The organism is Lysinibacillus telephonicus (assembly GCF_003966145.1).
GTDB classification, from domain to species: domain Bacteria; phylum Bacillota; class Bacilli; order Bacillales_A; family Planococcaceae; genus Ureibacillus; species Ureibacillus telephonicus.
The window spans coordinates 57672-115342 of sequence record NZ_RXNR01000002.1; the positions used below are offsets into that span (position 1 = coordinate 57672).

At 36.2% G+C, this 57671-nt stretch carries 52 protein-coding genes, 1 pseudogene and 1 riboswitch (2 of these 54 cut by a window edge); of the genes and pseudogenes, 38 read left to right on the top strand and 15 right to left on the bottom strand.

From position 1 onward, the window contains the following. A protein-coding gene (locus EKG35_RS00935) for a recombinase family protein (RefSeq protein ID WP_126292431.1) crosses the window boundary here: on the top strand, positions 1-514 show its 3' portion. The gene continues 35 nt to the left of window position 1, outside the view; 514 of the gene's 549 nt are visible here — the last part of the coding sequence; the start codon falls outside the window, past its left edge; the stop codon is at positions 512-514. Between the two features lie 178 nt (positions 515-692). Here EKG35_RS00935 and EKG35_RS00940 read toward each other — a convergent pair whose 3' ends face one another. Beyond that, entirely contained in the window at positions 693-1451 is a 759-nt protein-coding gene (locus tag EKG35_RS00940; RefSeq protein WP_126292432.1) for an SDR family oxidoreductase, read from the bottom strand. A 122-nt stretch (positions 1452-1573) separates the two neighbouring features. Between EKG35_RS00940 and EKG35_RS00945 the strand changes: the two genes are divergently transcribed. Both EKG35_RS00945 and EKG35_RS00950 read left to right on the top strand, forming a co-directional pair. Continuing rightward, the gene (locus EKG35_RS00945) at positions 1574-2158 is read left to right on the top strand and encodes a TetR/AcrR family transcriptional regulator (RefSeq protein ID WP_126292433.1); all 585 of its coding nucleotides are present in this window, start codon (positions 1574-1576) and stop codon (positions 2156-2158) included. 75 nt (positions 2159-2233) lie between these two features. Continuing rightward, entirely contained in the window at positions 2234-3946 is a 1713-nt protein-coding gene (locus EKG35_RS00950; protein WP_126292434.1) for an ABC transporter ATP-binding protein, read from the top strand. On the opposite strand, the gene EKG35_RS00955 is transcribed toward EKG35_RS00950, so the two are convergent. Continuing rightward, on the bottom strand, positions 3852-4694 hold the full coding sequence (locus tag EKG35_RS00955; RefSeq protein WP_126292435.1) for a MerR family transcriptional regulator: 843 nt from the start codon (positions 4692-4694) through the stop codon (positions 3852-3854). The two genes, EKG35_RS00950 and EKG35_RS00955, sit on opposite strands and share 95 nt — an antisense overlap. A 163-nt stretch (positions 4695-4857) precedes the next feature. Between EKG35_RS00955 and uvrA the strand changes: the two genes are divergently transcribed. Further along, a complete protein-coding gene (gene uvrA, locus EKG35_RS00960) occupies positions 4858-7317 on the top strand; it encodes an excinuclease ABC subunit UvrA (RefSeq protein WP_126292436.1) in 2460 nt (819 codons plus the stop codon). Between the two features lie 191 nt (positions 7318-7508). Further along, the gene (locus EKG35_RS00965; RefSeq protein ID WP_221766314.1) at positions 7509-8984 is read left to right on the top strand and encodes an L-fucose/L-arabinose isomerase family protein; all 1476 of its coding nucleotides are present in this window, start codon (positions 7509-7511) and stop codon (positions 8982-8984) included. A 79-nt stretch (positions 8985-9063) separates the two neighbouring features. On the opposite strand, the gene EKG35_RS00970 is transcribed toward EKG35_RS00965, so the two are convergent. From EKG35_RS00970 to EKG35_RS00990, 5 genes are all read right to left on the bottom strand, one after another. Continuing rightward, positions 9064-9828 (bottom strand): DeoR/GlpR family DNA-binding transcription regulator, encoded by a 765-nt coding sequence (locus EKG35_RS00970; protein ID WP_126292438.1) that lies wholly within the window; start codon positions 9826-9828, stop codon positions 9064-9066. Positions 9829-9879: 51 nt separating this feature from the next. Next, positions 9880-11133, bottom strand: a complete 1254-nt coding sequence (gene rhaA / locus EKG35_RS00975) for an L-rhamnose isomerase (RefSeq protein ID WP_126292439.1) — start codon at positions 11131-11133, stop codon at positions 9880-9882. An 84-nt stretch (positions 11134-11217) separates the two neighbouring features. Beyond that, positions 11218-11538, bottom strand: a complete 321-nt coding sequence (gene rhaM, locus EKG35_RS00980; RefSeq protein ID WP_126292440.1) for an L-rhamnose mutarotase — start codon at positions 11536-11538, stop codon at positions 11218-11220. Beyond that, positions 11535-12998: a rhamnulokinase gene (gene rhaB / locus EKG35_RS00985; protein ID WP_126292441.1), complete on the bottom strand. Its 1464-nt coding sequence runs from the start codon at positions 12996-12998 to the stop codon at positions 11535-11537. Before rhaB ends, rhaM begins: the two co-directional genes overlap by 4 nt. A 162-nt stretch (positions 12999-13160) precedes the next feature. Then, a complete protein-coding gene (locus EKG35_RS00990; protein WP_281274573.1) occupies positions 13161-15260 on the bottom strand; it encodes a bifunctional aldolase/short-chain dehydrogenase in 2100 nt (699 codons plus the stop codon). A gap of 200 nt (positions 15261-15460) precedes the next feature. Between EKG35_RS00990 and EKG35_RS00995 the strand changes: the two genes are divergently transcribed. The 22 genes from EKG35_RS00995 to EKG35_RS01100 all read left to right on the top strand — a co-directional run bounded on the left by EKG35_RS00995 (position 15461) and on the right by EKG35_RS01100 (position 38219). Continuing rightward, a complete protein-coding gene (locus EKG35_RS00995) occupies positions 15461-16987 on the top strand; it encodes a sugar ABC transporter ATP-binding protein (protein ID WP_126292443.1) in 1527 nt (508 codons plus the stop codon). A 23-nt stretch (positions 16988-17010) separates the two neighbouring features. Next, complete coding sequence (locus tag EKG35_RS01000) at positions 17011-18045, top strand: ABC transporter permease (protein ID WP_126292444.1); 1035 nt, start codon at positions 17011-17013, stop codon at positions 18043-18045. After that, entirely contained in the window at positions 18045-19064 is a 1020-nt protein-coding gene (locus tag EKG35_RS01005; RefSeq protein WP_126292445.1) for an ABC transporter permease, read from the top strand. Before EKG35_RS01000 ends, EKG35_RS01005 begins: the two co-directional genes overlap by 1 nt. Before the next feature lie 65 nt (positions 19065-19129). After that, positions 19130-20200, top strand: a complete 1071-nt coding sequence (rhaS, locus tag EKG35_RS01010; protein WP_126292446.1) for a rhamnose ABC transporter substrate-binding protein — start codon at positions 19130-19132, stop codon at positions 20198-20200. A 373-nt stretch (positions 20201-20573) separates the two neighbouring features. Further along, positions 20574-20751: riboswitch (cobalamin riboswitch) on the top strand. A 175-nt stretch (positions 20752-20926) separates the two neighbouring features. Continuing rightward, the gene (gene cobJ / locus EKG35_RS01015) at positions 20927-22585 is read left to right on the top strand and encodes a precorrin-3B C(17)-methyltransferase (RefSeq protein ID WP_185807603.1); all 1659 of its coding nucleotides are present in this window, start codon (positions 20927-20929) and stop codon (positions 22583-22585) included. A gap of 10 nt (positions 22586-22595) precedes the next feature. Beyond that, complete coding sequence (gene cobK, locus EKG35_RS01020) at positions 22596-23363, top strand: precorrin-6A reductase (RefSeq protein ID WP_126292448.1); 768 nt, start codon at positions 22596-22598, stop codon at positions 23361-23363. 1 nt (position 23364) lies between these two features. Continuing rightward, positions 23365-24024 (top strand): precorrin-8X methylmutase, encoded by a 660-nt coding sequence (locus tag EKG35_RS01025; RefSeq protein WP_126292449.1) that lies wholly within the window; start codon positions 23365-23367, stop codon positions 24022-24024. Positions 24025-24026: 2 nt separating this feature from the next. Continuing rightward, positions 24027-25160 (top strand): cobalt-precorrin-5B (C(1))-methyltransferase, encoded by a 1134-nt coding sequence (locus EKG35_RS01030; protein ID WP_126292450.1) that lies wholly within the window; start codon positions 24027-24029, stop codon positions 25158-25160. Continuing rightward, positions 25141-26337, top strand: a complete 1197-nt coding sequence (gene cbiE, locus EKG35_RS01035; RefSeq protein ID WP_126292494.1) for a precorrin-6y C5,15-methyltransferase (decarboxylating) subunit CbiE — start codon at positions 25141-25143, stop codon at positions 26335-26337. The genes EKG35_RS01030 and cbiE overlap by 20 nt, the downstream gene beginning before the upstream one ends. Beyond that, the gene (gene cobI, locus EKG35_RS01040) at positions 26330-27037 is read left to right on the top strand and encodes a precorrin-2 C(20)-methyltransferase (RefSeq protein WP_126292451.1); all 708 of its coding nucleotides are present in this window, start codon (positions 26330-26332) and stop codon (positions 27035-27037) included. The genes cbiE and cobI overlap by 8 nt, the downstream gene beginning before the upstream one ends. Next, entirely contained in the window at positions 27037-27822 is a 786-nt protein-coding gene (gene cobM / locus EKG35_RS01045; RefSeq protein WP_126292452.1) for a precorrin-4 C(11)-methyltransferase, read from the top strand. The genes cobI and cobM overlap by 1 nt, the downstream gene beginning before the upstream one ends. Then, positions 27815-28936, top strand: coding sequence for a cobalt-precorrin 5A hydrolase (locus EKG35_RS01050; protein WP_126292453.1), 1122 nt, complete (start codon positions 27815-27817; stop codon positions 28934-28936). Before cobM ends, EKG35_RS01050 begins: the two co-directional genes overlap by 8 nt. A gap of 11 nt (positions 28937-28947) precedes the next feature. After that, the gene (locus tag EKG35_RS01055) at positions 28948-30306 is read left to right on the top strand and encodes a cobyrinic acid a,c-diamide synthase CobB (RefSeq protein ID WP_126292454.1); all 1359 of its coding nucleotides are present in this window, start codon (positions 28948-28950) and stop codon (positions 30304-30306) included. Further along, entirely contained in the window at positions 30303-30944 is a 642-nt protein-coding gene (locus EKG35_RS01060) for a precorrin-2 dehydrogenase/sirohydrochlorin ferrochelatase family protein (RefSeq protein ID WP_126292455.1), read from the top strand. The genes EKG35_RS01055 and EKG35_RS01060 overlap by 4 nt, the downstream gene beginning before the upstream one ends. Then, positions 30941-31717, top strand: coding sequence for a uroporphyrinogen-III C-methyltransferase (cobA, locus tag EKG35_RS01065; protein ID WP_126292456.1), 777 nt, complete (start codon positions 30941-30943; stop codon positions 31715-31717). Before EKG35_RS01060 ends, cobA begins: the two co-directional genes overlap by 4 nt. Next, on the top strand, positions 31714-32274 hold the full coding sequence (locus tag EKG35_RS01070) for a nitroreductase family protein (RefSeq protein ID WP_126292457.1): 561 nt from the start codon (positions 31714-31716) through the stop codon (positions 32272-32274). Before cobA ends, EKG35_RS01070 begins: the two co-directional genes overlap by 4 nt. A 12-nt stretch (positions 32275-32286) precedes the next feature. Beyond that, positions 32287-32823: a cob(I)yrinic acid a,c-diamide adenosyltransferase gene (locus tag EKG35_RS01075; protein WP_126292458.1), complete on the top strand. Its 537-nt coding sequence runs from the start codon at positions 32287-32289 to the stop codon at positions 32821-32823. Between the two features lie 20 nt (positions 32824-32843). Beyond that, positions 32844-34325, top strand: coding sequence for a cobyric acid synthase (locus tag EKG35_RS01080; protein ID WP_126292495.1), 1482 nt, complete (start codon positions 32844-32846; stop codon positions 34323-34325). A gap of 37 nt (positions 34326-34362) precedes the next feature. Next, positions 34363-35592, top strand: coding sequence for a CbiX/SirB N-terminal domain-containing protein (locus tag EKG35_RS01085; protein WP_126292459.1), 1230 nt, complete (start codon positions 34363-34365; stop codon positions 35590-35592). 30 nt (positions 35593-35622) lie between these two features. After that, entirely contained in the window at positions 35623-36582 is a 960-nt protein-coding gene (gene cbiB / locus EKG35_RS01090; RefSeq protein WP_425462043.1) for an adenosylcobinamide-phosphate synthase CbiB, read from the top strand. Beyond that, on the top strand, positions 36557-37657 hold the full coding sequence (locus tag EKG35_RS01095) for a pyridoxal phosphate-dependent aminotransferase (protein ID WP_126292461.1): 1101 nt from the start codon (positions 36557-36559) through the stop codon (positions 37655-37657). Before cbiB ends, EKG35_RS01095 begins: the two co-directional genes overlap by 26 nt. Beyond that, complete coding sequence (locus EKG35_RS01100) at positions 37614-38219, top strand: histidine phosphatase family protein (protein WP_126292462.1); 606 nt, start codon at positions 37614-37616, stop codon at positions 38217-38219. The genes EKG35_RS01095 and EKG35_RS01100 overlap by 44 nt, the downstream gene beginning before the upstream one ends. 59 nt (positions 38220-38278) lie before the next feature. Here EKG35_RS01100 and EKG35_RS01105 read toward each other — a convergent pair whose 3' ends face one another. After that, positions 38279-39085 carry a serine/threonine protein kinase gene (locus EKG35_RS01105; RefSeq protein WP_126292463.1) on the bottom strand — a complete coding sequence of 269 codons (807 nt, stop codon included), beginning with the start codon at positions 39083-39085 and terminating at the stop codon, positions 38279-38281. Positions 39086-39087: 2 nt separating this feature from the next. Continuing rightward, positions 39088-39255 (bottom strand): hypothetical protein, encoded by a 168-nt coding sequence (locus EKG35_RS20775; protein WP_185807599.1) that lies wholly within the window; start codon positions 39253-39255, stop codon positions 39088-39090. Between the two features lie 329 nt (positions 39256-39584). On the opposite strand from EKG35_RS20775, the gene EKG35_RS01110 reads away from it, so the two are divergent. Further along, entirely contained in the window at positions 39585-41189 is a 1605-nt protein-coding gene (locus EKG35_RS01110) for an S-layer homology domain-containing protein (protein ID WP_126292464.1), read from the top strand. A 290-nt stretch (positions 41190-41479) separates the two neighbouring features. Here the strand turns inward: EKG35_RS01110 and EKG35_RS01115 are convergent, their stop codons facing one another. The 3 genes from EKG35_RS01115 to EKG35_RS01130 form a co-directional block, all read right to left on the bottom strand. Further along, complete coding sequence (locus EKG35_RS01115; protein ID WP_126292465.1) at positions 41480-43132, bottom strand: sodium:solute symporter family protein; 1653 nt, start codon at positions 43130-43132, stop codon at positions 41480-41482. Between the two features lie 30 nt (positions 43133-43162). Continuing rightward, positions 43163-43465, bottom strand: a complete 303-nt coding sequence (locus EKG35_RS01120) for a DUF4212 domain-containing protein (RefSeq protein ID WP_126292466.1) — start codon at positions 43463-43465, stop codon at positions 43163-43165. A 750-nt stretch (positions 43466-44215) separates the two neighbouring features. Further along, positions 44216-44917, bottom strand: a complete 702-nt coding sequence (locus tag EKG35_RS01130) for a hypothetical protein (protein WP_126292468.1) — start codon at positions 44915-44917, stop codon at positions 44216-44218. 224 nt (positions 44918-45141) lie between these two features. Here EKG35_RS01130 and EKG35_RS01135 point away from each other — a divergent pair, with 224 nt between their 5' ends. The 4 genes from EKG35_RS01135 to EKG35_RS01150 all read left to right on the top strand — a co-directional run bounded on the left by EKG35_RS01135 (position 45142) and on the right by EKG35_RS01150 (position 47533). Beyond that, the gene (locus EKG35_RS01135) at positions 45142-45576 is read left to right on the top strand and encodes a hypothetical protein (RefSeq protein ID WP_126292469.1); all 435 of its coding nucleotides are present in this window, start codon (positions 45142-45144) and stop codon (positions 45574-45576) included. Positions 45577-45743: 167 nt separating this feature from the next. Continuing rightward, positions 45744-46229, top strand: coding sequence for a DinB family protein (locus EKG35_RS01140; protein WP_185807600.1), 486 nt, complete (start codon positions 45744-45746; stop codon positions 46227-46229). Between the two features lie 34 nt (positions 46230-46263). Further along, positions 46264-46752 (top strand): DinB family protein, encoded by a 489-nt coding sequence (locus tag EKG35_RS01145; RefSeq protein WP_185807601.1) that lies wholly within the window; start codon positions 46264-46266, stop codon positions 46750-46752. Positions 46753-46987: 235 nt separating this feature from the next. Next, positions 46988-47533: a DUF2179 domain-containing protein gene (locus EKG35_RS01150; protein WP_126292472.1), complete on the top strand. Its 546-nt coding sequence runs from the start codon at positions 46988-46990 to the stop codon at positions 47531-47533. 182 nt (positions 47534-47715) lie between these two features. Here the strand turns inward: EKG35_RS01150 and EKG35_RS01155 are convergent, their stop codons facing one another. Further along, complete coding sequence (locus EKG35_RS01155) at positions 47716-49236, bottom strand: SpoIID/LytB domain-containing protein (protein ID WP_126292473.1); 1521 nt, start codon at positions 49234-49236, stop codon at positions 47716-47718. 513 nt (positions 49237-49749) lie between these two features. Beyond that, positions 49750-50382 carry a hypothetical protein gene (locus EKG35_RS01160; protein WP_126292474.1) on the bottom strand — a complete coding sequence of 211 codons (633 nt, stop codon included), beginning with the start codon at positions 50380-50382 and terminating at the stop codon, positions 49750-49752. A 117-nt stretch (positions 50383-50499) separates the two neighbouring features. On the opposite strand from EKG35_RS01160, the pseudogene EKG35_RS01165 reads away from it, so the two are divergent. From EKG35_RS01165 to EKG35_RS01185, 5 genes and pseudogenes are all read left to right on the top strand, one after another. Continuing rightward, positions 50500-51089: pseudogene (locus EKG35_RS01165) on the top strand (nitroreductase family protein). A 231-nt stretch (positions 51090-51320) separates the two neighbouring features. After that, positions 51321-52076: a DUF2087 domain-containing protein gene (locus EKG35_RS01170; RefSeq protein WP_126292475.1), complete on the top strand. Its 756-nt coding sequence runs from the start codon at positions 51321-51323 to the stop codon at positions 52074-52076. Positions 52077-52095: 19 nt separating this feature from the next. Further along, positions 52096-52437, top strand: a complete 342-nt coding sequence (locus tag EKG35_RS01175) for a GIY-YIG nuclease family protein (RefSeq protein WP_126292476.1) — start codon at positions 52096-52098, stop codon at positions 52435-52437. A gap of 27 nt (positions 52438-52464) precedes the next feature. Continuing rightward, positions 52465-53844, top strand: coding sequence for an MATE family efflux transporter (locus EKG35_RS01180; protein ID WP_126292477.1), 1380 nt, complete (start codon positions 52465-52467; stop codon positions 53842-53844). Positions 53845-54096: 252 nt separating this feature from the next. Continuing rightward, positions 54097-55122 carry a putative zinc-binding metallopeptidase gene (locus tag EKG35_RS01185; RefSeq protein WP_185807602.1) on the top strand — a complete coding sequence of 342 codons (1026 nt, stop codon included), beginning with the start codon at positions 54097-54099 and terminating at the stop codon, positions 55120-55122. Between the two features lie 20 nt (positions 55123-55142). Here EKG35_RS01185 and EKG35_RS01190 read toward each other — a convergent pair whose 3' ends face one another. After that, positions 55143-56327, bottom strand: a complete 1185-nt coding sequence (locus EKG35_RS01190) for a PucR family transcriptional regulator (protein ID WP_126292479.1) — start codon at positions 56325-56327, stop codon at positions 55143-55145. Between the two features lie 167 nt (positions 56328-56494). On the opposite strand from EKG35_RS01190, the gene EKG35_RS01195 reads away from it, so the two are divergent. After that, on the top strand, positions 56495-57671 hold the 5' portion of the coding sequence (locus EKG35_RS01195; RefSeq protein WP_126292480.1) for a Zn-dependent hydrolase. It continues 62 nt past the right edge of the window; only the first 1177 of its 1239 coding nucleotides appear in the window; its start codon is at positions 56495-56497; its stop codon lies beyond the right edge, outside the window.

A 57671-nucleotide genomic window follows, 5' to 3' on the forward strand; every position in this document is an offset into this window, starting at 1 on the left:
TGAACAATGCGATAATCAACTAAAGTTGCTCAAGGACTGCAAAGAGATTTTTCGGGAATCACACGGTTCTCAAAAGAAGCGGGCTGAACTTGAACAGATGCTTATGGTGCTGCAAAAAGGAGATATCATCAAGGTTGAAAGAATGTTTGTGCTTGCAGATACAACAAGACATCTAATGGAGCTATTAAAAATATGTGAAAAAGATGGAGTAACAATACAATTCTTAAACGAAGGGATTAACAGTAATGAGGTGCTAAATTTTTCTTTACAAGAAATGATGGAGCATATGTTGAACTTTCAATCGGATATTGTAAAACAGTCGACGTCCATAGGACTAGCACATGCTAAAGAACAGGGCAAAGCTATTGGCCGTCCAAAAAAATCAGATGAAAATATTAAAAGAGCTATTGCTATGTATCATTCAGGAGATTATACACTACTTGATATTAAAAATGAAACAGGGATAAGTAAATCAACCCTTTATAGATATTTGGAATCTGTAGGAGATGAGTGAATTTATAGAAGAAGGTTTTAATTTAAACTAAACAGGGGCAGAGCTAAAACCTTATAAAAATAATAAACCGCGTGAAATCAAAGAATCTTGATTTCATGCGGTTTTATTTTCACGATTTAATTCTAAATTTAATAAGTTTTCAACTTATGTCCCGACCTCTGGTATTAATTAATTTAAATTAATAAGCTGTCCAACCTGCGTCAGCGGCAATAACTTGACCATTGATGAAGCTAGATTCATCAGAGCCTAAGAATAATGCAAGTTGTGCAATTTCTTCCGGTTTACCGCTGCGAGGCATTGTTGTCATACCAGTTTGTTGACGACCCATACCGAATTGTGAAAGATTTGTCATAGAAGCACCGATATTTGTTTCTACGCCACCTGGTGCGATGCCGTTGCAACGAATCCCTGAATTAGCATACATGTAAGCAGTATTTTTTGTTAAACCCGTTACAGCATGTTTTGATGCTGTGTATGCTGCACCAGCCCGAGCGCCGCGTAATCCCCCAGCTGAAATATTATTAACAATAACTCCATGTCCTTGCTCCAAGAAGATATTTGTTGCGATACGCATTGCACGCATAACACCAGTAGTATTTACTGCAAATACGCGATCCCATCTTTCGTCAGAAATTTCGCCAACAGGCTCCATACCGTCCATAATCCCAGCGTTGTTCACTAAAATGTCCAATTTACCGAATGCTGCTTTCGTTTCAGCAAATAGGTTTTCTAAATCAGCCAACTCAGCAACGTTTGTGCGGTTAGCAATTGCCTCTCCACCAGCAGCTTTAATGCCTTCTGCCACACTTTTCGCACCTTCGAAATTGTAGTCAGATACAACTACTTTTGCCCCTTCTTTTGCATAAAGTTCCGCAATTGCTTTCCCCATACCAGAAGCAGCACCTGTGACAATAGCAACTTTACCTTGTAATCTCATATATAAAACCTCCCGATAATTTATTGAACAACTGTATAATAAATATTATAGATGAAGAAAGTAACCGCTTTCAATAAGCGGAAAAAAGCGATATGTATAGTAATGAACACATACTAATAATTATGTTCAATAAGAAGGTGAAAAATGTGAAAATTGATTTACGGATAATAAAAACTAAAGAAGCTTTGCATGAAGCATTGCTAACTATACTAAAAGAAAAACCACTCGAATCCATTTCAATTTCGGAAATTTGTAGAAAGGCAAAGGTAAATCGAGGAACGTTTTATTTACATTATAACCAAATTGGTGATTTGTTTGAGGAGTACTTCAAAGAAATAATGGCAGATTTAGCAAACTCTTATCATGAGCCATACCGTCACGTTGAAAAACTGAAAACGGAAGAACTTGATCCTTCAACGATTAGAATTTTCCATCATATTGAAAAATATAAAGCGTTTTATAGAATTGTGTTCTCAAAAAAAGTTCCTCTAGTGTATTATTATTTGCTATTTAATGAAGTTAAGAAGCTGTTAATAAATGAGGTTATTCATCAAAATGAAATTGAGCCAGGTTTTTATTCCTCCTATCAAGCGAATGCAATTCTTGGTATGATTATTCAATGGTATATGGATGACTTTCAACAAAGTGCAAATTTTCTAAATGAACAACTAGTTAAAATACTAAATACGAAAGATAAGGGAAAATAAGTATAAGCTTTTACACTGTTTTTAAGATAAAATTATGAAATAATACAGTTTAAATCATACAGGAAGGAGACGCACATGCTTTCAAAATTTTTTTCTTATTATAAGCCACATAAAAGGCTATTTATTATAGACTTTTCAAGTGCTATCATCGTAGCAATTTTAGAGCTGGCTTTCCCAATTGCAGTACAATGGTTTATTGATAAACTACTTCCGACAAATGAGTGGGATTCAATTGTAAAAGTAAGTATTCTTCTATTACTTGTTTACATTTTAAGTACATTTTTAAACTTTATCGTGAACTATTTAGGGCATAAGCTAGGGATAAATATTGAAACGGATATGAGGCAAGATTTATTTAACCATCTTCAAAAACAATCGTTTCGTTTCTTCGATAACAATAAAACCGGTCATTTGATGAGTCGAATTACAAATGATTTATTTGATATTGGAGAATTTGCTCACCATGGACCTGAAGATTTCTTTATTGCGGTCATGACATTTATTGGTGCGTTTGCTATTATGTTTAACGTAAATTCGACATTAGCATTTGTAGCACTTATAGCAGTGCCATTTTTAATTTGGATTGTCACGTTTAGCAACAGCAAAATGAACTCTGCATGGAAAACGATGTACGGTAAAATTGCAGATGTAAATGGACGGGTGGAAGATAGTGTTGCAGGGATTCGCGTCGTACAATCATTTACAAACGAATCGTTTGAAATGGAACGTTTCCGCGAGCAAAATGGCTTCTTTAGAAGTGCAAAGCTTTATGCATATAAAGTAATGGCAGGTACACATTCAGGGATGTATATGATGACAAGGCTATTAACATTAGTAGTGTTAGTAGTTGGTGCTTGGCTCAGCTACAATGGGCAACTTACGAATGGCGAGCTGGTAAGTTTTGTACTTTACACGAATGTGTTAATCAAACCGATTGATAAAATAAGTGCGTTACTCGAGTTATATCCAAAAGGGATGGCAGGTTTTAAACGATTCCAGGAGTTGTTAGCTCAACAACCAGAGGTGCAGGACCGAATTGGAGCAGTTGATGTCCCATATTTACATGGAGATATTAAATTTGAAAATGTGAATTTTAGTTATGAAAACGATAAACCGATACTAAAAGATGTTTCTTTTGAATTAAAGGCAGGACAAATGACAGCATTTGTTGGTCCTTCGGGTGCAGGGAAAACTACAATTTGTTCATTAATACCACGATTTTATGATGTCGAAAGTGGGGCTATTAAAATTGATGGCATCGATGTGCGTGATATGACAAGACGTTCGTTGCGCAATCAAATAGGGATAGTTCAGCAAGATGTATTTTTATTTACAGGTACTATTCGTGAAAATATTGCTTATGGAAAACTGGATGCAACAGAAGAGGAAATTAGAGAGGCTTTGGCGAAAGCACATCTCGAGGAATTTGTTGATGGTTTATCCGAGGGGCTTGATACACAAATTGGTGAGCGTGGTCTAAAGCTATCGGGTGGACAAAAGCAGCGATTAGCTATTGCACGAATGTTTTTAAAAAATCCACCTATTTTAATTTTAGACGAAGCTACATCCGCTCTTGATACTGAAACCGAAAAAATAATACAGGAGTCTCTTGCAGAGCTTGCTGAAAATCGCACAACTCTAGTCATTGCGCACCGTCTTGCAACAATTAAAGATGCTGATCGCGTCCTTGTTGTTACTCAAAACGGGATTGAAGAGGATGGATCGTATAATGAACTAGTTGCTGAGAATGGAATATTTGCACGACTGCATCAGCATCAATATAGTTGAGTGGAAAGGGGGGTGTCCTACAAAGGGATGCCCCCCAATTTTTATGGGGAATTTTTCCTTGTATAAACTCACATAATTTATACAGATAATACCCTGCGCGAAGTTGTTGTTGAATTATATAATCCATATGCTGAAGTGCATCTGAAGCAATTTTTTTCGCATGTGAAATACTATGCTGGTCTATCTCATCTAAAACTTCGCCAACTACTTCCAACGAATAGACGGCAGAGCGGAGTGTGCGGATAATTAAAAGTCTACGTAAATCGGCTCTATTATATTGTCGATAACCATTTTCCAAATTGCGTGAAGGTTCAACGAGCCCTTCTTTTTCCCAATGACGAATTGTCGTTTGGGGAACATCGATTTCTTTTGCTACTTCCCCAATTGAATACCATTCTTTTTTATGCAAAGTAGAGAATCGCTCAAGCTCCTCTACATCGAGAGCTTGAATCGTATTATCGGCTCTAACTTTTTCTTTGTACATATTTGCTTGAGCTTCATTAACAATCCATAATGCCTGAGTAATGTTTCCCTGTTGAATGAGGGGCATTACTTGTTTAACTAATCTCATTCCAAAACCAGCATTCATAGCACGAATACATTCAAAATATGCTAAATGTTCTTCCGTGTACATTCGGTAGCCATTAGGTTGTCGTTTCGGAGGAGGAACAATTCCCCACTCTTCATAATGGCGCAAAGCACTCGTACTAATATTAAGTCTTCGAGCAATTTCAATGGGCTTTATCATTAACTTCCCCCTAGCGAAAAACATTATAAGAAAAGATTAAAGTACCATGACGGCTTTCTGCTGAGAATTGTACAGTAAATCAAGTAGCATTACCACAAAGTTTAGGAATTGCATTAATGTTGTATGATGATAAAGAATACAAGAAATGTTGGGAGGAAACAAAATGATACACACTATCGATATCCAAGGTGCTCGTGAAAATAACTTAAAAAATATTTCTCTATCGATTCCAAAACAAAAACTTGTCGTACTAACTGGACCTTCTGGATCAGGGAAATCTACATTAGCAATGGATACCCTGCAAAGAGAATGTCAACGACAATATATGGAATCGATGGGGATGCCGACAGATGGGGTAAGCAAACCAAAAGTAGATTCTATTATTGGTCTTTTTCCCTCGATTAGTGTGGGGCAACATGTGACGAATCGAAATCCGCGTTCAACAGTGGGAACCGTAACCGATATGTATACGTATTTACGCCTTATCTACGAAAAATTAGGTGAACGTAAATGTCCAAGCTGCCATAAAATGATTCCTCCTACATTGAATGGAGAAATGAATGAAGAGACGGGTTATAAGCAATTTATATATTGTCCACATTGTCAGGAACGACTGGAAAAATTAACACGTTCACATTTTTCATTTAATACAATTGAAGGGGCATGTCCAACATGCGATGGAATGGGGAAGGTAGTCGATATTGATTTAAATGCTGTCTTTAATGAAGACTTAAGTTTAGTAGGTGGATGTGTATCAATTGCGATGTGGGCTGGAACTTATGGTGAATATCAGAAAGGGATAGTAAAAGCAGCTGCCAAGCATTATGGCATTCCATTTGATGAACATTTACCATTAAAAGATTATTCAATCGAGTTAAAAGACTTACTGTATTACGGTGTAGAAAGTGAACAATTTACTGCACATTTTCCTAATGTCAAACCGCCGAAAGCAGTGGGGAAAGGTAAATTTGAAGGTATTCTTACAGGAATGTGGAGAAGATATAAGGAAAAAGGCGGCAACTCGGGAGAAGCCGATTATTTTTACTCACATCAATGCCCTAACTGTGAAGGGAAAAAGTTGAAAAGGGAAAGTCGAGAAGTATACGTTAATGGGCAATCTATAACGGATATATCTAGTGGTTCGTTAGAGGATATACATGAATGGTTAAAAAATCTACAGGAATCATTAACTGATGAAAATTCACAGCTAATAGAAACCTTTTTACATGACTTAATAACGAAAGTAACGAGAATTATAGATGTTGGTTTGGGTTATTTGTCAATGGATCGGCAAACGGTTACTTTATCTGGAGGAGAAGCACAACGATTACGGTTAGCATCTATTCTTGGTTCAGGGTTAACAGGTGTGCTGTACATTTTAGACGAACCCACTTCTGGTCTACATCCAAAGGACACTAAAGGTTTAGTAAAGGTAATGAAACAGCTAAGAGATTTAGGTAATACAGTACTTGTCATAGAGCATGATATAGAAGTAATGAAAGAAGCTGATCACATTATAGATATTGGTCCAGGGGCTGGTATTTTTGGTGGGACAGTTGTTGGAGAGGGAACCTTACAAGAACTGATAGTGCAAAAGGATTCCGTTACAGGAGCTTATTTAAGAGAAAATGAGCCGTTTGAGTCAAAAACTCGCAAAGGTATAGGGGACTATTTAATAATTCATAATGCAACTAAACATAACTTGAGAAGTGTTACAACAAAAATCCCACTTGGCTGCTTCGTATCTGTTACAGGTGTTTCGGGATCAGGTAAATCTTCTTTAGTATTCGATGTTCTTGCAAACAGTATAAATGGTACAAGTGAAGGATGTGAAAAAATCGAGGGCTTAGACAAAGTGCAAAAAGTAATTTCAGTAAATCAATCCCCGTTAGGTCGTATGCAACGTTCAAATATTGCAACTTATACGGATATTTTTACGTCGATGAGAAATCTATTTGCCAGTTTACCTGAAGCAAAAGAAAACAGATTACAACCTAAAGATTTTTCATTTAATACGCCAGGTGGAAGATGTGAAAACTGCCAAGGACTAGGTTTTATAACATTGGAGATGAGTTTCCTACCTGATTTAGAAGTGCAATGTCCAGTTTGTCATGGTAACAGGTTTAAAGAAGAAATTTTAAATGTCACCTATAAAGAATATACAATTTCAAGTTTGTTGGATTTATCAGTTGAAGAAAGCTTGCCTCTTTTTGAAGATAATAAAAAAATGGTTCCAATGATTCGTTTATTAAGTGAAATTGGTCTTGGCTATTTAAAATGGGGACAGTCTCTTACAACATTATCTGGCGGCGAAGGACAACGCTTGAAATTATCAAAGGAGTTAATTAAACAATCAAAAGATCATACTTTATATTTATTGGATGAGCCTTCTACGGGGTTACACCCAAGTGATATTAAACAATTGCTTCTACTTTTAAATCGATTAGTTGATGCCGGCAATACTGTTATTGTAGTTGAACATAATAGCGAAATTATTCGTCAGTCCGATTGGATTATCGACCTTGGTCCAGAAGGTGGCAAAGCAGGCGGGATGATTATAGCAGAAGGAACACCGGAAGAAGTCTCAAAAAACTCTTTGTCTTATACGGGGGCATTTTTATAGAAGCGCTGATCAGAGCTGACTAAAAATTATTATTAGATGATTTTTAGTCAGCTCTTTTTATTGTGTGAGAGAAACCCTTTTTTATTCTATTTACTCGTTAAGATAGTGAGTGATTTTTTCTATTAATTTAGGATAGTTAAACTATTTAATTCATATAATTTAATAGAAAGCTTATTAATGGGGGAATGGAAATGGAGTATGTAAAACCTAGAATTGGAATCTATACGGTCGGACTTCATGCCTACTGGGAACAGTTTAACGGGTTAAAGGAAAGAATAGTTTCATATAATCGTTTTATTGAAGAAAAACTAAGCGAAGATGCCGAGGTTTATAATTTTGGTTTAGTAGATAGTGTTGAATTAGGACGACAAGCAGGTGAGTATTTTAACAAAAATAATGTGGATTTGATTTTTTTGCACTCCGGAACGTATGCGACAAGTTCAATTGTTTTGCCAGTCCATCAGCGATGCCAAGCTCGAACTATAATTTTAAGCTTACAACCAACGCCACAAATTGAATATGATCAAACAGATACGGGAGAATGGTTAGCTCAATGTGTAGCATGTCCAGTACCGGAATTTACTAATGCGTTTAATCGCTCGAAAATTCCTTTTACAGTGATTAGTGGTCTATTAGGATTGGAAACTCAAGGGACTAGTGCTATATGCAATGAGATTACAAACGAAAGACCGGAAGCTAAACGTGCATGGAATGAAATAAATGAATGGATTCTTGCTGCGAAAGTGAAACGAAATATACAAAATTCTACATTCGGATTTTTAGGAAATACGTATAATGGCATGCTTGATATGTATTCTGATTTTACGATGGTTCAAGCTCAAACAGGTATTCATATTGAAGTGTTGGAAATGTGCGATCTTGCAGCTTTTTTAGAAACGGTTACATCTACTGAAATAGGAGAAAAATATAAACAGCTACAAGAAATGTTTATTATTAGTGAGGATTCGCCAACAGATAAATTAGCTAGAAAGCCTACTGAAGAGCAGCTGCTATGGGCATGTAAAGTTGCGGCTGCACAGCAAAAATTAGTAGAGAACTTGGACGCTCTTGTTTATTATTATCATGGTGCACATGGCAACGAATATGAAGCATTGCAAAGTGGATTTATTTTTGGACATTTTCTTTTAACTGCTAATCACATACCATGCGCAGGTGAGGGAGACTTAAAAACAGCTATAGCTATGAAAATATGCGATATTTTAGAAGTAGGTGGAAGTTATAGTGAAATTGTAGCCGCAGATTACAATTTTGGCACAATTTTATTCGGACATGATGGACCGTTTCATTTACAAATTGCAGATGGCAAGCCTATATTACGTGGTATGGGATTGTATCACGGTAAACAGGGCAGCGGTGTTTCTGTTGAAGCAAAGGTACGTACTGGCGAAATAACGGCTCTTGGTGTCACTCAAACAAATGAAGGGATATTGAAGTTGATAATAAGTGAAGGAAATTCAATAGATGGACCCATCATGAAAATTGGAAACACACAAACACATGTAAAATTTAATAAGCAGCCTGATTTATATATGGAACGTTGGTTTAATGAAGCCCCGACACATCATTGTGCAATTTCAATAGGCCATAATGCAAGTGTACTAGAGAAAACTGCTAACTTATTAAATATTTCGTATAGTACATTATAATCTATAAAATTTTAAGCAGTCTAAAACCGAAATATAAAAAGGTCTAATCCATAGTACTGATGGAATAGACCTTATATTTTTATAGACTAACAGTTTTTACATTAACACCAATTTCCTCTGCTTGTAATTTGAAATTTTTATCAATTTTATCATCACATATAATTGTGTGAATAAATGAGAGGGGGGCGATATGTGAAAATGAATGCGCATTAACTTTACTATTATCTACCATCAAAATCGCCTCTTCACAATGTGCAATCATTTGACGTTTAAGTAATGCCTGTAATTCACTAGAATCCCTGACTCCATTTGTTATATGAACGCCCTTACAGGAAATAAAGGCTTTGTGCACATGGTAATTATCTAAAGAACGCTCTGACAGTGGACCGATAAATGAATGGGATTTCGCCGAGTATCGTCCACCAATACAAATTACCTCAATACGGTCCTTCTCCATTAACTCATTAACAACCTGTACAGAATTAGTAATGACTGTAATAGATATATTAGGAAGGCAGCGGGCTAAGCACCATGCTGTTGTACTTGCATCTAGGATGATTTTATCTCCTTCAGAAATGAGTTTTGCAGCTTCGGCGGCAATTGCTCTTTTTTCTTCAACATGTAAGATTTCTCGCTCAGTAAAATGAACCTCACTATCATTGCTGGAAACTTTAACAGCTCCTCCATGTAGGCGTTTAATTTTATTTTCTTTTTCAAGTTTTTCAAGATCTCGACGTATAGTTTCTTCTGTAACTGAAAATAAATTGCTAAGATCTGCTACTTTAACAGATGTTTGCTCATCTACTAGTTCGTATATTTTTTTTCTGCGTTCTGCTGCTAACATGAAAGTCGCTCCTTTCTTAGCAACATCTTATCAAATAGTAAAAATATTGTATCATCTTTTTGATAAAATGTCTTTTTCATAGATTTGAACCTCTTGAAGCCACTTTTCACGAATAGGAACGTTTGAGATTTCACAGTAATGATCCCATATTGCACCAAAAGGATAGGTTTTAAACTCCTCTATCAGCGCTAGCCGTTCTGTAAAGTTTCCTTGTTCTTGAAGCTCTTTTAAATAATTGTGAGGAATCAATAAAGCATATAACAATGCTTTAATCATATTGCGTGTACCGATAATCCAAGCAGCAATACGATTTATACTTGCATCGAAAAAGTCCAGCCCGATTAATACACGCTCAATGGCATTATTTCTAACAATTTCTAATGCTATCTCTTTAAGTTCATCATCTAAAATAACAACGTGATCACTATCCCAACGAACAGGACGTGAAACATGAAGAGCGACTTTTTCATTAAAAAGAAGCATTGTAGAAATTTTATTAGAAATGGTTTCGGTAGGATGGAAATGGCCTGTATCAAGTAAACATAGCTTATTGTTTTGTTGAGCATAGCTTAAATAAAATTCATGTGATCCTACAACATAAGATTCAGAACCAAGTCCAAATAGCTTGCTTTCCACAGCGTCTATATTATATTTTTCATCTGTTTTATACTCGAATATAGTATCCAATGACTCTTTTAAACGAACTCTAGGAGTAAGCCGATCGCTAGGAATATCCTTGTAGCCATCTGGAATCCAAATATTTGTTAAACAAGGAGTACCTAGTTCTTTCCCAAAGTATTCACCAATTTTGCGGGAGGCGATGCAATGGTCAATCCAAAATTGACGTATATGCTCATCGGGATGGGATAGAGTCAAACCATCATTTGCCTTTTCGTGTGAAAATAGAGTGGGATTAAAATCTAAGCCGAGTCCATTTTGTTTTGCCCAGTCTACCCATTTTGCAAAATGTTCGGGTAAAATCTCATCGCGATCAACAAATTGTCCATTTGTTTCTGCGTAAATAGCATGTAGATTTACACGGTGTTTGCCAGGAATTAAACTTAATGCTTTTTCTAAATCGCTTCGTAATTCATCCCCGTTTCTTGCCTTGCCGGGATAATTCCCTGTAACATCAATACCTCCAGAAAGTTCACTTTTTATAGTTTCAAAACCAGAGATATCATCACCTTGCCAGCAATGAATAGAAATTGGAATTTGATTTAGTTGCTTCAAAGCTAAATCAACATTTACACCCCATTGTTCATAATAAGCTTTTGCTTGCTCGTAGCTAATTGTTGTTGTCATTTTTTATCCCCCTTATTGTGGCAGATAAGAAAACATCCTATCTCCATAAGTTTAATCATAAAAATACCGGCAATGTGCTGTTTTCTAACTTTTTGAAAGGTGAAATACTTCTTTTAAATCGATGGAAACAGGGCTGTTGTCATCGTTCGTTTCCATTAAAGGAGCCATGTATTCCCACCATTTTTTACAAATATCTGTATTAGCTAATGCGTCCCATTTATCCTCATTTTCCACTTCAAGGTATGCAAAAAGCTGTCCAGTATTAGGATTTAGGAAAATGGAGTATGAGGCAGCACCGTGCTGAAGAATTGCTTCTTCCATTTCAGACCACAAATTGTCATGCCTTCTTTTATACTCGTCATAATATTCTGAATAAACTTGCATCAAAAATGCCTTTCTAATCAAGAAACATCACTCCTAATTAAGTTGGTAGCTTCAATAAACTGCTCAAATAATGCATCTTTATTAAATGGTTTAGGATCAAACCGGCTTAATGGAAACGATTCCTGGACAATCTTACGTCCTTCCTGAATAGTTGAAATCGAGCCTGAATATAAGAACTGAATTAATAAATTTCCGATGGCAGTTGCCTCTGAAGGGCCAGCCAATACAGTGCGTTGACTATATGTTGAAATGCACTGGTTTAGGAATGCATTGTTTGAACCTCCACCGACAATATGAACAATTTCAATTGGTCTTCCGATAATACGTTCAATATGATCGATATGGAATGCAGTAATAATACCTAGATTATGATATATTGCAGCAGCAATCTCGGGAATCGTTTCAGGAATTGGTTGATTCAATTCGCGGCAATATTCCTTTATTTCTTCAATCATATTTTTAGGATTTAAGAAACGATCATCATTAAAATTAATAAACTGTTTGAAAGGGGTTACACTTTGTGCTTCGCTAACAAGTTCAGCAAAGTCTAAATCATTCGGAAGCAAGCGTTTTACTTCTTGAATCACCCAGAGACCCATTATATTTTTTAAAAACCGATATGTTTGAAATGCCCCATATTCATTCGTATAATTTTCTTCTAATGATTCATTTGTTACAACCGGATGCTCTAGTTCAACACCAAGTAAGGACCAGGTTCCAGAGCTTAGATAAGCCCAATTTCCTTCTGTAGCGGGTACACCCAATACGGCAGAAGCTGTATCATGCGAACCGACAGCTATCACTGTGCAATCAGGCAGATTGTAGCTAGGGAATTTATCTTTTAGTAACGGCCCAATTATAGTACCAGGTTCCACAAGGTTCGGGAATTGGTCTCGATGTATGCCTATTAAATCAAGCAATTCAGAGTCATAATTACGAGTTTTAATATTTAAAAGTTGGGTAGTTGAAGCATTTGTAATTTCAGCTGTTAGTTTATTTGTTAGGCAATAATTTAAATAATCCGGTACCAGTAATATTTTATCTGTTTTGCCTAATAGATTTTTATTCTCTACAAACAGCTGAAATAGTGTATTAAATGACAAAAACTGTAAACAGGTCTTTTTATAAATATCTTCTTTACTTATTACTTTAAAAACCTTCTCCATTATCCCGTCTGTGCGATGGTCACGATAGGAAATAATATCTTGAAGCAAGTTGCCATCTGCATCAATAAGGGCATAATCAACAGCCCAAGTATCGATTCCAACTGTACAAGATGATATTCCTTTTTGTTTGGCGATTTGTAAACCAGTTAAAATTTCTTTTAGTAAATAGTGAATATCCCAACAAGCATATTTCTCTTTTTGATTGAACTTGTTTGGAAATCTGTGAATTTCATTTAATATTATTTTTCCATCATCGACAGTTCCTTCTATTAAGCGACCACTAGATGCTCCTATATCAATTGCAATATGGACCAAAACAATACACCCCTTAAAAAATACTTTGCAAAAGGGATTGCAAAGTATTTTAATTGTTTTCTGAGTAAAATAAAATTTTTAAAGTTGTTTAAGGGCAAACCACCTGTCCCTCGGCCGGTGTTTTCACCGAAGGACAGCTAGAGAATGCTTGTGCTACTCCTATTATCTTGTAAAGGCAGCTGGTACTCCGCCGTCTACTGTAATCATGGAGCCGGTTGTTTTACTGGATTTTGAAGATGCAAAGAATAAAATGGCATCTGCAATATCTTCTGGGAATATATTTACCAGCAAAGTTGTTCGTTTTCGGTAGTGTTCTTCAAGTTGGTCAGGGTGGATATTATATGCGGCAGCACGTTCCTCACGCCAACGTGAGCCCCATATTGCGGACCCTTGCAATACGGCATCGGGTAAAACAGAGTTCACACGAATCCCATACTGTCCACCCTCGCTAGCGATACATCTTGCTAGATGAACTTCAAGGGCTTTAACAGAACTATATGCAGCTGCATTTTTCCCCGCATAAATTGAATTTTTAGAACCAACGAAAACCATATTGCCGCCCAGTCCCTGTGCTTGCATAAGCTTGAATGCTTCACGAGCTACAAGGAAGTAGCCAGTGCCAAGTACATTCATATTCAATTCCCATTCTTGAAGTGTTGTTTCTTCAAATGGAGAGGAGGTTGCTAATCCAGCATTATTAACAATAATGTCGATTCCACCGAAAGTTAAGATTGCATGTTCTATGGCTTTGGATACTTCTTCTTCTTTTGTAACGTCCATCTTTACAGCAGCAGCAACAAATGCATTAGCTTTTTGATTTAATTCGTCTGCGACTTTTTGTGCTCCTTCTAAATTTATATCTGCAACAACAACATGAGCCCCATCTGCAACAAATTTCTTTGCTGTTGCACTGCCGATTCCTCCTGCCCCTCCAGTAATGAATGCCACTTGGCGAGAGAATTCAGCTTCTTTTGGTGCTAAAGATAATTTATAAAGTTCAAGTGGCCAATATTCAATGTTATAAGATTCGTTTTCATTTAAAGAAACAAAATCTCCCAAACTAGTAGAACCTTTCATTACCGCGATTGCACGGTGATACAAGGAACCGCTTATATCAGCCATTGCTAAAGTTTTTCCAGTACTAATCATTCCAATTCCTGGGATTAAAATTACTCGTGGGGCTGGCTCGAACATAACATCTCCATTATTTTTATTACGTTCGAAGTATTCTCTGTATTCTAATTTATATTGAGAAATTAAATTTGGTAAAATTTCTTTTAAATCTTCCAATGATTGAGTAGATGGATCCCATTCAACATAAAGAGGCACTCGTTTTGTGTGTACTAAATGGTCAGGACATGCAGCGCCAATACTAGAAAGTTCTTTTGCTCTCACACTATTAACAAATTGCAAGATATCATCAGCACTATCAGCTTTTAATAACATTTTTTTGTCATCACTCACTGAACCACGGATAATAGGTAGAATTTGAGATAAAAATTGAGTGCGAATTGAGTCATCTAAAGAGATATATTTTTGGCCGCCGAATACGTAATCTTCTTCAATTTTAGAGGTAATGTATGCTTCTGCTTGTTCTATTACCTCAATTGTTTTGTTATAACACTCTTCAGCTGTATACCCCCAAGTTACAAGTCCATGCTTTTCCATTAAAACTAATTCAGCTCCGGGATTTTCTTTGACACTTTCTGCAATTAACTTTGATAACTTAAATCCAGGTCGCAAATATGGTACCCAAACAAAGCGATCTCCAAAAATTTCTTCTGCTATTTTCTTACCGTTATGTGCGCAGCATAAACTAATAATGGCATCTGGATGTGTATGATCTATATGAGGAAACGGTAAAAAAGCGTGTAATAAGGTTTCTATGGAAGCTCTAGGATGTTTTGAATCAATCATACACTTTTCTAGGTATGCAACCATTTCTTCATCTGACATATCATCGTATTCAAATAGCGGCAATATGTCCTGCAAGTTCAATCCGGTAAAGTTCTCAGGCTTAATTGTTGCTAAATCAGAGCCGCTTCCTTTAACCCAAAGAACGTCAATTTCATCACCTTTAAAGTTAATTTCTTTGGATTTTACTGAAGTGTTGCCGCCCCCCCAATTACAAACGGTTCTATCAGATCCAATCAAATTTGAACGATAAGCCAACATTTCTAAATCGGTAGTCAATTTTTTTGATTCCAAAACATTCCAAACATTTTTCATCATAAAAACCTCCGTTTTTTCTTTGTTTTCTATTATACATTTTTTCTCTTTTTTTGAAATAGTTAAATTAAATAATTTTTTATTTTTTTGCAAAATTTCTAATTGTAAACGTTTACCTTATGCTTTATTATAATATTTAACATTGAAGAATGAAAATTCCGATAAATTTGATTTTTGTTGGATTATTTGGTTTTTTATTTAAAATTGAAAGTATTTAGGCGAGGGGTGTTGGAATGTCTGAATATGTTTTGGAATTAAAAGGAATAACAAAGGAATTTCCCGGAGTAAAAGCTTTAGATAACGTTCACTTTAAATTAAAAAAAGGTGAAATCCATGCGCTTATGGGAGAAAACGGAGCTGGTAAGTCTACGTTTATCAAAATAATTACAGGGGTTCATTCTCCAAACAAAGGAGAAATGTATTTGTACGGTGAGAAAGTAGAGTTTAATAATCCCAAAGATGCCCAAGTAAAAGGGATTGCAGCAATTTATCAGCATGTTACGAATTTCCCTGACTTAACTGTCACAGAAAATATTTTTATGGGACATGAAAAAGTGAGTCCAATTACTAGGCGTTTGCTTTGGAAAGAGATGCATTATGAAGCTCGAAGCCTTTTACGTCAGCTTGGTTCAACAATTGACCCTAAAGTAGAGATGGGTTCTCTAAGTGTTGCTCAGCAACAAATTGTAGAAATTGCAAAAGCAATATCAACGAAGGCCAAAATTATTATTATGGATGAGCCTACTGCAGCATTGACTGCCCGTGAAAGTGAAGAGTTATATAAAATTGCAGAAAAGTTAAGAGATGATGGCGTATCAATTATTTTTATCTCTCACCGCTTTGAGGATATGTATCGATTAGCAACTCAAGTTACTGTCTTGCGAGATGCGAAATACATGGGGAGCTGGGGAGTTGATGAAATTTCAAATGAACAGTTAATTGTTCAAATGGTCGGTAGGGAAATATCACAAGTGTTTCCAAATAAACATAATGAGATTAAAGAATCAATCTTAGAAATTAAAAACCTAGGGAAGATTGGTTATTTTGCTGACATATCCTTTAATGTTCGCAAAGGAGAGATTGTCGGATTGACAGGGTTGGTTGGAGCAGGAAGAACAGAAGTTTGTCAGGCAATTTGCGGTATTGCTCCGGCAGATAAAGGTGAAATTTTTATAAAAGGGAAAAAAGTAAAAATAAAAAAACCAAAGGACGCAATGAATTTTGGTATTGGCTACTTACCTGAAGACCGACAGTTACAAGGCCTAATTTTATCTTGGGATATAGGTAGAAATATTACTTTGCCTTCTATGAAAAAGTATTCGCAAAAGGGATGGCTAAATCCAAAAAGAGAGGCAACTGTAGCTAAAGAATTGGCTGAAAAGGTAAGTGTTAAAGCGAATTCGATTTTCGATTTAGTCAGTTCATTATCTGGAGGCAATCAACAAAAGGTATCTGTGGCAAAACTATTAACTGCCGATGTAGAAGTAATAATCCTTGATGAACCGACAAAGGGTGTAGATGTTGGGGCAAAGTCTGCAATCTATGAAATTATTAATGATCTTGCTGCACAAGGGTATGGCGTCTTATTAGTTTCCTCTGAAATGCCTGAAATACTCGGCCTAAGTGATCGGATAATCGTGATGAAGGAAGGGCGCATTGCTACTACTTTAAGCAAAGAAGAGGCTACTCAAGAACGAATTTTAGAGGCAGCGATGGGAAGTGAACCAACAAATAATCGAGAAGTAGTAGTCGAAGTGTAATAAGAAGGATATGGAGGTAAAACATGAACGAACATGTTATACAGCAGACCGATAATATCGAAAAACATACACTTTCAAATAAATTATTAGCAAATATATCGAAATTTCGAGAACTCGGTTTAATTGTATTTATTGTAATACTCTGTGCATTTATTCAATGGCGAAATTCGAGTTTTTTAACGATTGAGAATATAAACGATATGATTACAAATGCTGCCATTCTTAGTATTTTGGCAGTGGGGATGATGCTTGTACTAGTAACTCGTGGAATCGATTTATCAATAGGAGCAATTATTGCTCTATCAGGTATGATTTGCGCACAGCTTGTTAGTCAGTTTAGCTTAAATCCATTATTAATTATTTTAATTGGAATCGTAATAGGTATTGTATGCGGAGTGTTAAATGGAGTACTTATAGCGAAAATTGGAATACTCCCAATCATTGCAACGTTGGCGCTAATGAATGTCTTTAGGGGATTGACATATCGCATTAGTAATGGAGAATGGGTTAGCTCATATCAGATGACAGATAGTTTTTTATCGATTGCCACAGGAAAAGTTTTTGGAATAAATAACTTAATCGTAATTGCCATTGTCATTTATATTATTTTTTATTATGTCATAAATCATACGGTAATCGGAAGGCAAATTTATGCCGTAGGGAGCAATCCGGAATCAGCAAAGGTAAGTGGAATTAATGAGAATAAAATTTTAATTCTCGTTTATTCAACACTTGGTGGATTATCGGGTTTAGCAGGAGTTTTATGGGTTTCAAAATTTGCCTCTGCACAGGGAGATACTGCAACGGGCTATGAATTAACGGTCATTGCTGTATGTATTCTTGGAGGAGTAAGCATAGCTGGTGGGGCAGGGAAAGTTTCAGGTGTACTTTTAGGTGCATTGCTTCTAGGAATATTGCAAAATGCCCTCCCATTATTAAATGTTTCACCTTTTTGGCAAACAGGGATTCAAGGGGCGATTATTCTAATTGCTGTTATTTTAAATACTCTAGTAAAACGAAGCGTGGATAGAAATAATTTAGTAAGGAGGAAGATTTAATGAATAATAAATCGCTTGCTGAAGAAAATTATCTTCCAAATAATTTAGCAAATAAAAAAGAGTTTTCATTAAAGTCTTTCTTTTTACAATGGGAATGGCTATTAATTTTAATTCTATTTTTAGTATTTATTATTAACTCAATACTTTCACCTTACTTTTTAGATGCTAATAGTTTGCTAGGAGCAACTTCTACTTTTTTGGATAAAGCATTTATTGTTTTTCCAATGGCGCTCATTATGATTATGCGCGATATTGATATATCCGTTGGTTCAACTGTTGCTTTATCGGGTGTAGTAATGGCAACTGTTTATAATTCGTTTGGTTTCCCTATGGAAATTGCTATTTTAGTTTGTTTAGCCGTAGGAGCATTATGCGGATTAATAAATGGCCTATTGATTGTTAAATTTAAGGAACTATCTGCTGTAATTGTCACTTTAGGAACAATGATTTTGTTTCGAGGGATTGCGTATATCATTTTAGAGGATCAAGCTTCAGGAAATTTCCCTGATTGGTTTAATTATTTTGGATGGGGAACTGCAGGGAATATTCCATTTATTTTAATAGCTTTTATTATTGTAGCGATTGTTTTTACATTACTTTTGCATAAAACAACTTTCGGGCGCAATGTTTATGCAATCGGAAGCAACCCAACAGCAAGCCGTTTCTCAGGGGTTAGTGTAGATAAAATTAGAGTTATTGTTTTCGTATTAGCAGGGGTGATGGCTGCTGTAACTGCTATATTCCTAGCATCACGTATGGGCAGTACTCGACCTAATGTGGCATCAGGCTATGAATTAGAGGTAATTACAATGGCTGCCTTAGGCGGTATAAGTACTGTTGGCGGAAAGGGGCGGATGTTAGGAACGATTTTAGCTGTTTTCATAATCGGCTTCTTACAATATGGTCTCGGTTTAATTAATATTCCATCACAAACTTTATTGATAATTATTGGTGCATTGTTAATTTTGGCAGTAGCAACGCCAAAATTAAAACTACCGAAGTTTTTGTTGCGTAAATAAGGTTTTAATTAGGAATCGTTTTGGTTCTTATTAAAATAACAATTTAAAACATTGGGGGTAAAGATATGGGGAAATTTAAAAACGTACTAATGCTCCTTTTGATGTTGTTGCTACTAGCAGCGTGTGGAAATACTTCAACAGAGGCTCCAGCGACAGAATCGGAAGGAGAGGGAGAAGCAGGAACAGCAGGCGATGCTGGAGAAGGCGGTACAGCGAAATATGCCTTCGTATTTAAAAATACAGGGAATCCATATGGGGAAAAGATGTATGAAGGATTTGAAAAGGCAATTAATGAAGCTGGGGGAGAAGTCATTTACCGTTCACCTGATCAACCAACAGCAGAAGGTCAAATTCAAATTATTGAGCAGTTAATCACTCAAAAAGTGAGTGCTATTGCGATTGCAGGTAACGACAACGATGCGTTGGAACCGGTATTAAAAAAGGCGATGGAAAATGGTATAAAAGTTCTTTCTGTTGACTCAGCTGTAAACTCAAATAGTCGTATGCTTCATGTAAATCAAGCGAACCCAGAACGTATTGGACGTGTTCAGATTCAAGCGATAGGTGAAATGATAAATTATGAAGGGCAAATTGCAATTTTAAGTGCTACTTCTCAAGCAACAAATCAGAATTTATGGATAGAATGGATGCAAGAAGAGCTAAAAGATCCTAAATATGCAAATATGGAATTAGTTAAAGTAGCATATGGGGATGATTTGCGTGATAAGAGTGTTTCTGAAACTGAAGCATTATTAAAATCATACCCAGATCTAAAAGGGATTATTGCTCCAACAACTGTTGGTATTGCTGCTGCGGGTAAAGTATTGACGGATAAAGGGTTAGCGGGGGAAGTTGCTTTAACAGGCCTTGGTTTACCTAGTGAGATGGCAAGTTATATTGAAAATGGTGTATCCCCATGGATGTATTTATGGAATCCAATTGATGTAGGTTATGCAGCAGGCTATGCCTCTGTAGAACTTGTTAATGGAAAAACAGGTGCATTGGGCGAAACGTTTGAAATAGGTGAACTAGGTTCCTTTGAGGTTGTAGAAGATGGGGATGGAACGCAAATTATGCTTGGGGATCCATTTAAATTTGATTCTTCAAATATTAGCGAATGGAAAGATGTATATTAATTAAAAGATAATGTGTGGTAAAAATCTCTGTTTTCTTAAAAGCTTACTACACTAATAATATGAAATAGTCAATAAGAACCTGCTCATTTTTACCTTTGAAAATGAGCAGCTTTTTCTTTATTATAGGTAGAAATTTTTACTATTTATTTGGGGACGTTTGGGGATAACTCTAATTTATAGCTTGAGAGAACGCATAGGAATTGCATACTTTTTCATTTTAGGATTAGTCATCATTTACAAAAAAATTCATTTGATAGCGCTGTACTGCAGTGCAGTATTAAGATTTCCATTTTTCTATATTTTTTAAAAAATAGATAATTATTCTTTTTATTATAATTGTAATATGATATTTTTAATTCATACTATTATTTTACAACTAAATAGGTTATTAAGTGCTCGATTTTTCGAGGTAAAAGGGAAACCAGTGCAAATCTGGTACAGCCCCCGCTACTGTAATTGCTGATGAAATCACAATGCCACCATAAATTTGGGAAGGTGTGAGAGTAAAACGAAGCTTAAGTCAGGAAACCTGCTTGATAACGTTTAATCAAACTTTTCGGAGGGAGAAGTTTAGGTAAAGTAGTATACTATACTATTTTTGTTTGTTCTTATATGAATGATCAGGCCTTTACTCCCTTCCGAGAGTAAAGGCCTTTTTCTATTAAGATACCTTCTTTAAGAGATGGTAAAGAGACGTATTTAATATATGGATTTTAAGGAGGAATCATATTGCAAAAAGGGAAAATTTTCGTTGTTGGTTTTGGTCCAGGGGATTATGAACATATTACAAAACGGGCAATAGACGCTTTGCAGCAAAGTGAATTTATCATCGGCTACAAAACATATGTCGAGCTTATTGAACATCTTGTTACAGCTAAATCAATTATTAGCACCGGAATGACTGAAGAGGTTTCTCGGGCACAGGAAGCAGTTAAACAAGCAGAAGCCGGAAAAATCGTATCTGTTATTTCCAGCGGTGATGCAGGCGTATATGGAATGGCAGGGCTTGTGTATGAAGTTTTAATTGAGCTTGGATGGACAGAAAAGGAAGGGATTGAGGTTGAAATTGTTCCTGGAATTTCAGCTATTAATTCCTGTGCTAGTTTACTAGGTGCACCAATTATGCATGACTCTTGCACGATAAGTCTAAGCGATCATTTAACACCTTGGAAATTGATTGAAAAAAGAATTGAAGCCGCTGCCATGGCTGATTTTGTTATTGCATTTTACAACCCGAAAAGTGGTAGAAGAACAAGACAAATAGTTGAAGCGCAGAGAATTTTACTAGAGTATCGATCTCCTGATACACCTGTTGGACTAGTAAAAAGTGCTTATCGCGACCGTCAAAATATTGTTATAACAACGTTGGCAGAAATGTTGGATCATGATATCGGCATGTTAACTACAGTTATTGTTGGAAATTCAACAACCTTCTTTTATGACAATAAAATGATTACTCCTCGGGGCTACCAAAGAAAATATACACTGGGTGAGGAAAAGCAGGCATTGCGCCCACATCAACGCTTGAAAAAAGAGGCAGAGCCTTGGGCAATGGATCAGGAAACAGGAGAGGCACCATCGGGGTATGAGCGTATTGAAAGGAAGCCTAAAGAAAAATCAATTCAGCAACCGAAAAAATCTTCACTGGAAATGGCTCAATTAGCAGTTTCACTCTTAACAAAAGGTAGTTCATCGACAGCAGTACAGGAGAAAAAAATTGTACAACAGGCGATTGAGTCGATTTTTGAAGTTGCAGTAAGTCCAGGAGTAGCAAATAAATTCTTTACCCCGGAACAGATGCGAACACTCGCTGATATTGTTGGTGAAGAAGGGACAATGGAGTATACACCTGAACATCAAATTCACCTAAAAATTCCTACTACTGATCCGACAGCGATTACCGATAAGCTGCAATCAGTTGGGTTTTTAATTGCTCCAATAGGAGATGTTGCAAACATTAAAGCGTGTGATTTCTGCTACGGAGAAAAGGCCGATTCAATTCCATATGCAGAGGCGCTTCAAGAAAAATTTGGCGGCATGAATCTACCAAAACAATTAAACATTGGCTTTAATGGTTGTGGGATGGCCTGTTACCGTGCAGTTTTCGATGATATCGGAATTGTATATCGAAAAAACAAGTTTGATATTTTCCTAGGAGCTAAACCAGTTGGACGGACTGCACACGCTGCACAGCCTGTTGTAGAGGGGTTGGAACCAGAACAATTATTACCGCTAATTACAGACATTATTAATGAATATAAACAAAATGCCCATCCTAACGAACGATTATTTAAATATTTTAAACGGGTGAAGAAGATTTTGAACTTCGAATACCAAGAGATGGGTAGCAAGATAAAAATTGAGCCGGCTCCATGCGGTGATTAGGAGGTTAGCGATGATCTTATTTTTAGCAGGTACAAGTGATGCAAGGGCACTCGCTGTTCTCTTGCAAAGTAAAGGTTACTCGTTGTTAGCGACGGTAGTTACACAATCAGCTGCGGATAGTCTTGCAGAAGAAAACATTCCACATCACATCGGAAGGTTGACTGCAGAAGAGATGCAAGCTTTATGTGTAAAAAATAACTGTTCTTGTATTTTAGATGCAAGCCACCCTTTTGCAGAAGAAGCATCAAAACAAGCAATGGCGGCAGCTCAAGCTCTTAACATTCCATATATTCGGTTCGAACGAAAGCAAGAGCATTATCAACACTCTCTAATTACTGAAGTAGCTAGTTATCAGCAGGCGGCGCAATTAGCGTTGCAAAAAAGCGGAACAATCATGCTTACAACAGGTAGTAAAACGCTAAAGACATTCACAGATGTACTTAATGGACAAGAAGGAATTCGAGTAATTGCCCGTATGCTGCCAAATACTGAAAATATGGAAAAATGTCAAGAGCTAGGAATAGCACAAAAAGATATTGTAGCAATTCAAGGGCCATTCACTAAAGAATTAAACACAGCACTTTACAAGCAGTACGGAGTAACAGTGATGGTTACAAAGGAAAGTGGAAAAGTGGGCTCCGTAGATGAAAAGATTGAAGCAGCATTAGAATGTGGTATCGAAATTGTTTTAATAAAACGTCCACAAATTAAATATGGACAACAATATGAAACTTTCGAAGAAGTAGAAGAAGCACTAAAACAGTTGGGAGGAATTTAAGTTGAATTTCAATACAGACTTTACACCATTAACAGTTGACCCGGATAAAATTTATGACTATAGCTTTTCTATTATTGAAGAAGAAATGGGAGAGCACTCGTTTACGGATGACCAGTGGAAAGTAGTTAGACGAGTTATCCATGCATCTGCTGATTTTGAATTAGGACGCAGTGTAATGTTTACTCCAGATGCAATCGAGGCAGGGATTCAATCTATTTTAGCAGGTCGTCATGTTATCGCCGATGTACAAATGATAGAAAGTGGATCAGGACGTAAACGATTCCAAAAACATGGGGGAGATTTACATTGTTATATTGCCGATCCAGATGTAGCGAAAGAAGCGAAGGAACAAAATACTACTCGAGCTATTATTTCGATGCAAAAAGCAGTTCGAGAAAATGAAGGGGGTATTTATGCAATTGGAAATGCACCAACTGCATTATTAGAACTAATCCGCCTCATTAAAGAAGGAGTTGCGAAGCCTGATTTAATTATTGGAATGCCTGTTGGATTTGTTTCAGCTGCTGAGTCAAAAGCAGAACTTGCAAAATTAGAGGGTATTCCATTTATTACAAATGTAGGTCGAAAGGGTGGAAGCACAGTTACAGTTGCTGCATTAAATGCTATTTCTATATTAGCGGATGAACGAGCGAAAAAATAATTATGGTTAGTAGCGATAAAAAAGATCCAAAAAAAATGCGTAATGGATTTACAACTGGAGCATGTGCGACCGCTGTTACAAAGGCAGCATTAATGGCCCTATTAACAAATGAAGTACAAAAAAAAGCAACCATTCACCTGCCAATTGGACAGGATGCAACATTTACGATTGAATCATGCACATTTGAAGAAGGTAAAGTTACTTGCGAAACAATCAAAGATGCTGGAGATGATCCAGATGCAACACATCAGGCAAGGATATTAAGTACTGTACGATTTGTTGAAACCCCAGGAATCCATTTAGATGGAGGCATTGGGGTTGGACGCGTAACAAAACCAGGGTTGCCAGTTGAAGTAGGACAGGCAGCTATTAATCCAGTACCACGTAAAATGATTCTTTCAACGGTGCAGCAGATAATTGATGAATACGGAGTGAAATGCGGAGTTGAGGTAATTATTTCAGTGCCTGATGGAGAAGAAATTGCAAAAAAGACTCTCAATGGACGTCTTGGGATTATTGGCGGCATTTCAATTTTAGGGACAAGGGGCATCGTTGTTCCTTTTTCAAGTTCAGCCTATATGGCTAGTATAGTTCAAGCAATCAGTGTTGCAAAGGCAGCAGGCTGCGACCACCTTGTAATCACAACAGGTGGTCGAAGTGAGAAATTTGCTATGGCACAATACCCACATTTGCCAGAAGAAGCCTTTATCGAAATGGGGGACTTTGTAGGTTTTACTTTAAAGCATTGTAAAAAGCAAAGTATTCCGCAAGTATCTCTAGTTGGTATGATGGGGAAATTCTCAAAGGTAGCGCAGGGAGTAATGATGGTTCATTCCAAAAGTGCACCGATAAATTTTGAGTTTTTAGCAAAATTAGCTCAAATTTCTGGTGCTTCAGATGAAATAGTTGAACAGGTATTAACAGCAAACACTGCATCACAAGTAGGAGATTTGATGTTAGAGAAAGGTTACACCCGTTTTTTTGACCTCCTTTGTAAATCATGCTGCTATGAGTCATTAAACCATATTAAAGAGGGCATGACGATTTCAACATCAATCTATTCAATGAAAGGTGAGTTATTAGGGAGGGCTGAGAATATTGCAACAATCGATCAAGATGATTGGAATTGGAGATAACGGTACAACAGGGCTATTGCCACAATATAAACAATGGATAGAGGACAGTGAGGTGCTTGTTGGTGGTGAACGGGTGCTTGAATTTTTTCCTTATTATAAAGGAGAAAAAATAACGATTAAAGGCGGACTTTCAAAGCTTGTTGAAACACTTCAACAGGAAACAAGGTCGACAGTTATTTTAGCTTCAGGCGATCCACTATTTTATGGTATAGGCGGGTTTCTAGCAAAAAAGCTGCCGCTGGAAATCTATCCAACAATGAGTTCTATACAGTTAGCATTTTCACGAATGAAAGAAAGCTGGCAAGATGCTTTTTTAACAAGCTTACATGGTCGTTCCATCAAAGGATTCGCACAGCGGATTGATGGAAGGGAAAAAGTAGCAATACTCACCGACGAAGTGAATAATCCAAACGCTATCGCCAGTTATTTAAAGCATTTTGGCATGAATGAATATAAAGCATTTGTTGCTGAAAATTTAGATGGTTCGGAAGAAAAGGTGGGTTGGTATTCACTTGATGAAATGGAGACACAATCCTTTTCCCCCCTAAATGTTGTCATTTTAAAGGCAATGACTAAACCAAAGCAGTATCCACTGGGCATCGATGATGAGGAGTTTTCCCAAAGAAAGCCGGATAAAGGACTCATTACAAAGAAAGAAATTCGTGTACTAAGCTTACAAGCAATGGAGCTTCATTCATCTAGCATTGTTTGGGATATCGGCACATGTACAGGGTCAATAGCGATTGAAGCAGGGAAAATAGCAAGGGAAGGGCAAATTTTTGCTATAGAAAAGAATGCCCCTGATTTAGAAAACTGTATGCTTAATCAGCAAAAATTCCGTGTTGACTTAACAACGGTTCATGCAAAGGCTCCTGAGGGTTTAGAAACCTTCCCTGATCCTGATGCAATCTTCATCGGCGGTTCTGGTGGAGAAATGGAGGAGCTTTTACAGGTTTGTACAAAACGATTAAAGAAAAATGGAAAACTAGTAATGAATGCTGCGACAATTGAAAATTTATATAAAGCGGTAACCACGTTAAAAGAAAATGGCTGTGTAGTTTCTATTTTACAAGCACAACTAGCACGTAGTAAGCCAATTTTAGATATGACTCGTTTTGTACCGCTAAATCCGATTTATATAATTACAGCGTATCGAGAGGATAAAGAAAATGACTAATTTGGGCACTTTATATGGGTTAGGTGTTGGACCAGGAGATCCAGAACTTATTACAGTAAAAGCATTTCGAATTATACAAGAATCTCCGGTAATTGCTTACCCAAAAAAACTAAGGGGAAGTAAAAGTTATGCACATCGTATTGTAGATGTATATATCAATCCACAAGAAAAGGACATGCTTGGACTTGTTTTTCCAATGACGAAAGACGAAGAGATCTTAGCACGTGAATGGTCAAAATCTGTTGAGCTAGTTTACGAAAAACTTAGTGAGGGAAAAGACGTTGCTTTTGTAACGGAAGGGGATCCTCTTTTATATAGTACGTTTATTCATATGATGAAACTAATGCAAGAAAAACATCCAGATGTATCGATTCAAGTAGTACCTGGAATCTCTTCAATTAATGGAACTTCGGCTAGACTCGGTATTGCTTTGGCGGATGGGGATGATCATTTAGCAATCATACCTGCAGTAGATGACTATGACGCGATGCGAAATGCTATAGAAAGTAACGATGCTGTTGTCTTCCTTAAAGTAGCGAAAGTTATTGATTTAATGCTGCAAGTTTTGCGTGATTTAAATTTAGTAAAGAACGCTGCTGTCGTAACAAAAGTAACTTCAGAAGAAGAAGTTGTTTGGAATGTAGATGAGCTTGATGGAGTAGATTTAGAATACTTAACACTAATGGTGGTGCGTAAATAATGGATAAAATTTGGATTGTTGGAGCGGGTCCCGGTGATCCAGACTTAATTACGGTAAAAGGGCTGGAAATCTTGCAAAAAGCAGATGTCGTCATGTATACAGACTCCTTGGTGAATGAGGAACTGATTGCAAAAGCCAAGCCGGGCGCAGAAATAATTCGAACAGCTGGAATGCATTTAGAGGAAATGGTCGATATCATGGTTGACCGGGTGAAAAATGGAAAAATGATTGCACGAATGCATACCGGAGATCCTGCGATGTATGGTGCAATTATGGAACAAGTTGCATTACTCAAAACCCACGGCATTGGTTATGAAGTTATTCCCGGGGTTAGTTCTGTATTTGCTTCTGCAGCTGCTATTGGAGCAGAACTTACAATACCAGATTTAACACAAACACTTATCTTAACACGTGCAGAAGGACGGACACCCGTACCGGAGTTTGAGAAATTGCGTTTGCTTGCTAGCCACCATTGTACAATTGCACTATTTTTAAGCGCTACTTTAACAAAGAAAATAGTCAAAGAGCTGCAGGAAGCAGGGTGGGCAGATAATACGCCTGTTGCTGTTATTCAGCGTGCTACTTGGCCAGACCAAAAAATTGTTCGCACAACATTAAGTGAATTAGATGAAGCAATGCGTGTTAATGGCATTCGTAAACATGCAATGATTTTAGCGGGTTGGGCCCTTGATCCAGATATACACGATAAAAAAGAATATCGTTCAAAACTATATGATGCAAGCTTTACACATAGCTTTAGAAAAGGCGTGAAAGTAAATGATTGAGTTACAGGAAGGTATTCTACCAGACATCCATGTTCGACATCCATATGCAATTGTAGCCATTACAAAACATGGTGTCCAAATGGGGCGTGAATTACAACAATCCTTTGCGAGTGCGGACCTTTATTATATGGGGAAATTTACAAAAGGTGATGAAGAGGAACGCAACATTCAGTTATTTAACGGATCAGTACGTTTATTGTTGCCGGCTCTTTTTAAACAATACAAAGGTTTAATTTTAATAATCTCACTAGGTGCTGTTGTGAGAATGATTGCACCAATTTTAGTAGATAAAAAGAAAGATCCGGCAGTAGTAGTCATTGATGACCGCGGTGAACATGTAATTAGTGTTTTATCAGGGCATCTAGGCGGTGCAAATGCTTTGACCCATGAAATTGCGAACGTAATGGGAGCAAAAGCTGTTATTACAACTGCATCAGATGTACAAAAAACGATACCTGTTGATTTATTCGGCGCTCGTTTTGGCTGGGTGTGGGATAGCGAGGAAAAACTTACCCCTGTCAGTGCTTCAGTAGTAAATGAGGAGCATGTAGCAATTGTCCAGGAGACAGGTGAAAAAAATTGGTGGATGCATGAAACACCTATGCCGAAAGAAATCATTATCTACCCAACCATAAAAGATGCGATTCAAGCAGAGCCCCAAGCCTCTCTAATTATTACAGATCGACTCCTTCAGCCGAGTGAAGAAATTTTGCTAGAAAACGGAGTCGTATATCGTCCGAAATCGCTTGTACTAGGCATGGGATGCAATCGAGGCACCTCTCTTGATGAAGTCGAGGCTGTAATTGATGAAACATTAATAGAGTTGCAGCTTTCGAAGAAGAGTGTAAAGGCGCTTTGTACGATTGACTTAAAAAAAGATGAATCTTGTTTTTTAGCAATAACTGAAAAGTATGGCTGGGAATTTGTAACTTACACACCTGCCGAGTTAAATGAAATGCCTCTTCCAAATCCTTCAGAAACGGTATTTAAATTTACAGGTGCTTACGGTGTCAGCGAGCCTGCAGCTATGCGTTATGCAAAAACTTCTGATTTATTGCTGCAGAAAAAGAAAAGCGGCAACGTAACGATTAGCGTTGCACGTTTATCATTTTAGGAGGGAGTCTTTTGACGAACCGTTTTGTGATTGGTGGAACAGGAAGTGGCGTTGGAAAAACAACCTTTACAATAGGTTTAATGTATGCCTTAAAGCAAAAAGGTCTTGAAGTACAAGGGTTTAAATGTGGGCCAGACTATATTGATCCAACTTACCATACAGCTGTAACGGGCCGAATTTCACGCAATATTGATAGTTGGATGTTAAATCATGAGACAGTCATTGATATTGTAAGCCGCGCTAGTAGACATGCGGATGTATCAATTATCGAAGGTGTCATGGGATTTTACGACGGAAAAAGTCCTTTAGAAGATACGGGGTCAACTGCAGAGATTAGCGTAATTACAAAAAGTCCTGTTGTATTAATTGTAAATACAGCAAGTATGGCAAGAAGTGTTGCTGCAGTTGTTAAGGGATTTCAAACATTATCAGAAAAACCTAATATTGTTGCGGTCATTGCTAATCAAGTCGGAAGCATTGGGCATTTCGAACTGGTGAAAGCGGCAATAGAGCAGGAATGTAAAGTACCTGTTATTGGTTATTTAAAAAAGGATCCAACTTTATCGATACCAAGTCGCCATTTAGGTCTTATCCCAACAATTGAGCGCGGCGAGTTGGATTCATTTTTCGAGAAATTAGGATCACTTATTGCTGAAACCGTTGATTTAGAACAATTGCTAGAATTAACAAAGGCTGAAGTTTTAAACGAGGCAGGACAGCTATTTAAGCAACAAGAGAATACAGGACTAACAATTGCGGTTGCAAAAGATCAAGCTTTTAATTTTTATTACGAAGAAAACTTAGAGTTGATGCGTGCTAAGGGTGTAAATCTCGTATTTTTCTCACCGCTTCAAAATGAACCTGTTCCAACAAATGCTGATGGTCTATATATTGGTGGAGGTTTTCCAGAGGAGTATGCGGTGCAGCTAGAGTCGAATACAATTGCCAAAGAATCAATTCGGAAAGCAATAAACAAAGGGCTTCCAACGTTAGCGGAATGTGGTGGCTATATGTATTTAACAGAGGCAATTACAACTACATCGGGTGAGCGCCGCGAGATGGTTGGTGTTATTCCAGGAGAGGTAGTAATGCAGGATAAACTTGCTGCATTAGGATACCGAGAAATTACTGGGGTTGCTGGAAACTTTTTAATAAGCGAAGAAGAAAGTGCAAAAGGCCATGAATTCCATTACTCGAAATACGTTGGGAAGCATGATGCACCTGCCTATAAAACAAAGGGACGCTTTGGCATGAAAGACGAGGGCTATCAAAGGGCGTGTCTAGTTGCAGGGTATACACATTTCCATTTTGCATCCAATCCTAAGCTTATTGATAATTGGATTGATGCATGTAAGAAGGTGAAAGTATGACAAATCTATTTCCAGTATTATTAAATCTCGATTATAAAAAAGTGGTTATTGTAGGTGGTGGTCATGTAGCTTATCAGAAACTAATGGCACTTCTTCCAACAAAGGCAAACATTATTGTCGTTAGTCCAGAAGTTCAAGATAGTATTGTTCCATTGCTAGAAAAGCCAAATATCACATGGCGCCAAAAGGTATTCGAGCCGAAAGATTTAGATGACGCTTCTCTAATTTTTGCAGCAACAAATAGTGAAGCAATCAACGATGCAGTTGAAGAAGCTACACAGCATTGGCAGCTGTTAAGCCGTGCTGATGCACAAAGTCGTATAGATTTTATTAATCCGGCTGTAGTTCGGCGTGGAGATTTTGTTGTTGCAGTTTCCACCTCGGGAGCAAGTCCAAGTCTAACGCGCAAAATTAAAAAGGAACTAGAAGTACAGTTCGACGAAAGTTACGCCCAATATGTAGATTTTTTAAAGCAGGCGCGTGACATTGTAAAAAGCGCCATCACAGACAGAGAGGAACGTAAAACGGTGTTGCAACAACTATTAGATTCGAGACTTCATGAATGGATACAACAAGGTAACATTGAGCGTTGCCATCAATATTTACAACAACTTTTAAGCGGAGAAAAAACATCATGATAGGAAAAGTTTATATTGTTGGCGCTGGGCCAGGCGATCCGAAGCTTATTACAGTTTACGGGCTTGAATGTATTCAACAGGCAGACGTTATAGCCTATGACCGTTTAGTTAATACACAGTTGCTAAATCAAGCAAAACCCCTTGCAGAATTGATTTATTGCGGAAAAGAACCAGGCAAGCATGGCCTTATTCAAGAAGAGATTCATAGTTTACTTGTACGGGAGGCATCCGCTGGAAAGACCGTTGTACGCTTAAAGGGCGGCGATCCATTTGTGTTTGGACGTGGTGCAGAGGAGGCAGCGGTATTAGCGGAAGCGGGAATACCCTATGAAATTGTACCAGGTATTACTGCAGGAATTGCTGCACCGGCTTATGCGGGCATCCCAGTAACTCACCGTGATTATGCTACTAGCTTTGCTATTGTAACCGGACATGGCCGAGAAGAAAAAGGGAATGACTTTTTAGATTGGAATGCTTTGGCGAATGGAATTGACACAATCGCCTTTTATATGAGTATAGGCAATATTGAACATATCTCTGCTCAATTAATCAAACATGGTCGTCCTCATACAACCCCAGTAGCTGTTATTGAATGGGGTACGACTAAAGAACAGCGTACTTTAACAGGGACACTAGAAACAATCACAGCCCAAATAAAACAATCAGGATACAAAAATCCTTCGATGATTATCGTTGGCGAAGTCGTTAAGGTGAGAGAAGAAATTGCTTGGTTTGAGGAACAATTTCAGAAACAACAGGAGGCGTTGAAATGAGCGTAATCGAGGCATTAAAACGAAGACGAGCGGTTCGTAATTATACGGATAAACCTGTAGAAAAAGAAAAGATTGAGCAATTATTAAAGGTTGCAACATATGCGCCAAATGATCGTTTACGAGAGCCTTGGCATTTTTATGTCTTGCAGGGAGAATCCCTTAAACGGTACGAAGAAGTAGCAAAGGAATATTTACTTGAGCGCTTCCCAACAAAGCCTAATCTTGTTGAAAGCTCTTTAAAAGTAATTCAGACAACCCCAGTTGTTATTGTTGTAACTGCAGATCAAGTAGAAGGTGATGAAGACGCTACAAAGGATAATATCTTTGCTGTTTGTAGTGCGATTATGTCTATGTGGCTAGCTGCTGAGGAGTTAGGTTTAGGATTTGTTTGGCGTACTCGCGGTGTCGGCTTAGTACATGATCAAAGATTACATGATTTTATTGGTGCACCCTCTCATCAACAGGTAGTAGGTACTATTTTTATAGGTTATCCAGCAGAAAAACCAACTGAAGAAAAGAAGCGTACGGATTATAATGAAAAAACTACCTGGTTATAAGGGGGAATAGCTGTGGCACGTAAAGGTTTATTACTAGTTTATACAGGAGATGGCAAAGGAAAAACCACTGCTGCATTAGGTGTGTCTTTAAGGGCTATAGGTCGTGGTTTAAATGTGCGATTTATGCAATTTATTAAATCTCCAGAACGTACATATGGAGAAAAAATTGCACTTGCTAAATTAGGTGTTGAAACAGAGCAGCTTGGAACAGGCTTTACATGGACCAAAACACCAGAGGAGCACCGAGCAGCTCTTAAAATCGCATGGGAAAAGGTAAAAGAAGCGTTAGCAGATGAATCAATTGATTTGCTTGTACTCGATGAATTGAATAACGCACTTGCCATTGATAGATTCCCTATTGATGATGTTTTGCCAAGGGAAGAGGTAATCGAGGCAATTAATAATCGGCCAGCAACTATGCATTTAGTGATAACTGGAAGAGACGCACATCCATCAATAATAGAAATAGCTGATTTAGTTTCTACAATTGAGCCAACTAAACATTATTATGATGAGGGAATTCCAGCGGTAAAGGGGCTTGAATTTTAGTGCAAAAAGCGAAAGCAATTATGATACAGGGAACTTCTTCGGATGTTGGGAAAAGTGTAATTTGCACGGCGTTATGCAGAATTTTTTCGAATGATGGCTACCGTGTAGCACCATTTAAGTCTCAGAATATGGCGTTAAATTCCTATATTACTAGCGATGGCGGTGAAATTGGACGTGCCCAAGGTGTACAGGCAGAGGCAGCACGTATAAAAGCAACAACTGATATGAATCCAATTTTGCTAAAGCCAAAGCAAGACATGGTGTCTGAGGTTGTAGTACACGGCAAGCATTATATAGATATGGATGCTAAAACGTATCGTAATGATTTTGTTGAACAGGTAATGCCAATTGTCCGCGAATCTGTTGAAAGATTACAGCAAAGCTATGACATTATTGTATTAGAAGGTGCGGGCAGTCCTGCAGAAATAAATTTAAAAAAACGAGATATTGCCAATATGAGAATGGCACATCTAACAGATGCAGCCGTTATTTTAGTCGCAGATATTGATCGCGGTGGAGTATTCGCATCAATTGTTGGGACATTAGCGCTCCTAGATGAAGAGGAACGTAAACGAGTTAAAGGACTTTTAATTAATAAGTTTCGTGGAATGAAGGAATTACTTGATGACGGCTTAACATGGGTTGAGGAAGAAACTGGAATTCCGGTGCTAGGTGTTATTCCATATATCGATGTTCATATAGAGGCGGAAGATTCTCTTGCTTTATCCTCTCTAAAGCTGAAGAAGCCGAAGCAGGGTGAATTTGCTGTAGATGTTGCAATGATTCGATTGCCACGTATTTCAAACTTTACTGATATTGATCCGTTTTTCGAAGAGCCTGAAGTTGGTGTAAGGATTATTTCGAAGGTTGAGGAATTAGGCGCACCAGATTTACTTATAATACCTGGTACGAAAAACACAATGGACGACTTAGTTTGGTTAAAAGAAAGAGGCTTTGATACAGCAATACAAAAATTGCATGCCCGTGGAACGAAAATTTTCGGAATTTGCGGAGGCTATCAGATGCTTGGAGAAGTATTGATAGATGAAGATAGTATTGAAGGTTCAGGGAGCACCGAGGATGGGTTGCAACTTCTGCCAATTCAAACAATTTTCACTCCTAATAAAAAGACCGTTCAAGTTAAAGGGAAAATTACGGCTTTGGAGTTAGATGTAGAAGGATACGAAATACATCTAGGCCGAACAACACTTAGCAATGATGCGAAGCCATTTTTGCAGTTGGAAGACGGTAGGATAGATGGAGCGATAAGCCAAGATGGACAAGTAATTGGAACGTATTTACATGGAATATTCCACAATAGACTTTATACGAGAACTCTTGTAAATGAGCTGCGCGGTAAAAAGAATCTTCAGCTGCTTCCTTCTAATGTTAAAAGCGACTTACAAATGCGTGAAGAAGCTTATGAGCTATTAGCAAGCCATGTACGGGAGCATATAGATATGGACAAGTTATACAGCATTTTGCAGCAAACAGGGCAATGATTTATTGAGTATTTTTTATACAGCAGGAGGGATAAAGGTGACAACTTGGGATTTAGACGGTATGCAAAGACATTTATTAATTTGTAATGGAAGTACTTGTATGAGGGCCGGTGCTGAGGAAGTAACGCAGGAAATTCGCCGGGAAATTGCGAAAAATCAACTTGATGCGAAAATACATACTTCAAGAACTAGATGTAATGGTCGCTGCAAAGATAAATGTATCGTTATTTCGTATCCGGATGCGACGTGGTACCGAGTGCCAGATATAGATGTTGCAAAACAAGTAGTTCATGAAGAGGTTGCCACAGAAAATGTAATTTATCGTCTTGGACAGCAAGGCTTAGTGAAAAATCCAGACAGCAAATCAGTAAAGGGCATTTCTAAGGATAAGGCGGCGAACCGAAAAAAAGGTGAAGGAGATCATAAAGTGAAAAAAGCTATTCTTTTTGTTGGTCATGGAAGCAAACTAGAGGCAGGTAATGATGAAGTACGCGAATTTGTTAATCGAACAACCTATATGATTGAACCAGGTATTATAGTGGAAACTTGCTTTTTAGAATTCGCTTCACCAAATATAGAAGAAGGCATCGAGCTATGCATTGAAAAAGGTGCAGAGGAAATTCATGTTGTTCCTATAATCCTATTAAATGCAGGTCACTCAAAACTCCACATTCCTGCTGAAATTGAGCATGCAAGAGGGCATTTCCCGCACATCACTTTCACTTATGGTGAAACGATTGGTATCCATGAAGAAGTTTTTGAAATTTTAAAAACTCGATTAGCAGAAATAGGGTTCGATTCAGATGTACAGCATGAAGAAACGGCTATCTTGTTAATTGCACGTGGCAGCAGTGATGCTGAGGCAAATGGAGACTTTTACAAAATTTCTAGGTTGTTATGGGAAAGGCTTGACGTAAAGTGGGTTGAGTGTGCCTTTATGGGAGTTACAACTCCAACTGTTGAAGAAGGAATTGAACGCTGCGTAAACCTAGGTGCTAAGCGCATTATTATGCTCCCATATTTCTTATTTACAGGAATTTTAATGGAGCGAATGAAGAGAATGCAGGAAAAGGCTGCAGCGCAATACTCTGGAACCAGTATTGAAATAGCCGAATATTTCGGTTATCATCCAAAACTGCAAAGCGTCTTAGTCGAGCGTGCTGAGCAAGCTATGAATGGTACTTCAAAGGGAATGAAGGTTTTAGAAGATTATCGTGTATATGCTAAGGAACATGGCCATGTACATCATCACCATCATCACCATTGATAATAAAATTTCTTTAAGTACGAAGGGGGCATAAATGTGTTTGCAATAATATGTCTCCTTGCGCTTTTTATTGATAGAATAATTGGAGACCCAGAGTGGCTGCCACATCCAGTTCGCTGGATAGGAAGGCTTATAAGTCTATTAGAAAATAAATATAATAGGAATACTGGGAGAGTGTGGAAGGGTGCCGTTTTAAGCCTAGCAATTATTTTAATTGTCTATACGATCACTTTTGCTATTGTATGGGGAAGTTATCAAATTCATTATGCTTTAGGAGTGTTCGTTGAAGTAATATTAATTGCAGTCGCACTGGCACAAAAAAGTTTAAAAGATGCAGCGATGGTTGTATACAATAGATTAAAGCTAAATGATTTAAAAGAGGCTCGTGTAAAACTTGGCTGGATTGTCGGACGAGATACACATAATCTAGAAGAAGATGAAATTGTTCGCGGCGTTGTTGAAACAGTATCGGAAAATACAAGTGATGGAGTCACGGCCCCATTATTTTACGCTTTATTATTCGGTGCCCCTGGAATCTGGGTTTACAAAACGATTAATACTTTAGATTCTATGATTGGATATAAAAACGAGCGATTTAATGAATTTGGTCGTTTTGCTGCAAGACTGGACGATATAGTTAACTTTATTCCAAGTCGAATTACTGGTTTACTTATATTATTTTCTACAAGAAATCAAGGTAAGTACTCTCTCAAAAAAAGAATTTTGCTATGGTATAGAGATGCAAAAAAACATCCAAGCCCGAATAGCGGATATTTAGAAGCTGCAACCGCATATCAGTTAGGTATTAGGTTGGGGGGCTTTAATTCATATGGGGGTAAACAAACTTTTAGAGCTTATATGGGAGAACCAATAGAGATTCTTCAAAAGAAGCATATCCTTGCATCAATACAGCACATATACACGGTAAGTCTGTTCTTTACGTTAATAGTAGGAGGAGTAATATATGCAATATCCCTCGCATGGCGCTAATTCAGAGGCACTATATAAAAGGTTTGGAATCGATATGCCTGACAAAGTTTGGGACTTAAGTGAGAATGTTAATTTTCATGGCTATCCTAATAGTTTCCATCAATTATGGCCAAGTCTTTTGGAGAAAGTTTCACAGTATCCAGATGAAACAGCAGAGCCCCTCCGAAGTTTATTAGCAAAAGAACATCATATACCTGTGGAAAATATCGTTGTTGGGAATGGAGCTTCGGAGTTGCTAATGTGTTTAGCTCGCTTATATGAGCGGAAAAAAGTTTTGGTAATTCATCCATCCTTTTCAGAATATGAGCGTACACTTAAACAAAGTCATGTTGAAACAATTTCAATCGTAGTAGAAGATATCATTACATATCAATTGCCGGTTGAAAAAATTAAAGCTCAGATGGAAAAAGCAACAGCTGTTTATTTATGCAGCCCAAATAATCCGACTGGAGTTGTTATTCCAAAGCATATTCTTAAAGAATTGATTATACATGGGATGGCAACTGATTGTGATGTTGTCGTTGACGAAGCATTTATGGATTGGACGGACGAAAACGAATCGATTGTTTCATTAACAAGTCAATTTCCCAATTTAATTGTATTGCGTTCAATGACGAAGATGTATGCATTAGCGGGAATTCGATTAGGATATTTAATTGGGCAAAAAGCAAATGAAATTAAACGATATTTACCTCACTGGAATGTTAATCAATTAGCCGTTGAATTAGGCATTATGTGCTTAAAAGAACATGAGTTTAAAGAGATGTCAAAGCAATCTATTATTCCAATAAGGGAAGAATTGAAACGATTTTTAATCGTACATGATTGCATCGTTACTAATAGTCAGGTTAATTTTCTATCTTTTCAACTGCCTAAGTCATGGGATGCAAAATCATTTTATTTTGATTTAATTCGAAAAGGAATTGTATTAAGACATACTGAAAACTTTAAAGGAATGGACGGCAGTTGGCTTAGAATTGCAATTAAGGATCAACAAACAATGGAAATGTTTAAAAAAGGATTTAGACAATATGCAAAAGACAACCATTTATTTAGTTCGTCATGGGGAGACTGAGTGGAATAAAAAAGGAATATTACAGGGCTGGCTTGACTCCCCGTTGACGCAAGAGGGAGTTAAACATGCTAGGATGTTAAATCAAGCATTACATATAAAAAATATTGAATCAGTTTATTCAAGTGATCTAAATCGAGCAATTCAAACTGCTACAATTCTAGCCCCTTCCAAATCAATTATAAAAGATGCAAGATTACGAGAAATTTATCTAGGTGAGTGGCAAGGTCAAAAAATTAGTAATTTAAATAGTTTACCTGATTATATTACATACTGTAATGAGCCGCACCTTTTCCAAGGGGCAACTCAGGAAAGATTTGAGGAAATAAGTAGAAGAATGATGGAGTGTTTACAATACATCCATCAGCACACAACTGGTAATGTACTTGTTGTTTCTCATGGTGTTGCGATTTTATGTTGTTTAATGTATATCTTGAAAACTCCAATTGAAAAGCTATGGGAAATCGCCAATATACAAGGAACAAGTGTAACTACTTTAGAGTGTATTAATGGTCATTTTAATGTGAAGACAATTGGAGAGATTAATCACTTAAATGGTAAATGAAAAATAGTAAGGGTATTATCAAGTGAAAAGAATTTTCTCCTTTTATCTTCAAAGGGACCTTACCAAATGTTGTTTTGGCAGGGTCCCTTTTCAGCTGATTCTACCGATAATGCAGCTAATGCCTCTTCAGCACTTGAAAAAGCTGGACGAATTAGAAGAAGGCGTTCGATATAATTTTCTACTTCAGGAGGCAACTGTAACTCTTCCTGCCAGCTTCTTTCCTTTCTTTCACTTGGTGTAAAGTTTGAATAAAGTAAGAAAAGTAGGAAGTGTCCTATGAAATATAAATCACTAATATGATTTTCTAATTTCTTTGGGTTATCAATTTTTTCTAAATCAACGTTCTCTTTTATATAAGCTGCTAAGCCGAAGTCTATGATATGAAGGGCATCTTCTTTTAGTAAAATATTTGGAATTCGCAAATCACGGTGGACAATTCCTTTTTTGTGAAAATCTACAACAATTTCAAGAAGTTCTTTTGTAATATTAAGAGATTGTTCGACAGAAAATGATTTTCCGGTTCTAAAAATTGCCTGTTCGAAAGTCTGCCCATCAATATAATCCATTATATAAAAGGGTGTATCATACAATTCACCATGAGAAATTACAGAAGGTACTCTAGGGAGGCCCATTTCCTTTAACATTGTAATTTCTTGCTGAAATTTATGGCGTAATTTTTTGTTGTTGCGATGTTTTAATTTCATACGTTTTAAAACATATTTTTTTTGAGACTTTGATTCCTCTATTAAATAGGCTATACCATAAGATCCGACTCCTAGTTGTTCAATAAAATGATAATCTGTTTCGTTCTCAATATAGGACTTTACAATCTTATGGTATTTGAATTCGAAAAAATTGTGAATCATTTTTAGCTGCTAAAAAAGCTGCGAGAGCTGAAGAAACTTTTTGAGCTGCGTTTATAGCCTCTTTTATAATGCTTATGGCCATAATAATTATGTTTATGTGAATATTTTCTGCGGCTGCTTGAATAACGATGTCCTCCGCCTAATAATCCCTTGATGATTTTATCGAACATAAGATCAATCCTCCATAATTTTTTTAAAGTCGTTGATATATAATTATACGAATAAATAACTGAGAAGTTTCATTTGTATTTGATATTTAAACAAACTGAAATGTACTGAAAATTGCCGGAAAGTAGACGCTCATTTTTAACAATTTTGTGTACTTTCTTTTTTGTTTTTTTAAGAGAATGCCCATGTACGGTGCTTTTAATTAAATCGGAATCGCTTGTGTAACTAGTACTAATAATAGAAAAGTACAAGTTTAATAGTAAAAGATGCGTTATATGTGTTATAATTTCCATATATCCCGTTGATTGGAATTAACTGAAAGGAGATTGAGATGAAGAAAAGTAGAATTATTACAGGATTATTAGCGTTGCTTTTAGTTTTAGCGTTCCCTCTTCAAAAAGCTGATGCAGCATTAGCTTTTAAGGATGTTGGAGATGCATATTCAAAAGTTATTAATGAATTTGTTGATTTAGGAATTGTTGGTGGTTATGAGGATCAAACATTCCGCCCAAATAACAACGTAACTCGTGGACAAGCTGCGACAATGTTAGCACGTGCTTTAAAGTTGGATACTAACAAAGTTGATGCGGTTGAATATAAGGATATTGATAAAGATTACCCATCTTACAAGGAAATAGCTGCTGTTACAAATGCAGGTATTATGTCGGGAAATATTGGTAAGTTCGAACCGAATAAGCCTCTTACTCGTGTTCAAATGGCTACTATTTTAGCAAATGCATTTGATTTAAAAGGTAATGGTTCAGCATCCTTTAAAGATGTACCAAAAGATCACTATGGATATGAAGCAATTGATGCATTATATGCAAACAACATTACAACAGGTTATGAAAATAAAACGTTTAAGCCTTCTAAACCATTAACACGCGCTCACTTTGTAGTATTCCTATCAAGAGCGTTAGATGGTGGAGAGCAAGATTCGACTGAATCTGTTACTGAATTATTAAAAGAAGTTTATGCTAATGAAGCAAACCTAAATACTTACGACTTTGAAGGTAGTATGAATTTAGGACTTCTTTTACCTGAAGTAGAAGACATGACACCAGAAGTACAAGCAATCTTCGAAGTATTAAAAGATGTACAAATCGATATCTCAGGTGCATACCAAAAGGACCCAATGCAATTTGAGGCTAATATCGACCTTACTTTAAAAGGTGATGTTCAAGCAACATTTAGTATACCAATGGTAATGACTGAAGAAAAAATGTGGATTAAACTTCCAGACTCTCCACTATTGCCTTTACCGGAAGAAGTTAAAGGGAAATTTATTGAGTATGATTTAGCAGAGATGGCTGAGATTTCAGGACAACCTCTTGAATCATTAGATATGGAAGTACAAACGAAACTAGGAATTGACATAATTAACCTATTTGTTGATTTACTAGGAAAAGATTTTTATAAAGAAATAGATTTAAGTACGGTAACGATTCCAGAAGGTGTTGATGCGAATAAAGTTATTAAATTCGAATTAACAAATGAATCATTAAAACCGTTTATAGAAATCGTGTTCAACGATATGCTTCCTCAATTATTAGAACTAGTTGATAACCCAGAGTATGCAAAGGCTTTAGGGCTAACTGCTGAAGATATCGCTTTAGCGAAAGAATCATTAGCAAGTGGAGAAATAAATATTGATGAAGTAGTTTCAGAGATTAATAAATTTTTGAAAATTAATCAATTAGATGAGTTGATTGTGATAAGCCAAGACAACTATATTAGCTATGATGCTGGAACGGTTGATATTACAGTAACTGTTGAGGAAGAAGCTTTTGGCTTTAAATTGACATATGATCAATCGAAAACGAATGTAAATGGAAATATCAAGTTTACAATTGGAATTCCAAAAGGGGATAATGTCATTCCTTTCGAACAACTTTTGGAATTAGAAGAAGAAGCTTTAGCAGAGGATAGTTTATAAAAAAACGTCTCTATGGCGGAAACCCCTTAGTAATTATAATTTGAGGGTAACCCATGACTAAGAAAAGTAGCATTAGAAAATAAATCTAATGCTACTTTTTTGGTATAAAAACAAAAGGAAGAGTATTAGCAAAAATTAAGTTTAAAAGGTAATCTTTATCAACCCATTTCCAATTTTTCCTTAGTTGTATATTTTCAAAAACATTGCTAGCTAAATTAAAATCAAAATCAATTAATATAAAAAGCCAAGCAACTCACGAGTAAAATTGCGTGAATGCTAGGCTTTTTATTTTAATCTTCCATAAATACTTCGCCGTTTTTATATGTCATTTGTTCTGGATAACGGAGATTGATAACGGCATCTTGAATTTCCTGTGATGGTGGCTTAGTTGCAAGTGAAACGATGATATTTGCTGCAAATGCTGCTGCTGCACCAAATACACCCGCACCAGTATCAATAATTCCTAAGATTGTAAATCCACCATATTTTGCTGCAAAGATATATGCTAAGGTTACTGCTAAACCAACAAGTAGACCTGCGATTAATCCTTTTGAATTCGAACGCTTCCACCATACCCCCAGTACAAGTGCTGGGAAGAAGGTACCTGTTGCAAGAGCGAACGCCCAAGCAACAATTTGTGTAATAGCACCTGGAGGATTTAAAGCGACAATACCTGCTAAAAGTGTTGCAACAACAATAGTAATACGTCCAACAGTTAAACGTTGCTTATCCGTTGCAGTTGGTTTTAAAATACGATAGTAAATATCGTGGGCAAATGCAGATGAAATCGCAATTAACAATCCACCTGCAGTTGATAGTGCAGCAGCCATCGCACCAGCTGCTACCAGACCGATTACAAAGATACCTAAGTTTGCAATCTCAGGAGTTGCCATTACGACAATATCGTTGGCGATGATTAATTCATTCCATTGTAGAATACCATCACCACTTGTGTCCGCAACTTGTAGCAATCCAGTGTCAACCCATGTTTTTGTCCATGCAGGAAGCTCAGCTATTTTACTTCCTGCCACTTGAGTCATTAGAATGAAACGAGAGAATGCTGCATAAGCCGGTGCAGAAAAGTATAGTAATCCAATAAATAATAGCGCCCAAGCACCCGACCAACGAGCGGCCTTCATTGTTGATACTGTATAGAAACGAGCAATAACGTGGGGAAGTCCAGCTGTACCAGCCATCAAAGTAAACATAAGAGCAAGGAACTGCCATTTTGTGCCCTTTTCAAATGGAGCGAAATATTCGGATAGTCCAAGTTGTTTATCAAGCTCACCCAACTCACTAACGATGTTTCCATATGTTAGCCAAGGAAGGGGATTTCCCGTAATTTGAAGCGACATGAAAATAACTGGAACAAGGTATGCAATAATTAAAACTAAATATTGTGCCACCTGTGTCCATGTAATCCCTTTCATTCCTCCGAATGCTGCATAAATAGCGATTAAAACTACCCCAATCATCGTACCAAGCTTCGCATCAATTTCGAATAGACGACCAATAACTACGCCTGAACCAGATAATTGGCCAATTGAATAAGTGAAGCTAATAATCATCGTACAAATTGCGGCAATGATAAGAGCTGTATTACTTTTAAAGCGATCTCCAATAAATTCTGGAACTGTATAACAACCAGATTTTCGCAATTGTGGTGCAAGCAAGAATGTTAATAGTAAATAACCACCAGTCCACCCCATAATATAAGCTAGCCCATCGTAGCCGAGCATCATTATCGTACCGGCCATACCGATAAAGGAAGCGGCACTCATCCAGTCTGCCCCAATAGCCATCCCATTCCAAATAGGAGGTACACCTCGACCAGCAACATAGAAATCTGAAGTTTCCTTTGCTTTATTATAAACTGCTATAAAAATGTACAAAGCAAATGTTGCTAAAATAATCGCCAACGAAACAATAAATTGTGAATCCAATAACTATCCCCCTTTTAATTCAAAATGTCTTTAGTGCTCAGAGACACTTGTTTTACCTATTTCTTCATTTCTTTTTTCATCAATGCCATACTTTTTATCAATTTTATCTCCTACAATTGCATTAACAAACAGCAGTATTATGAAAACTGCTAAAGCCCCCTGTGCACCCATATAATAATGGAATGGGAATCCATTAAAATATACATCACTTAATGGCTCCGCGATTAAGACAACTCCATAAGAAACAAGCGCCCAAATTATAAAATAAATAATCATATACGTATTTTTCTCACGGAAATATGCATCTGCTTTACTTTTATCAATTTTTCTCACCATATCACCCCTAGTTCATAAATTCCTCAATCTTTAACGATAGGATGTCGGTTAACAGAAAGTTAAAATATCGTGGTCACTTTCACTCCTTTTTGTTTAAAAATTTATATTTTTGCCTTGTCTTTAAGTAAAGGACAAAGAAAAAAATAAGTATCTGATTTAATTGCATTTTAAAAGACTTAGGGAGGTTGCCTCTAGAAGTAAGAGATAGGTTTTAAAAGATTTTTTGTATGTTTTTTTAGGGGAAAGCTACTGAAGACTAAAAATAAATTTTACTGTATCTAGAAGTGGTGCAGGGACCAGTATGATTTCAACTATCATAAAGAGCACAATTGCTAATACAGGAACTAGTAATAACCCAAATCGTTTTTTTCTTAATGCGGCAAATAAACAGATTACTACTAATAAAAGAAATATATAAAATATCTCCATTACCTCCCTTGTCTGGAATCGTATTTTTTATTTAAAAACTTATGTGAAAAATCGTCTCAATATTATCGAATTTGGAATAAAAAATTAAGGTTAAAGGTAAAAAAATAATATTGCTTTTTGTTAATTGCATGAAAAGAGTCTCTATTGTACTCGTTTATTTTAGGACTTTCATAATTGAAATTTTTTTAATGGCCTTTTTTAGGAGAGATTTAGGGATGTTTATGTTGCAGCCAGAGGTACAATGATTTGAAGAATATATTAGGAAAGGGCTGTCCAGAAACTCTTATTTCTTAACAACCCCGATGTATGTTGGAAAATTTATATAATATATTCTAAGAAATATTCAGCCATTTGTACCTTAGACAGTTGCAGCTTTCGCATAAGTGCAACACAGCTTGATAAAATAATATCCAAGCCTTCAGATTGTTCAAATTGGACCCCATAATTAGATTGTAGTAATTCGGCGAATTCCCATTTCGCAACTGAATTACGATTTTCCCCACGGTAATAGCTATCCATTTCTTTATAAAGGTCTTCAAAAAAATGCTCGAAAAGTTCACTTCTTTTTAATAAGTATTGATAATTGCTATTATTCTTCGGTACCTTCGGAGCATAAATATCTTTTGATACAATTTGAATAATCTCTTCAGCATTTATATACTCACAGGATGTTTCATCAATTTCCCAAATAGCAGATTGAAATAATGGATGGGACTCTATAGGTATAACATTGTCTAAGTTTTTTCGATTGAATTTTTTTAATTTAATAGCTTCTTCCGTTACATAAAGTACTTCGTAATAAAACGTTGTATTAGGATTCCACTTATTAAATTCTTCTAAGATTGCGTAGCTTTCCCCAAAAAGCACTTCCGTTTGCAAAAAGGTAGGCATAAAATCGTGGTAAGTAGAACCTTCAATTAAGTGGCCGTAATACTTTAAATATACACTTTGAACATCTTTTTTTCCGGCATTCACAAGGCAAAGACTATATTTTTCTTTCGGAATGACGAATTTGAGCAAATGAAGTCAACCCCTTCTAAGTTGTTAAATCAATGGGATATTAACAATTAATTAGTATCAAAAGAAACGGTCGTTTAAACATATTCATGAAATTGGATAATATTCATAAAGGTGTATTCAGAAAAAAATGCACAATATTTTTCGAACTAGGGATAAATAAACTATACGGGCTTTTCTTTTCTACATAAATTGAGGGTAGTTTATTTAGAGAGGAGGAATGTGTTTTGTATCCTTTTAATTTTGATGATGACTTTTTAGTTCAATTTGATGGTAATCAGCCTAGTTTCCCAGGTGGAGGGTTCCCACAGCCACCACCATTCGGGGGAGGAGGGCAGCCTAGTTTTCCAGGAGGAGGGTTCCCGTCGCCGCCATTTGGGGGAGGAGGACAGCTTCAGGCGCCAACTGCTCCACCGCCAAGTTTTACGCCGCAAATGTCTACATTCCAACAACAAGAGTTCACACGTAGAGGTGGAGTAGGTGGAATAAGACGTTGTATGTTCCGTAATACGTTTATTTGGCTGAGAAATGGCAACAGTTTCTGGTTCTTCCCAATGTTTATATTCAGAAACCAAATTATTGGCTTCCGTTGGAGAGGAACGAGAGGCTGGGTATATGACTCCATTAACCGAAATAATATTTTATTCTTCCAATGCTACTAAAACTTAAATAGAATAATCCCTTCACACCTTCTAAAAATTGATTATTATACAAAAAAGTGAGAAGCAGTTTTTGCTCTCACTTTTATTTTGCCCCCATACTTAAAATAGACTTTTTTGTTCTACTACTCTTTAATTAAGAATATGAGGTATTAGGAGGGGGAATGTTCATGTTAGAAAAAAATTCAAAGATACGCGAAGAGATTTGGGATAGCGTAAAGGGACTATCAGATGAGCAATTAAATAAAGTGGTTGTGGAAGGTCAATGGTCAATTGCTCAGGTATTGGAACATCTAAGGCTGATGGAGGAAAATGCAGTTCGAGGTATACGTGAAGTACTTTCAAAAGACGAATACAATCCAACTGATCCAAAACCAATGCATTTAATTGCAGATAGAACGATAAAACGAGATGCACCAGATTATTTAATACCTTCTAATGAATTCCAAACATTAGAGGAGTTGAGAGCAAAACTTGCAAGTTCTAGAGAAGCCTTAGAGAATAGTATTCAAGGAGTTAGCGAAGAGGATTTAAATAATAAATCATTTCCTCACCGTCGCTTTGGTCTACTATCGGTAACTCAATGGATTAGTTTACTTGGATTTCATGAACAACGTCACATAGGACAAATTGAAGAGATTAAACAATCGCTTTAGTAAATAATAATTGCTACGATGGTGGTGTAATATATTGAAAAACAATATAAAAGTGCGTGAACAGATTTGGCAATGCGTAAGTGAAATATCTGATAGTCAATTGAATAAAGTTGTTGAAGAGGGACAATGGTCAATAGCACAAGTGCTTGAACATCTTTACTTAATAGAGAAGCTGGCTGTTGAAGGGATTCAGGAAGCTCTGGCAAGTAGTGAAGCAAATCCGGTAAAATTGCGAAGAATTCATCTTGCAGCAGATCGCTCCCATAAAGTACAAGCTCCTGAAATGTTGAGGCCATCAGCTGAATATCAAACTCTCAAACAATTAAAAAATAAATTGGATAACTCGAGAGAAACTTTACTTAAATGTATAGAGGGAGTTAGTGTAGAAACATTAGATGAAAAATCGATGCCGCACCCAGTTTATGGGGCACTGTCACTAAGTCAATGGATTTCATTTATTGGTTATCACGAACAACGTCATCTAGGGCAAATTGAGGATATTAAAGAATTATTGGTTTTGTAATGAGTAAGAGGGGGTGTTCAGAAAGAAATTTCTGAACAGCCCCCTACTTTGTTTATATAGTAGTTGTTGGAATCAAAGTAAGAGAAAAGCGCAGATTGCTATTTTATATTGGATAATTTTAATTATTTACTGATAATGAGTCAAATATGTATACTTTGAAAAAAGGGACGAGTACAATTCACAATTTGTGGGTAAAAAATAAAAAGACAATATTTTATCTAGAGAGGCGTATAACATGCTTAATATTTTATTAATTTTATTATTACAACTCGTATATGTACCGCTATTAACTTTAAGAACAATTTTTTTAGTAAAAAATTTAACAGTTTTTGCAGCTATTTTCGGAATATTGGAAATGCTTATTTATGTATTTGGTTTATCGCTTGTCTTCAATGGTGACCAAAGCTTGCTCGCGATGGTCGTATATGCTGTTGGATTTGGTATTGGAATGTTTTTAGGAACAAAAATCGAAAACAAATTGGCAATAGGCTATGTCTATGTAACCATCAATACGCAAAATAAAAACCAAGAGCTTATTGATACATTAAGAACACAGGGTTTTGCTATTACAACATATGTCGGTGAAGGGCGCGATAGTGACCGCTATAAGTATGAGATTTTGGCAAAACGAAATCGAGAGCAGGAGCTATTCAAACTCGTAGAATCCATTGAACCAAAAGCATTCATTATTTCGTATGAACCAAAATCTTTTAAAGGCGGCTTCTTGGTAGACCGAATGAAGAAACAAGCGAAATTATTAAAAAATCCATTCGGCAAATAATAAAAATGTAAAATTCATAGTCTTTAAATTAGAAAAGGGGCAGTTAGAAAGTGAAATTTTTCTAACTGCCCCCGCTATTTTCCATTAAAATTACTTAAAAACAGTGCTTCGGACAAAATATTTATTTAAGGCTTCCAATTCTCACTACAAGTTGCTTATCTCTCAGAGAAACTATTTTTCCATTATCTTATATTTGTTAAATACTTTGAATAAACGTATCCTTTAGTTCTTCCATATTGGATATAGGACCAAGAATCTTTTCTATTTAATACTATGACTGCTTCGTTCTTTTGGAGTATATCCAATGATTTTGAAGCTGTTGTAGCATTTTGTCTAATCTTTATGTTGGAACCTTTTACTTTTCCGTAAGTAAGTTTAGAGTCTTTAGTTGATTCTATTTGTGTAATAGGTTGTTTTATGGGCTCTATTGGTAATGGGCTTGATGTTTTAGGTAATGGATTATATAACTTTGCGATGGAAATGTTTGTATAATAAAATTTTAAGATTTCCTCATAAGTTTTTCCTGCATCAGCCATATATTTCGCCCCCCATTGGCTCATACCTACACCATGTCCATCTCCACGTCCTTTTACAAGAGTAATTTTTGTATCATTGTTGACCTCATCAATTAAATAACTCAACATCGTACGATTTCCAACCATTGCACGCAATTTAGATGCACTTACATCAGAGAAGGATATATGTTGTGGAATTAATTTCCCAGTAGAATCCGTCAAATCCTTTACTATAAAGTCAACAGTGATATCCCCCTTTTTCACACGTCCGCCTGAGCCACGATCATAAAGGGAAAACGTAGGGATAGCAATAATTTTAATCTCTTTATTAGCATAACCATTATTGTTTAGCCACATTTTAATATTATTGGCTATCGCGGGATCGGTCTCTTTAGTTGAAGTCCACCATTCAGATGGTTTAGATAAATTCTTTGTTGCTAAGTCAATTTGTGTTTTATGGAATGAAAAACTCCAAACCGTTTTTGGATCATAGTTATCTTCTTTGATTGTTAAATAGGGAACTGCTGTATTTCCCCAAGCATTTGAATTGCTTTCTGTCATCCCACCGTTGCTAGCAGAATAAACTGCATCAATTAAGCGGCCATTATATTGAAGGACTTGTCCTTTAGTTTCATCAACTGCTTTTGTTGAATTAGGCGTCCAAACATAGCCGCCGTATACTTGGTAGGAGATTGTATCATTTATAATTCCTCTATTAAGGTAACTCATGGCATATGTTCTTGCCGCAACAGCTTGGGTCTTAAGGGCTTCTATATTCCAAGCAGGATACATTTCTATTGGAACGACACCTTTTAAATAATCTTCCATGTAAACCGAGTTAATCGGACGAACATAAAGATTGTTTTCTACTATAAAATCAAAGCTCCCTAAATATAAACGATTATTAATAGAGAGCTGTGATTTTGATTCGATGGGTTGTACGGAAAAGGTTTGAAAGGAATTTAGTAGATTTCCATTTTTATATAATGATAGATTGCCGTTTACTTGCTTTAATATATAAGTCTCATTTGACTTTAAAATTAAGTTTTCATCGCTTGTTAAATAATCGCTATTTGGTTTGATTGTAATTTCTGATTTATTCCCTAAGTAATTTACAAGCTTAACTTTAACAATAGGTTCTGTATCTTGTGCTTGAAATCTACTATTTGGAAGCAATGATATGAACAATATGAAAACAATAAATTGAAAGTAAGACGTGTTTCATTGATTACCTCCGAAACTACTATATTCGATGCTTAGGCAAGCATATATTAATAGTTCGGTATAAACAATGATATATTTTTTCCAAAAAAATTATATAAAAACTGTGTTAAATCAATAGGTATGGGATATGTATGGAGAGGTATTTCTTCTAGGTTTTGAATTTTAATATTTGGAGTTTAAGATAAAGAACTAGGAGGAGATTAGTTGATGTTAATCTACCGGAATTATAGTAGATGGAAATTATAAAAATATTCAAATTGGAGGGTACATCCAAAAAAAAGGATATTGGGACGTACCCTTTAAAAAGCATAAGTAAAGAGGAAATCAATTAAGTTATACATTTTAAAAGATTTGATAAGGGATTTATACTATTCGGATAGATATATAAAAGGTTAATGAGCTCTTCAACTTGCTCAAGAATTTTACTTTGTAGCTGTTGGGATTCGACTAACTTCTGAATTGTAAGAAGGGGATTAATTATTCTTTCCCAATTAAAAGAGGTTCAATTTCATCTTTAAATGCTCGAATTAGTTGCTCGAGTCTTACGTTGTTTGCAGGGCCTTTTGGATTAGGGTGGTAGTATTCATTTTCCTTTGATAATATCCCGAAATATGGGATTTGGCTCATTAAAATTAAATCAAGCCATTTCTTTTTTTCTAGCTCATAATAGCTAGAATTTTTTCCTCTCTCTACACCCCAACCAATTAATATCCATGGATGTCTTTGAATTTCACTTAGTGAGGGGCGTGTAATTGTAGGATAATTACCTGTTGATTTTAAGGATTCAAATAATGCAATCGCTTCCTTGCCAATTGTATTTTTTACATAGAATAAGTTGTAAATGTATAATCTTCCTTGTAATTTAACATGAGTTCTTTTCATGAATTTTACTAACTGTTTCATCGTTTTATCCAATGCCACTTCATCTGTATGTGCCCCAGTTTGAATTAGCTTAATTTTTGCTTCTCCTTTTAAACTTGCAGATCCTGGATTTAACATGACCGCAGCACCAAGAGATTGGCTTGAGGTCCCAAATTGAATAAACGTATTTGTTCGGTAAACTTCCTCACCAATTTGCTGAAATGTAGCAAATGCTTTTACATTATCCAACCGACTAACCCCCATGTAAATGTAGTGTTATTCATCATATTCCTTGATGTTGGGAAATATTAACTTGTTATTTAACAATATTTTTCTTGATTTGTTAGGAAGGATGAACAGCTGAAGATGGACTCAGCAGTAAAATCAAGACGTTCATATCATTTTATTAGTAATCAACCTATTATTTCAGATGAAAAAATTGAAGAAATTGTTAATTTAGCAGTATTACATTCACCATCAGCTTTTAATTCTCAAAGCGATCGGGCTGTAATTTTATTAAGTGAGAATCATAGAAAACTTTGGGAAATTACAGAAGAGACTTTAAGGAAAAGGGTTTCCGCTGAGAAATTTAGTGTGCTACAGAGGAGCGTTTAAATGCTTTCGGTAAAGGATATGGAACAGTTCTATTTTTTGAAGATACAGCTATTATCGAATCGCTTCAGCAAAATTTTGAATCATACAAAGACAATTTTCCATTATGGTCGCAGCAATCATCTGCTATGCTTCAATATATAGTATGGACAGCATTAGAAACAGAAGGATATGGAGTATCGATTCAACACTATAATCCACTTATTGACGAGGCGGTAAAAAAGGAATGGAATCTTCCAAGCAATTGGAAGTTAATTGCACAAATGCCATTTGGGAAGCCGATTGCACCTCCCAAAGAAAAGCATTATGAGCCAATCGAAGATCGTGTAAAAGTATTTAAATAGCAAGAAAAAAGCGGCGTCCAATAATCGGGACGCCTTTTTTATTTGAGAATGGAGTGGACTTTTAAGTGGATTGGTAAAGAATAGAAGTATAACAATAAAGGAAATTATTATTATTTCTTGACACTAGCTAAACGTTTTGTTAAATTGTTTATCATATAATACAAACATTTTTATAATGTGTTTATAAAAATAATAAACAGAATGCAAAATAATGTTGAAAGAGGTTTTAACATGAGCCAATCTGATGTTTTTTGGAGCGCATCATTAGAAGAAATAAAACAAGGTTATAAAGAAGAAGCAAATTATTATGTGTGTCTTTTATGTGGTGAGCAAATTGAAAAAGGTGTGATTTATCCACATGAAGAAGTTCTGTATGAAGCGAAACGTTATATTCGATTGCATATTGAAAACACTCATGATTCAGTATTTAACTATTTATTAAATCTTGATAAAAAATTAACAGGTTTAACGGAGCATCAAACGACTTTACTTAAACATTTTTATGCAGGGAAGAGCGATAAGGAAGTTCAACAAGAAATGGAAATTGGGAGCAGCTCTACTATTCGTCATCATCGTTTTGTACTTAAGGAGAAGGAACGTCAGGCTAAAACATTGCTAGCGATTATGGAGCTTCTAAAGGAGAAGGACCAGTATGCGCCTGCTTTTGTTGCACCGCATAAACATGCCACTATGTTAGATGATCGGTATGCAGTTACTGCTGAGGAACAAACGAAAATTTTAAATAAATATTTTATTGAAGGATTAACAGGTCCTCTAAATAAATTTCCTCCAAATGAAAAACAGCGTCTTGTAGTGCTGCGTGCAATAGCCGGACGCCTAGATGCAAATGCCAAATATAATGAGAAGGATTTAAACGCGATTTTAAAGGAAATTTATAACGACTATGTATTAATCAGAAGATATTTAATTGAATATGGTTTTCTTGATCGTAAAGCAAACGGCAGCGCTTATTGGCTGAAAAAATAATAGGAAGGGAGCATTCCCCGTGGAAAGAAAAAAGGAATTAAAACATCAATACCGAGAAATCGAAATTATTGCAGGTGTTTATCAAATAAAAAATAATATTACAGGCAAAGTATTTATTGATAGTACACGGAATTTGAAAACAATCAACGGTGTTAAATTTAGTTTAGAAAATCAAACATTTCATAACAAGGAACTTCAATCAGATTGGTCAAAGTACGGTAAAGATGCTTTTTTGGTTGATATATTAGAGAAGTTGAAGAAGGAGGATAGTCCTTACTTTAATGAAAAAGAAGCATTAAAGGAACTTGAAAATAAATGGCTTGAACAGCTGCAGCCATTTAGGGAGCGCGGCTATCATTAAAAATAAATTAATCATGGAGAACATGAAATGAAAAGCATTTTACAACAGTCAAATCAGACAACTCTACAGAAAACGATGATTCTTTTTCTAATCCCAATCGTTTTCTCAAGTGTCGTCCAGTCTTTAGGGCAAATTATAACCGCCATAGTAGTAGGCCAAACGCTTGGTGAAGAATCACTTGCTGCGATTTCGGCCTTCTTCCCTCTGCTTTTCTTTCTCATTTCTTTTGCAATTGGCATTGGATCAGGGAGTTCGATATTAGTTGGTCAAACCTATGGAGCAGGAAATATTTCAAAAATGAAAGAAGTTGTTGGTGTTACAATTGCAATAACACTGATGCTTTCAATTGTTGTTGCTATCATCGGGGGACTTTTTACAGAAGATATTTTAAGATGGATGGGGACACCAGAAAATATATTAATTGAAAGTGCAAATTATGCAGAAATTATATTTGTCACTCTACCTATTACTTTTTTGTATATGAGTTATACAACTTTTATAAGAGGGGCAGGGGATTCCAAAACACCGTTATTATTTTTAATCATCAGTATCATTATCAATATTCTATTGCTGCCAATTTTAATGTTTGGCTGGTTTGGGCTGCCGGCTATAGCTTTGAATGGAGCAGCTTATGCATCGGTGCTGGCAAATTTATTTACATTTATACTATTACTGATTTATTTGCACAAAAAAGATCATGCAATAAAATTAGACAAAATTATATTAAAAAACATCCACTTTAGGGGAAATATCGTTAAAACTCTTTTAAAGCTCGCTATTCCTTCAAGTATTAGTTTAGTGTCGATTGCGATGGCGGAAATTGCAGTTTTGACATTTGTAAATAGCTATGGTTCTAACGCAACGGCAGCTTATGGCATTGTAAACCAAATCGCAAGCTACATCCAAATTCCAGGTCTTTCTGTGTCTATTGCTATATCTGTATTCGTAGCACAGGCAATTGGTGCAGGAAATCAAGAAAACTTAAAAGAGATTACAAAGTTGGGATTAAAGTTAATTTACTTATTCGGTGGTGCATTAATTATCATCGTTTACTTGTTAGCTGAGCCTATATTGAGAATATTTTTATCCAATCCAGATATAATTGCCATTTCAAAGGGTTTAATAATAATTTCCTTCTGGAGTTATTTACTATTAGGGCATACACAAGCAATTTCAGCAACAATGCGTGCAACAGGCACCGTTTTATGGCCAACGGTATTTCTAATCGGAAGCATTTGGTTTGTAGAAGTACCAGCTGCATATCTATTATCAAATTTCACGAGCCTTGGAATCAATGGCGTATGGTTGGCTTATCCGATTGCATTCATTATAAATTTAACAGCACAATATAGTTATTATCGACTCGTTTGGAAAAAGAAAACGATACAGGCTTTAGTAAATGAATAGTATAAAGAAACGCCGCTTGGACAATTTGCTTATCCAGGCGTTTTCTTTTTTAACTTTAAAGTATTTACAATGATTGATTACATACTTGTTTAATTTATATAGAAATTAAGCATTTCCGGTCCCTCGTATCATAAAAAATGTTGGGTAAATTGTAGTAATTTATTGACAATATATTTTTAATTTCATTCATTTCTTATTTGAATCTCTAGTAAAATATAGAGACATTATATGGAAGGAAGGAGAGTACGGCCTTTGAATTTTCTCCGCTTTCTCTTTTTATCCTTTGTTGTGCTATTAGTTGGTTGCAGGGAGTCTGTAGAAAAGAACATATTAGAAGCGGAAGAAGTTGCGGCAAGTGAGGTAGTAAGTTCTGAGGTTGATGCATTAACGCAAATTGACAATGCTAGCGAGGAAATCGAACTGCTGGATTGGTGTTATGAAAATGAGGTTTATATTGAAGAGGAAGAAATTTGTGCATTAATAATCAACTGTATTGATTATGATTCCTGCGTTGCTTGGGGGAATGCTGTTATAGCTGAGCTTGAAGAGACGTTTGGATCTCTAGTGTTAGAAGAATCCGTCGCAACAGGTGATGAGGGTATAACCGTACTCACTACATATGATGTCGATAACAAAGATGAGGCTATTTATACTAATGCCAACATTTCAAAAGAGGAAATGGATTACCATGCTAACTTATGGTTTAGCTTTAGCTGGCTTATTCCAGAAAAATATAGAGACGATATTAATAGATTCGAAGTATTTGAAAGTGGAGATACCCTTGCATATGTATCTCTTCATGATAAATACGGTAAGTATTGGACTTTAGGTATGAACAATAAAAATATCGAGCTTGCTTCAGAAACTCTCGTCACGTACTTGCATGAATATGCACATTTTTTATCCCTTAATCAAATACAGATTGACTATTGGGAAGATGAAAAAGGGTGCAAATCATTGTACTTGCAAGATTCAGGGTGCTTTTATAAAGATGCTTACTTAAATGATTTTTATAAGAGGTTTTGGGAATCGGGAGGCAATGGAGAGCTTGAGGACTTTTACGTATCAAAATATGCAATGACATCTCCTGAAGAGGATTTTGCCGAGTCATTCGCACACTTTGTTTTAACACAAACTCCAAATGGAGATACAGTGAAGGAACAAAAACTATTATTTTTCTATCAATTTGAAGAACTAGTTAAGCTGCGTACAGAAATATTGTCCCGAGCTTCGACTTGGATCGTGAGAAGTGTGGAAGAAAATAAGAAACAAAAATAAACTTGTGCGAGAGCACAAGTTTATTTTTGTTGTTTCAATACGTCCTCTATCATAAATGCCATATTAAGGTTTGTTCTCGTAAAAGGGTGATTTAAATCTACATCTAATATCCCTTCTATTTTATGAATCTTGTAACTCACTGTATTACGGTGTAAAAATAGCCTTTTACTAATTTTAATAATACTGCCGTTTTCCTCAAGGAATGTTCGCAAAAAGTAAACAAAATCGGTATTGTGCAACTGGTCGTATGAGTATAGGGGGTCCAACATATCATGATGAAATTGCTGAATAATTGATTGGTCTTGTACACCCATAATAATTTTGTAAGCACCTATTTCTTTATACTTATAAATAAAAGGATTTTGATGCTGCTGTACTAAATGAATAACAGTTAATGATTCATTATAGCTTCTTGCAAGATGCTTCAAAGAAGTATAAAAATTTCCCATTCCAATGATTAAATGAACGTCCCCATCTCTTTCTCTAATTTTCTCGTATATTTTTTCTACAGTTTTTGAAAAAGGAATTGAATCCTTCTCTACTTCCGCACGATTAATTAAAAAAAGCAGCTGGTTATGATGCTTTAATGACAAATAATGATTATAACGATGATGAAATTCATAATGAATAATAGAAGAAAATTTAGAAATAGAGTGGTTAGAATTCTTTGTTGTACAAGTAATAATTCCTAATTCTGCACCTTTTGGAAATCCTCTCTGCTGTATTTGTTCCTCGAGGGAAGGGGCGTTTATATTATTGAAATGAAAGAGTAATTGACTAAAAAGTTGTTGATCATTTTGTTGATGGTGCAGAGAATGTTGAGACATTGTAATAAATTCAAAAGTACATTTTAATAAATCGGCAACACGGTATTGCCAATCCATTAATAATAGAGGAAAGCTATTATCATTGGAGAATTGAATGATAGATGCTGGTATTTCGGGTATATATGGGCCGACATTAATAATAAAACCTGCGACTCTTTTTGTATACAAGTGACGGATTAACTCTTCTAGTTGTTTTATATCATTCTTCATTTGAATGCCGGTTGTAACAATTAACTCATTTGGACGGCAAAATGGTATTAAATCGGGACTTTCAATTACATTTATTCCAGATAATTTTCTATTCAATCCATTTTCTCCTGCTACTAACTTTAAAATTTTAAACTCAGGTTCTAAGAGCAATGAATGTATAGTTGTCATTACATAACTCCTTTCGACATTTTTTGGTAAGAAAGTTGACGTTATGACTGTGCAATTGCACAAAAATTTTTAGAATAATAACCATTTGCTGTAAATCCATTTTACATTAAACTAATCCTTATATCCATATGTTAATAATTCTAACATTTTAAATGGAGGGGTGCTTCGTGTACAAATGTAATGAATCTCGATTAAAAGATTCAATTATTATGTTTAGTCGTATTGGTGCAACAGCCAAGGGAGGAGTCACAAGACTTTCTTTATCGCAAGAAGATGTAGAAGCTCGTGATCTCTTTTATGAGTGCTGCAGAGAGTTAGGAATGACTATTCAAGTAGATGATATGGCAAATATGTACGCAACCTTACCTGGCAAAAGCAATCTGCCTCCTATTGTAATGGGGTCGCACTTAGACTCAGTTGTAAAGGGTGGCCGTTTTGATGGAGTTTTAGGAGTATTAACCGCATTAGAAGCAGTAAGAACAATTGTGGACAACAATATTGAACTAGACATCCCATTAACAATTGTAAATTTCACAAATGAAGAAGGTGCCCGATTTGAACCTTCGATGATGAGCTCGGGTGTTTTATCAAATAAATTCGATAAAACAAAAATGCTTCAGTCTACTGATAAGGATGGTATTACATTTGAACATGCATTAAAAGAAAGCGGTTATGAAGGCAGTGAAGAAAACCGTTTAAAAGAAGCATTAGCCTACCTGGAGCTTCATATAGAACAAGGTCCGGTTTTGGAGGCAGAACGACTAGATATTGGTGTAGTTGAGGGTGTTCTTGGAATGGTTTGTTATGAAATTACTGTTACCGGTGAATCGAACCATGCAGGAACAACACCGATGAAAATGAGGAATGATCCTTTATTTCTAGCAACAAAGCTAATAAATAACTTAATAGAGGCACTCGGTAGTGTAGATGAAGAATTGGTTTACACAATTGGCAGAATGAATGTCACTCCAAATATTCATACCGTTATTCCTAATAAAGTTGTGTTTACACTAGAAGCTAGACATAAAGATCCTATCAAGATTAATAGAGTAGAAGAGATACTTCATTCATTGCCACTGCAGCAAGAGGGTTGTCATATCAAGAAAGAAAAGCTTTGGGGTCGTGATACCGTTGTATTTGAGGCATCATTATGCGATCAAATTGAACAAGCCTGTAAGGGATATGGTTATTCATATAAGCGTTTATACAGTGGTGCAGGTCATGATGCACAGTTTATTGCAAGCTACATTCCATCAGCGATGATTTTTGTTCCAAGCATAAATGGAAAAAGCCACTGTGAGGAAGAAGAAACAACTTATGAGGCTTGTGTAAAAGGAGCAGATG

Excerpts from the sequence above, each read along its gene's own strand:
- EKG35_RS01105 (WP_126292463.1), bottom strand. The coding sequence starts at position 39,085 with ATGATTCACAATTTTTTCGAATTCAAATACCATAAGATTGTAAAGTCC.
- rhaA (WP_126292439.1), bottom strand. The coding sequence starts at position 11,133 with ATGACAACAACAATTAGCTACGAGCAAGCAAAAGCTTATTATGAACAA.
- EKG35_RS01050 (WP_126292453.1), top strand. The coding sequence starts at position 27,815 with ATGATTGAGTTACAGGAAGGTATTCTACCAGACATCCATGTTCGACAT.
- EKG35_RS01005 (WP_126292445.1), top strand. The coding sequence starts at position 18,045 with ATGAATAATAAATCGCTTGCTGAAGAAAATTATCTTCCAAATAATTTA.
- EKG35_RS01060 (WP_126292455.1), top strand. The coding sequence starts at position 30,303 with ATGACAAATCTATTTCCAGTATTATTAAATCTCGATTATAAAAAAGTG.
- EKG35_RS00995 (WP_126292443.1), top strand. The coding sequence starts at position 15,461 with ATGTCTGAATATGTTTTGGAATTAAAAGGAATAACAAAGGAATTTCCC.
- EKG35_RS01170 (WP_126292475.1), top strand. The coding sequence starts at position 51,321 with ATGAGCCAATCTGATGTTTTTTGGAGCGCATCATTAGAAGAAATAAAA.
- uvrA (WP_126292436.1), top strand. The coding sequence starts at position 4,858 with ATGATACACACTATCGATATCCAAGGTGCTCGTGAAAATAACTTAAAA.
- EKG35_RS01000 (WP_126292444.1), top strand. The coding sequence starts at position 17,011 with ATGAACGAACATGTTATACAGCAGACCGATAATATCGAAAAACATACA.
- EKG35_RS01180 (WP_126292477.1), top strand. The coding sequence starts at position 52,465 with ATGAAAAGCATTTTACAACAGTCAAATCAGACAACTCTACAGAAAACG.
- EKG35_RS00965 (WP_221766314.1), top strand. The coding sequence starts at position 7,509 with ATGGAGTATGTAAAACCTAGAATTGGAATCTATACGGTCGGACTTCAT.
- cobK (WP_126292448.1), top strand. The coding sequence starts at position 22,596 with ATGATCTTATTTTTAGCAGGTACAAGTGATGCAAGGGCACTCGCTGTT.
- cobM (WP_126292452.1), top strand. The coding sequence starts at position 27,037 with ATGGATAAAATTTGGATTGTTGGAGCGGGTCCCGGTGATCCAGACTTA.
- EKG35_RS00950 (WP_126292434.1), top strand. The coding sequence starts at position 2,234 with ATGCTTTCAAAATTTTTTTCTTATTATAAGCCACATAAAAGGCTATTT.
- EKG35_RS01080 (WP_126292495.1), top strand. The coding sequence starts at position 32,844 with ATGATACAGGGAACTTCTTCGGATGTTGGGAAAAGTGTAATTTGCACG.
- EKG35_RS01110 (WP_126292464.1), top strand. The coding sequence starts at position 39,585 with ATGAAGAAAAGTAGAATTATTACAGGATTATTAGCGTTGCTTTTAGTT.
- EKG35_RS01190 (WP_126292479.1), bottom strand. The coding sequence starts at position 56,327 with ATGACAACTATACATTCATTGCTCTTAGAACCTGAGTTTAAAATTTTA.
- cobA (WP_126292456.1), top strand. The coding sequence starts at position 30,941 with ATGATAGGAAAAGTTTATATTGTTGGCGCTGGGCCAGGCGATCCGAAG.
- EKG35_RS00970 (WP_126292438.1), bottom strand. The coding sequence starts at position 9,828 with ATGTTAGCAGCAGAACGCAGAAAAAAAATATACGAACTAGTAGATGAG.
- cobI (WP_126292451.1), top strand. The coding sequence starts at position 26,330 with ATGACTAATTTGGGCACTTTATATGGGTTAGGTGTTGGACCAGGAGAT.
- EKG35_RS01095 (WP_126292461.1), top strand. The coding sequence starts at position 36,557 with ATGCAATATCCCTCGCATGGCGCTAATTCAGAGGCACTATATAAAAGG.
- rhaS (WP_126292446.1), top strand. The coding sequence starts at position 19,130 with ATGGGGAAATTTAAAAACGTACTAATGCTCCTTTTGATGTTGTTGCTA.
- EKG35_RS01140 (WP_185807600.1), top strand. The coding sequence starts at position 45,744 with ATGTTAGAAAAAAATTCAAAGATACGCGAAGAGATTTGGGATAGCGTA.
- EKG35_RS20775 (WP_185807599.1), bottom strand. The coding sequence starts at position 39,255 with ATGTTCGATAAAATCATCAAGGGATTATTAGGCGGAGGACATCGTTAT.
- EKG35_RS01030 (WP_126292450.1), top strand. The coding sequence starts at position 24,027 with ATGGTTAGTAGCGATAAAAAAGATCCAAAAAAAATGCGTAATGGATTT.
- EKG35_RS01150 (WP_126292472.1), top strand. The coding sequence starts at position 46,988 with ATGCTTAATATTTTATTAATTTTATTATTACAACTCGTATATGTACCG.
- EKG35_RS01070 (WP_126292457.1), top strand. The coding sequence starts at position 31,714 with ATGAGCGTAATCGAGGCATTAAAACGAAGACGAGCGGTTCGTAATTAT.
- EKG35_RS00945 (WP_126292433.1), top strand. The coding sequence starts at position 1,574 with ATGTTCAATAAGAAGGTGAAAAATGTGAAAATTGATTTACGGATAATA.
- EKG35_RS01100 (WP_126292462.1), top strand. The coding sequence starts at position 37,614 with ATGCAAAAGACAACCATTTATTTAGTTCGTCATGGGGAGACTGAGTGG.
- EKG35_RS00940 (WP_126292432.1), bottom strand. The coding sequence starts at position 1,451 with ATGAGATTACAAGGTAAAGTTGCTATTGTCACAGGTGCTGCTTCTGGT.
- cbiE (WP_126292494.1), top strand. The coding sequence starts at position 25,141 with ATGATTGGAATTGGAGATAACGGTACAACAGGGCTATTGCCACAATAT.
- EKG35_RS00955 (WP_126292435.1), bottom strand. The coding sequence starts at position 4,694 with ATGATAAAGCCCATTGAAATTGCTCGAAGACTTAATATTAGTACGAGT.